This is a genomic window from Trichococcus sp., assembly GCF_049684335.1.
In the GTDB taxonomy this organism is placed as follows: Bacteria; Bacillota; Bacilli; order Lactobacillales; family Aerococcaceae; genus Trichococcus.
Map to the genome: position 1 here is coordinate 115,344 of NZ_JBAVFV010000061.1, position 57,671 is coordinate 173,014.

Below are 57,671 nucleotides of genomic sequence, written 5' to 3' on the forward strand. Positions count from 1 at the left end.
AGTGTACCGTTTATGGAATGAATGAGAAAAACATCCCCAACAGCTAATTCATGCAGGTCTGTAAATAGTTTTGCACTCGGCAATCCGTTGTGACCTGTCAGCGTTGCATGTGTACTGGTTCCGCCTACCGGCAGTGAGCTCCCCTCAAGCAGGCCGATCCCCTCCTGAAGCACCTTCTCGCTAGTACCAAAATAGATGGGAATATCTATATCTATTTTTGGAATTTCGATATGCCCTAATGCTTCACCAACGGAATCCGACAAGGCATCATAAATGTCAGGTTCCTCATCAATAGAAACAGCAATCTCACTCTCATCGGCACCGCTATCAGTGTCATTATCCAAAATACCTTCAAAAGGATCCACATACTCGATACCGGTCTGATTCAGCTTATCGTTGTATCTCATCATTTCTGCCAGCTCTTGCCTCTTTTCTTGCTCTGTCATCTGTTCAATTTTATCTTGATAGGAATCAATCACCTGATTTTGAAAATATCCTACATATAAATTACTCAGTATTGGATACAAAAAAATGCCTAACCCTACAGCAAAGATGGTTGCCAATAGAATTTTCTGCATTTTCTTTGATATTTTCATTTTCAACACAAACACCCTCTTTCCTGATCAAGTAGAGAGTAGCAGAGGATGGCCACCTTCCAGCTCTCTTGAACGTACTTTCTGTTCATCGAAGAGGCTTTCTCGGGAAAGCCTCTTCGATGAACAGGCGATAACATCGCCTGCTCATATCAGGACTGTTTATTTAATTCTGATTATTCTTCCACGCTTTCTTTCTTATACAGTTTCACTGCGCCCATCATCAATACCGATCCAATTACGGTAAAGACAATCGTACCCATACCACCTGTAGATGGTAGCGTTAATGTAGGCGCATTCGTGATAGTTGCGGTACTTGCATCAACGTAGCTTCCTAAAGCCACAGTGAAATCTACATCAGCTCTCAAATTGTAGCCTGTTGGGGCTTTCGTTTCTTCCAAAGTGTAATTGCCGTAAGCCAAGCCAGTCACTTCGAACTTACCATTTACTCCGGATGTGAAGACACGCGCTGTAGCTTTATCTCCCCAAGTCCAGTTTGGTTGAAGATATTGTGTCGTTCCGGCTTTGAAAATCTTGAACTCCGCCCCGGACAAAGCAGCCGAATCCGTTGTTTTGCCGACTTTCACAAATTTTTTGCCGCCAGTGTGGACTTCCGGCAAATCAGGGACATCCTCTTCGTAAGGTGTGCCATCCAAAGTTCCTGTTACAGTTGCATTGTTTTCGATTTCGTCATCCATCGTAACCGTTTCGTTGATGCTGGTTTTGAATTCTACTGTCACTTTATCACCTGCATGGCCGGCCAATGAAGCAGGATTGATATTGATCATGAGTGCAGGGCCTGCTGTACCAACTGCCGGTTCAGGGAAAATATAATCTATTCCTGGTACAAGAACTTGGCTACCTGCTTTGATACTGAAAGAATTTTCATAGTCCAAGAATGATTCTAAATCATCAGAAATCATATAGCTCTCATAATCTCCGATATCTCCAGGGATAGTGGCCTGGATGAACCACGTGTTCAATTCGTTGATGTTCGCCGTAGCTGTCTTATTCCCGATTGTAGTTACAAATTTATCAACTGTCGGATACTTGAAGTTGTTGTCGCTGACATATTTCGTCACATTATGGTCATTGATCGTGATGTCGAATTCGATTGGGGTTTTGTTCAATCCGTAGCCAGTTGGTGAAACGGTCTCGATGAAGTAATAGTGGCCGACGGTAAGATTTTCGACATTGATTTTTCCGGTAGCAGCGCTTGTCGTATAGATTGTCCCGATTTTCGTGTCATCAGCGGTGCCGTCAGCCGAATCGCCTTTGTACAATTCGAACGTTGCAGTTGGATAAGTCGGTACTGTGTATCCTTCGAATGATTTCGACAGTTCGACTTTCCCTAACACGAGCTGGTTTTTAGGGTATACATGCACATCTGTATTCCAGGAAACATTATCCGGATTCATCATCGGTACATCCACCAAAAAGTTTGGCGTGAAGGATTCGATACCTGCCGGCGTTCCAGGTGCTGTGATATCTTCAACAACCAAGTAACGACCTACGGCCAAACTGTTGAAAATCGCTTCCCCGCTTGCGTTTGTGACAAGCGATACCGGTGTGACACCCGCCGGTATCGTGGTGGCGGTGGCATCATCAGACACTTTATACACCTTGAAGGTCACCCCCGGCAGGACTGAAGTGCCAGCTGGAAGACTTGGCAAGACCAGTCCGTCGTTATTGATCACAGGCGCGGTTGCCGTATTGTATTGCAATTTGTGGATGGTCAATGTTCCTGTCGTCGGTCTTTCGATGGCTGCGAGTGCTGCACCCGGCAGTACCAAACCAAATACGACCATAACTGATAGCAACGCGGTTAGAAAAAGCTTGACCATTTTATTCATCTTCTTCTCCTCCTCTTATATAATTCCCTTTTAATTAGCCATTCATTGTTTCTTGCGGTAAATATATCCCGTGCTGAGCATGATCCCTAGCCCAATCAGAGTGAACACTGTCGTCCCCATTCCTCCGGTGACCGGCAATACTTGGACCGGAACATTTTCGAGAGTTTTCGAAACGTTTATATGATCCTTATCTATTACCACTTCGACATCTTCGTCAAGCAGGCTATATCCGTCAGGAGCTGTTGTCTCCACCAGCTTATAGGTGCCGTAAGGAATCTTGTTCCATGTGATTTTTCCGTCAGAATCGGTCGTGCCTCTCACATCAATCCCATCAAGATCCTTCACTACCGTTCCATCCGCATGCTGCAGTTCGAATATCGCTCCGGGTAGCTTTATTGTGGGATTCGTCTTATCAACTTTTGTTATCGCCAGAGATCCTACATCAAGCGTATTGGTGATAGTGAAACCATTTGCTGCAGGCGTAACAACCGCCGTGTACTTGTCAACAACGACCTCTTCGATGGTATAAACGTACAACTCATTTGGACTTGCGTATTTCGGTAGATTCGTGAATGTCCCGCTCCATACCCCATCAACGGTAGGTGTTATAACAATAGTTTTATATGGCGCATTGCCTGTCTGATAGTTCTGATAAATATTGACAGTAATACTAGTCGGTCTCGTATTCAGCACGTTGTTATTGTCATTCCAAACCTTTGTGACCGGAATATCAATTTTATCAACTGCATTCTTTATGACCAGTGGGTTACTTGAAACCGTGACTGGGTTCGGTGTTCCAGGTTTAGTCACGGTAACCACTACCGTGCCCATTGCACTTAATCCCACAGTCACTGTGTATATTGTCGGATCTGCTATATACCCTGTCGGGGCGACTGTTTCTTGTAATGTATACGTCCCTCGTGTAAGACCGGTAAATTCGGCAAATCCATTTGCAGCCGTCAACTGCGTTGTTGTAGTACCGCCTTTTGCCAGAGTGAAGGTGGCTGGATTATTGGTAATGACTGTACCAGATTCATCTTCTTTTCTGATTGTCAGGCTTCCTGTTTTAACCCTGACCCACATATAGGCGATGGCCTTACAACCGCTGGAATCTGTAACGATTAGCTTATATTTCGTATCTACGGTAGGGGAAACAGATGGATTTTCCGCTGTTGAAATGACTGTATCGGAGCCATCTACATACCAAGCGTAGGTGTAGGTACCGTTCCCATCACCGCCAGTTATTGGTCCTCTGTAATCACCTAAACTTATGCTGTCCCCTTTAAGGATTGTTTGATCCGTCAAGGTAACTGCAAGAGGGGGTGGAACATTAACAGTGGGTTTAGGGAATGTCTTGATAGCTGGCAAAGCATTTACGTCTGTGTAATTCAAGATCGCCGACTCGTTCGTCGGATATATCCCCGCTAACGTATCGGGTTTCGCTTGAACAACATATTTCAACTGTGCGCTCGTATAAATCGTCCCAGGAGACCATGTAATTGTCCGCGTTGCCGAATTATACGTTGCTCCAGCAGGCAAGCTGCTTTCCACTAGGTTAAAAGCATTTCCCACCACATCGGTGACGACGGCATTGGTAGCGGAATAGTTTAATTGGGTTGAGATTTCTTCAAAAATACCTGCTAGGTCAGCTTCGGATGGAGCATTGTAGAATCCGGAATTCTGCACTGAATCAAGCAAATTTACTGCAAGCGGATAAGTATCAGCGTCGTAACCGGTCAACAAACCGATGCTGAACACTCGTGCTGAGGGCCACAAAGCTTGCCCAGCTGCTGTTGTCCTAGCGAATGTCGTTCGGGTAGCCAAGTCTTCGCTTGACAGCGGAGCATCTGGATCAGTATCCGTCCTTGTTCCTCCTATGGATATCGTTGGAACGCCATCAGAAAACAAGATGATTACTTTTTCCGCTTCGGCCCTTGCATTACTCAATTGCTGGCCAGCTCTCGCTAATCCTGCTTCAGTATTAGTGTACTGATATGAGTTGTTTACTGTGATGTTGGAAATTGTATTTTTTACAGTATTAGTATTAGAAGTAAAAGCTTGATTTACAGTTGCATCATTAAGGCTTCCATTCCCAGTATTTGCTCCTCCAAAACTGACAACGCTGATTCTGTTATTAGTGGTTCCATCCCCCAGAACGATATCAGTAAATGCATTGGCCGCAGTCTTCAAGCTCGCTAATCTAGTTGAATTATTCAATGTCATACTAGCCGAACGGTCTAACACTAAAATAATATCCACAGGTTTGCTCGGTGGTGTTCCTGTAATGCCTAAAGTTACTTCATATGTTCTGCATCCCAACGTGCGCACTGCTGTTTTGTTTACAGCTATCGAGTCGGTGTAAGTTGATGCCAAAGCCATGGGACTAAATAAAGAAACAAGAGAGAATGAAGATGTAAATGCTGAGCTGTTCGTTTTATTTTCACTCATATCCTGGGATTCGGTTTCCGTCGCTGCTTGGGCTTCCGCTTCCGCTGCTGCTTGGGCTTCCGCTTCCGCCGCTGCTTGGGCTTCCGCTTCTGCCGCTGCTTGGGCTTCCGCTTCTGCCGCTGCTTGGGCTTCCGCTTCTGCCGCTGCTTGGGCTTCCGCTTCCGCCGCTGCTTGGGCTTCCGCTTCTGCCGCTGCTTGGGCTTCCGCTTCCGCCGCTGCTTGGGCTTCCGCTTCCGCCGCTGCTTCTGCTGCCGCTTGAGCTATGGGATTTGCCAGAGATATGGTTTTTGTATTTCCTGATGAGAGGATATCCATAGTCTCGGATTCTGCTTCGCTGACGGTGCCTACCAGCATTTTGATGGAAACTGTTTCGGAAATGGGGTCTGTAATGTCGGTGGTGAAAGTCATCGTGAGTGTTTCTGCGGCTGTGCTGTAAGTGTATCCTCTTAAGACTGTCACCGCTCCGATATCCGTACGATTGATTTGTTGAACATTCGTACTAATATTATACGGTGCGCCTAGGCCACTACTGTATTCAAGCTCCAGTTTCGGTGCCCGTTCATCCTCCGAATCAAATTTTGTGATGGTCACAACCCAATCTACAGCAGTTCCTGATCCGTTGACCGTTCCGGTTGCACTCGCAGTCCCATCGTCCATCGGTAGTGATGCTTGAACGGTTCCGATATCTGCGGCTAATACATCGATTGCGGTGTAGGCAGATAAAAAAGATGGCATGATGGTCATCAATGTTATCAGCCAAAAGGCGATTCTGTCAAGCAGTATAAAGCGTTTTCTTCTCATACTCCTCCATCTCCTCTATATTTAGAAAGTGACGGTACAAGTGACTGGCGCAGTGGATTGAAACTGCTGATGAATCACGCAAGTTAGCCAATTATCCGAAAATACGGACTTTTCTTGACTCAATCCAGGGGCTGTTAAGGACCACGTACAAAGAACAGTGACAAACTGCTTTACTCAAAACGGATCTATCGAGAACAAGGAATAATCAATGGGAGGGGTAAAACGTGGGCATTTCGGATAATCGATCCGAATGAAATGGATGCCTTCAAAATTGCTGGCAAACCTTTGAGGTACATATATCAGAATAACTATTTCCGCATGCTAAATAAGTTTGTTGAAAAAACTTACATATTATTAGCGTTTTTTTAATTTTATGAGATGAACCGCACGCTTGATTGAAGCTATATTTGCATACAAAAAAAGCTTATTTTTCTGCAATTTTTCCATTGAATTTATTTTCAGAATAAATATGTGAAGAGTTTATAAGGGATGTTTTGCTGAAGGGGACTTACGGGATGTCTTGTGAAACGATCCGACGATAAACTTAAGTTTAAAATAAATGCATTTGTTTGATTGGTGTTTTTGTTTGATTCAGGAAGTAAAGTTGTGAAAGTGATCAGATGGTTTGCTCAATGGATTGAGCGGAGGATGTAGTTCTGGTGTTGGGGGTGACGTGATCACCGACTTATGTTGTAGGAGTTTTTCTAGGTTGGATAGAATATCGCGATAGGATTTTCTACCTGTATACAATATAGAATAAATTAGAGTTTTCGTCAATAATTATTAAGCAATTTCCGGAAGGAATCGGCACTAATCCTGTTTCTTCTCAAAAAAAGGTTGTCCCACCGCGGATTACCGACGCCTTCAAAAAAATGCGTTATTGTATTTTTTTCCGTCACTCCAGCATTTCTGCAGGGATGACATTCTTCACGATGGAAAGATAGTTATCCGGCGTTATTTTCAATCCTTCATAACCGTTCAACCCATGCTCTGAGGCCAATTCTTCCGAGTAATTTTCCAACTTGTAAATTTTGAAATCACGCCTTGAGTTTTCGACATTCCCCGGATCCGCAACATAATGTGAAACGGTAGGCTCGAATTGGACGTTTTCGACGGTTATATTGTCATCATCAGCAACAACAAAATCAAAAGTCACCATGCCGCCGAGCGTATTGTAATCCGTCAGCGAATGCGCGATGAAATTTCCTAGTGAATAGACCACAAGGGTTTGATTTTGGTTCGCGCCCGTCACCCACTCGATCGGTTGCAGGATGTGCGGATGGGTACCGATGACTACATCGACCTCCAAGTCGGCGAACAATTGTGCATAAGTGTGCTGCATTTCATTGACTTTCTGCGTATTTTCATCACCCCAGTGCGCTGAAACAATGACGACATCGCTGACGTTTTTGGCATTAGCCACATCCTGACGGATCAGTGCTTCATCAAAGTACGAAACACGATAGGAAGTGTCGGGCTGAATGCCATTCGTCCCATAGGTATAGGTCAAGAAGGAGAACGTGACGCCATCCCTTTCAATCGTCCGGATCTCATCCCGGTCGGCCTGGCTCTCATAAATGCCTGTATAGACAACGTTCTCCTGTTCATTCCATACGGCTAGGGAATTGAGGGCGCCGGGATAGTCATAATCCAGTGCATGGTTCGTTGCGCCATTGACCAAATCAAAGCCTAGATCATTCATATCCTGGGCGATTTCGGGCGGTGTGTTGAACGCCGGATAGCCGGAATAGTCATAATCATTCCCGGCACTGATCGTTTCTTGGTTCAGAAATGCGATATCGGCTTCCTTGATATCTTCTGCCACGTTTTCGTAGATGAACTTGAAATCATAAGTGCCGTCCGCCAGTTCCGCATCCCGAAAAATAGAATCGTGGATCAGGTTGTCACCGACTCCGATGAAGGAAATCACTTTTTCCTCCTCTTTTTCAGTAGGTACATCCGTTTGTTCAGAAGAGGCGTCCACGGATTCAACTTCAGAAACCGCATCCGGTTCATCTGCGCACCCCCATAAACCCAGAACAGCCACCGACGCCACTAACATTTTTCTCCTCATGTTATTCCCCTTTCTGCAGGATTTCTGTGCAATATTCGACAATTTGATTATACCGGACACTTCCTCCTTTGTCACTTTGACTAAATTTGTCGCAGGCTTCTTTAGTTTTTTATGTTTTTAGTGGATATGCATGAATTGCGTGCTTCAGCTCCTGGGAATCCTCCTTCCCCGGAGGACAGCCAAGTAGGAGCCCCACTCCTCCGGCGATGCCTTGTTCGCCGGAGCAGACCGGTAATAATCGGACTCTTCTCCGATGAGCTTCTGCTCGTCGGAATACACCATACGAATGCGGATCACAACTCCGGCTAAGCCCCCCACGCCGGAGAACAGCAAAAAAAAGCTGCCTCATCAGAGACAGCTCCACTATTCAAAAACTCTATAATCGTGATTTAAAATCATCGTATCCAAAGGTTTTGATGACTTTTGTGCCATCTTTGACCGTATGGGCAGCGATGGCCGGCAGTTGGATGCCGTTGAATGTCGTATTCTTCACCATGGAATAGATGGCCATGTCCGTGAAAATCAGGCGATCGCCGGGCTGAAGCGGCTCATCGAAGGAATAATCCCCGATGACGTCGCCGGCAAGACAAGTCTGCCCACCCAAACGGTATGTGTGCGCCTTTTCATCCGCTTCACCTGAATCGATGATGAACGGACGGTACGGCATTTCCAATACGTCAGGCATGTGGCAAGTCGCTGATGTGTCCAGAATAGCCAGATTCATCTGGTTGTAGGTCGTTTCCAGCACGCTCGCGACCAGGAAGCCCGCATTCAATGCGATCGCTTCGCCAGGTTCCAAGTAGACTTGCACGTCATATTTCTCTTTGATGTAGTTGACGATTTCCACCAATTTGGCGATGTCGTAGCCTTCTTTGGTGATGTGATGTCCGCCTCCGAAGTTCACCCATTTCATGCCATGCAGGTATTTCCCGAATTTCGCTTCGAATGCGACCAGTGTCGCTTCCAAATCCTCGGAACCCTGTTCGCAAAGGGTATGGAAATGCAGACCGTCCAACAGTTTGACTTGGCTTTCATCGAAATTAACAGCAGTCGTACCCAAACGCGAAAACGGACTGGCCGGATCATAGAGTGCATGATCCTGAGTGGATAGCTCCGGATTGACGCGCAGACCGATTTCGATTGGGCGATCGCTGTTCTTAACCATTTCGGCATACAACTTCACTTGGTTAGGGGAATTGAAGACGATGTGGTCCACTATCGGGAGCAACGCCTCCATTTCTTCCTTCTTGAAAGCCGGCGCAAAGACATGCGTCTCCTTGCCGAATTCCTCATGACCCAATTGTGCCTCATGGACAGAGCTAGCGGTCGTGCCGTCCAGATACTCGGCGACCAAAGGGTAGAAATGATACATCGAAAAAGCTTTCTGGGCCAACAAAATCTTGCAGCCCGTCTGACCCTTGACCGATTTCAGGATTTCCAGATTGCGGCGCAATAAGGTCTCATCCACCACATAGCTGGGTGTCGGCAAGGCTTGAAAATCGATTGTCGTGTCCATTTCAGCCTCCTAATCGACCAAGGTAGGATTGAAGTCCTCTTGCCAAGGCAAGCCATAGACGTTCAATGCTTCCATGAATGGATCCGGATTGAATTCCTCGATGTTGTACACACCAGGTTTCTTCCATCGTCCGGTCAAGACCATAGCTGCCCCGATCATCGCAGGGACACCGGTTGTGTATGAAACGGCTTGCGAGCCGACTTCCTTGTAGCATGCTTCATGATCGCAGACGTTGTAGATGTAGTATGTCTTCTCTTTGCCGTCTTTGATGCCGGTGAAGATGTTACCGATGTTCGTTTTACCTTTAGTGCGCGGTCCCAATGAAGCTGGGTCAGGCAATACGGCTTTCAGGAATTGCAACGGCACGATTTGTTTGCCTTCGAATTCGATCGGCACGATGGACGTCATACCGACATTCTCCAACACCTTCAAATGCGTCAGATAGCTTTCACCGAAAGTCATGAAGAAACGGATGCGTTTGATGCCTTTGATGTTCAAAGCCAAAGATTCGATTTCTTCGTGGTGCAGCAAGTACATATCTTTCTGACCTACCTGATCGAAGTTATACTCGCGCTTGATTTCCATCGGTTCCGTTTCGATCCACTCACCGTTTTCCCAATAGCTTCCGTTAGCGGTCACTTCGCGAATGTTGATTTCCGGATTGAAGTTGGTTGCGAATGGATAGCCATGGTCGCCGCCATTGCAGTCCAGGATATCGATTGTGTGGATTTCGTCGAAATGGTGTTTTTGGGCATAGGCAGAGAATACGCTCGTTACGCCCGGGTCAAATCCTGATCCCAACAACGCGGTGATGCCGGCTTTTTCGAAACGCTCGCGGTAATCCCATTGCCATTTGTATTCAAATTTAGCTGTATCTTCCGGTTCATAGTTCGCTGTGTCGACATAATCAGTTTTTGTTTCAAGACAGGCATCCATGATGGTCAAGTCTTGGTATGGCAAAGCCACATTAATCACGATATCCGGTTTGTATTCATTGATCAGCGCCACTAATTCAGGAACATTGTTCGCATCCACTTGGGCAGTCGTGATTTTGGAACGTCCCGCATAAATGCCGCTTTCGATCCGATCTTTGATTTCATCGCATTTTGACTTTGTACGACTGGCAATCATAAATTCTTCGAACACTTCTGAATTTTGGGCACATTTATGACATACGACGTTGGAAACGCCACCGGCACCAATAATTAAAGCTCTACTCATCTTATTCATTCCTCCTGTAGGGAAAATTCATTCATCCATCCTGCGGGCCTTTTTCTGCAGAAATCCTCAAATAGGGGCTTAACGACAGACAAGCTATTATAACATAAAGCCGTATCGGATAATGTTTTTTTAGCGACAACGACAACATATCGTCATAATTGATAGCCCTTGACGCATCTACATCTTACAACACTTCAAAAAAACAAGCGAGAATTTCCCTCCAATTGAAGGAAATTTCTCGCCTATCCTATTAAAATTTTTAAAAATTTAAAATGCATCACCCTAGGTGTTTGAAGTACTCCCAAAGTGTTCCCCGCACCAATAATGATGGCTAGTTCCACGGATTAGCCCTTCGGAAATTAGATAAATCGGGCCTATTGCGCTCTACGATGCTCAGTCGGTCCGATTTCCTAAATTTCTTTCAGGGCTGAACGAATCCGTTCCACTTTTCTATCTATGCGTAAATATTGTCCCATTTTGCTTCATACGCATCAATCTCATCTTTATAAGCCATTGTTTCAGTGATGTCGTCGATGCCGTTTTCCAATTTGTGCTTCCAAGTAGGATCAATAGCGAACGGATACTCAGCTGTGCTGGTTCTGACCACTTGATTAGGCAAGTCGATCTGGATGGTTTCATCCGCTGAAACTTGCGCCAAAGCGTCACGTTGCTCTTGCGGCAACTCGATCAACAACAGGCCGTTCTTCAAGGAATTCATATAGAAGATATCGCTGTAACTGCCGGCGATGATGACGCGGAATCGATAATCCATCAACGCCCAAGCAGCATGTTCACGGGAAGAGCCGCAGCCGAAGTTATCTCCGGTCACAAGGATCGTTGCTTCTTGGCGGTCGGCATCATTCAAAGGGAACTCCGGATTCGGATCGCCGTTTTTCAGGAAACGCCATTCATCAAAAACGAAAGCGCCGAAGCCCGTTTTTTCGATCCGTTTCAGGAATACTTTCGGGATGATTTGGTCGGTGTCGATGTTGTTGTTCATCAAGGCAACGGTTTTACCGTTATGTACTTTAATTGGCTCCATAAGTCACTGCTTCCTTTCTGATATCCACAAATTTACCGTTCACTGCTGCAGCGCCTGCCATGGCTGGGCTGACCAAATGCGTCCGCGAACCCTTTCCTTGACGGCCTTCAAAGTTACGGTTGGAAGTCGAGGCACAGTGTACGCCTGCAGGCACTTTATCCGGGTTCATACCCAAGCAAGCCGAGCAGCCTGGTTCGCGCCATTCAAATCCTGCATCGATGAAAATTTTATCCAAGCCCAATTCCGCGGCAGCATCACGTACGGTCCGGCTGCCCGGAACGACCATAGCCTGGATGTGATCAGGCACTTTGCCGCCCTTGACATACTTCGCTGCTTCAACCAAATCGGAAAGCCGCGCATTCGTACAAGAGCCGATGAAGACAAAGCCCAATGGAATCTCTTCAGCCGTTTGGCCAGGTTGCAGATCCATGTAGTTATAGGCGCGCTCGTCATTCTTATCCTGAATCTCAGGGAATTTCTCGCCGAATTGAACGCCCATGCCTGGGTTTGTTCCCCAGGTTACATAAGGTGCCAAATCGGAAACTTCAATAGCGATGTCAGTGTCATAGGCAGCATCCGGATCGCTCTTCAGGGTCTCCCAATCGGCAATGGCTTTCTCCATGTTTTCTGGTGCATAACGGCGGCCGCGCAGATAATCGTATGTAGTCTGATCCGGCGCCATCATGCCGATCTTAGCACCGAATTCGATGGACATGTTGCAGATTGTCATCCGTTCTTCCATCGTCAAGGCTTCCACAGTATCACCGTAGAATTCAATCGCATAGCCGCTCCCGAAGGCTGTCCCGTAAGTCGCAATCAGGTGCAGAATGATATCTTTCGCATAAACGCCTGCAGGCAATTTCCCGGTGATTTTGACGCCCATCGATTTCGGTTTTTTCTGCCAGATCGACTGCGTTGCAAAAACATGTTCAACTTCCGAGCTGCCGATACCGAATGCCATCGCTCCGAAAGCGCCGTGCGTAGCCGTATGCGAATCTCCGCAGACGACAATCTTGCCGGGTTGGGTTGCGCCCAATTCCGGTCCGACCATGTGCACGATCCCTTGGTTGGCTGTTCCGATGTCCATCAATGGGATGTTGAATTCTTCGCAATTCTTCTGCAGCGCTTCGATTTGTTTCTTCGAAATCAGATCCTTGATGTTGAAGATATCTTCCGTTGGCACATTGTGGTCGACCGTTGCGATCGTTTTGTCAGGGCGTCGGACTGGGCGGTTGGTTTCGCGCAAGCCATCGAAGCCTTGTGGTGAAGTGACTTCATGGATCAGGTGCAGATCCACATACAACAATTGTGGTTCACCTTCTGGTCCTGTAATAACGTGTCTGTCCCATAGTTTATCAAAAAGCGTTCTGCTCATACTGTCTACTCCCCTTCACTTTTCCAAAATGGCTTTCACTTGCTCAGTAAATGCTGTCGTTGTCGTTGTGCCGCCCAGATCAGCCGTCAGGAAACCGGCATCCATCACCTCAGCGGCCGCTTTTTCAAGCGCGTCTGCCTCTTCATGCAGCTGGAAGCTTTGGCGCAGCATCATGGCAACGGACAGGATCATCGACATCGGGTTGGCGATGTTTTTCCCGGCGATGTCCGGTGCGGATCCATGAATCGGTTCATATAAGGATGGACCGGATACTGCATGGCTTCCGGAAGGCAGCATCCCCAATGAGCCTGTGATGACGGATGCTTCGTCGCTCAGGATGTCCCCGAACATATTTTCCGTCACGATGACATCGAATGAAGTAGGATTTTGGATGATTTTCATCGAAGCTGCATCGACATACAAATGATCGACGGTAACTTCCGGGTATTCCGTCGCGATTTCGTTGACTGTCTTGCGCCACAGTTTGCTGCTGGCCAAGACGTTCGCTTTATCGACCGAAGTCAGTTTTTTGCTGCGCGTCATTGCGATTTCAAAAGCTTGGCGGACGATCCGATCGATTTCGCTCTTCTTATAGAAGAGAGTATCAGTCGCTTCCTCATCATTCCAGTGCTTCGGCTGACCGAAGTACAGACCGCCTGTCAATTCGCGGACAACGATGAAGTCTGTGCCTTTAACGCGTTCCGTCTTCAACGGGGACAAGTGGGCGATGCTGTCGCTCACTGCGATTGGGCGGATGTTCGAGAAAAGTCCTAAAGTCTTACGCAATTGCAACAGGCCATCTTCCGGCGTTTTTTCAGCTTTTTCCCATTTCGGTCCGCCGATTGCAGCCAAAAGGATTGCGTCAGCTTCGGAACAGCCTTTGATTGTTTGCGGTGGAATCGGATCGCCGGTCTCATCGATGCCGGCTCCTCCGAATGGGTAAACCGTCACGTTGAATTCATGTTGAAATTTTTTGCCGATTGTTTCCAGCAAAGTCAATCCACTTTCCATTATTTCTGGTCCAATGCCATCTCCGGGCAATGCTGCAATCGTATAATTCATCTTAATTTTTCCCCCTCATCAGAAATGTGCTGATACTTTTTCTATTGTCTGTTTATTTTTTGCTTTCCCGCTGGCTTGAATATACGCTTTCGCTGATGCAGTCAGGACATCGAAGTCGATGCCTGTGCCGTTATAGCTCTTGCCGTCCTCATCCTCCACGACCACGTGCACTTCTGCTTGTGCATCTTTACCGCCCGTGATGGCTTCAATATTGTATTCCTTCAAAATGATTTCTTGCTCAAGGATGCGGTTGATGGTGTTGTAGATGGCTTCGATGCTTCCTGAACCGGTTGCTGAATCCTGCATCTTCGCGTCTTTGTTACGTTTGTCCTGGATGCCGACGATGGCTCCTTGGATACCATCCTTCACAAACTGCACTTGCAGGCGTTTCAGCTCGTAGGCCGATTCGTCCTCGATCGATTTGCCTACCATCAATGCATGGATGTCCTCTTCGGTCACGTTCTTCTTCTTGTCAGCCAGTTCTTTGAAACGGGCGAACAATATTTTGATTTCTGCCGGGTCGCTGATTTCATAGCCCATTTGTGCAATTCGATCCACAAAGGCGTGACGACCGGAAAGTTTACCCAACGGCAACGAATTGTGCTCCACACCGACCAATTGCGGAGTGATGATTTCGTAGGTTTCCGGATTCTTCAGAACACCATCCTGATGGATACCTGATTCGTGTGCGTAGGCATTGCCACCGATGACAGCTTTGTTGCGCGGAATCGGCATACCGGAAAGGCGGCTGACCAAATCACTTGTGCGCTTCGTTTCCTTCAGAACCATACCGGTTTCTTTTTCATAATAGTTTTTGCGGATGTGAAGAGCGACCGCAACTTCCTCGAGTGCCGTATTCCCTGCACGTTCGCCGATGCCGTTGATGGTTCCTTCTACCCGCAGCGCGCCATTTTCGACTGCTGCCAAAGCATTAGCCGTTGCCATACCCAGGTCGTCGTGGCAATGGGAAGAGAAGATGACGTCATCAAAGTGGGTTACGTTTTGCTTCAGATATTTGAAAAGGTTTCCGAACTCGGTCGGATTGGTGTAACCAACCGTGTCAGGGATATTGATGACTGTAGCGCCCTTTTCGATGGCCAAATTAATGACTTCAACAAGGAAGTCCCAATCGCTCCGAGTTGCATCCTCAGGTGAGAATTGGACTTTCTCGAATTTTGATTTGGCGTAAGCGATATGATGGGCTACTGAGGCCAATACTTCTTCTTTGCTCATTTTCAGTTTATATTCCATGTGGATGGGGCTGGTCGCGATAAAAATATGGATCTGCGGATCGACTGCATCCCTCAAAGCATCGTAGGCAGCATCGATATCCTTTTCATTACAGCGGGCAAGACCTGCTACCGTCATATTTTTGACAGCACCGGCAATCGCCTTTACCGCTTCAAAGTCGCCTTCTGAAGAGATCGGGAATCCTGCTTCAATAACATCGATCCCCCATTTTTCCATCTGCAAGGCAATCTGCACCTTTTCCTTCGTATTGAAGTTCACACCAGGTGTCTGTTCCCCATCGCGCAGGGTCGTATCAAAGAATTGAATGTACTGTTTTTCCGTCATGGTCTTTTCCTCCGGTTCATTTTTCGTTTATTGGTTTGATTAAAAAATCATAAGAGTAAATTTTCGAAAAAAAATGCATCCACAAATAATGGATGCATTTCGAAGGTCAATAAATAATCGCTTCAGCCCCATTATTTGTCAATGCCAAGCAGGGCTCAAACGACTGATATTTCAGTGTCCAAGCCCTGCTATAATAATAAGCCGTTAAAAGAAGGGGTTGTCCCCATGATTACGTTAGCTGATACGTTTGCATCTTCCATGACGATCCCCTCCTCTTTTTTTGTAGCCTTCTAATTTTTCGTTAAGTTTTATTATCGTATTCTCATTTTATGCAAAGCGGCTTCTTTTGTCAACCCCTTTTGCTATTTCCTTACAAAATCGTGTGACGGTGTACGGAATGGGAGGAGTGTAGCGGACTGCGGTGGACTGCGTGCGGTCCCATAGCTCCGGTTAGGCCCCTTTCACCGGAAATCGCCGATAACTTTCTTCCTCTCCTCCGTTCCCGGAGCAGAGCGATAAAATCCGGGAACGCACAAAAAAACGAGGGTGCCCCACTTTAAGGTGGCAACCTCGTTTTTAGTTCGTAGCTTATTCTGGCAATTTGATGCTGTCTGGATCGATTCCAAGCGCTTTAGCCATCTCTTCATTCACGACCAATTGAAGTGTCTTAGGGAATTGGACAGGCAATTCGGAAGGAAGCTTACCTTCTTCCAGAATCTGCAAAGCCATTTCGCCTGTTTGACGTCCTAATTCCTTGAAGTCAATTCCGTAAGTTGCCAAACCGCCCGCTTCAACCATTTCAGTTGCGCCAGGAATGACCGGAATTTTGGCTTCCATAGCGATTTGGCCAACAGTAGCCATCGTGCTGGATAAGGTATTGTCCGTTGGGATATAGATCGCATCGACTTTTTGTACCAATGACTCCATCACTTGTTGGACGTCATTGGTAGAGGTAACGGTCATGATTTCGACATTCACGCCTGCTGCTTCCAACAATGCCTGCGCTTGATCACTCTGTACAATTGAATTCATTTCGCTGGAATTGTAGATGATACCGACTGTTTCCGCACCAGGTACGATTGACAACAACAATTCGATTTGTTTATCCATCGGGCTCTGATCGCTTGTTCCGGTGATATTTGCACCCGGCTCTTCTGCACTTGCCACTAGGCCGGCATCGATCGGATCAGTTACCGCAGTGAACAAGACCGGATTTTCTTTTTCAGCGTTCGCTACTGCTTGCGAAGCTGGTGTCGAGATTGATAAAATGAGGTCATTGTTGCCGGCTAAACGTTCAGCCATACTCTGCAGGTTGGCTTGGTCACCCTGTGCATTTTGATAATCCACGATCAAATTATCGCCTTCAACATAACCGGCTTCCTCCAAAACTTCCAAGAAACCTGTGCGTGCTGCCGATAAGGATTCATGCTCAAGGATCTGCAGGATTCCGATATGCACAGCATCCGCTGAGGCTGTTGAGCTTGTTGCGGAAGAATCCGTCGCTTCTTCTGTACTGCCGGCGCATGCGCCAAGCAACAAAGCAGAAGTCAGTGCCAATGTTGTCGCTACTTTCTTTTTCCAATCCATTCCAATCATTTCTTTTCCCCCTATTTTTTAAATTGTGCGAGAACTGATTAGGCAATCAATCGTTTGTTCCGGGTACGCAAAAGCCCATTTAGATACGATTATCTAAATGGGCTTTTGCTAAGGTAAGTTTATGGAAACTCAACAGCCCAAATAGATTTTTTCATCTATGGGGCCAGTCACATCACGCGAAAATGCTTCAGCCTTCATAGATACAAACAAATTTTTGTTCATTGTTTGCATCCATGTGAGACATGTCTACAAACAGCATCTAAAGTAGCTAAAGTCGTAGCTGATGATAAGATTGCGGCCTGTTGATTGCGTTTGCATAAATTCTCCTCGCACGTCATTTATTTGTTGCCTTAAGTTTATAAGAATTAAATAAGGATGTCAACGATTAAATTAAATTCGGATGAGTGTATTCTCATTTAAAAAAATTAACGATTACTCATTCGATCAGCAGGCGATGCTCTGTTGGCTTCAGCAACTTCCAAACCAATTTCGGATCGGCCTTCTGATCCAGATAAAAGGCTTCATCTTCAGGTTCCAGTATCACAGGCATGCGATCGTGGATGGCGCGCATCTGGTCGTTGGCGGCAGTGGTGATGATGGAAAAAGCTGTAAAAGCTTTTCCGTTTTCATCCTGATACGTCTTGAGGATACCGGCCATCGAAAAAATCGGGATATCCGATACAGCAATTTTTCGTTTCAACTTTTCTTCGCCGACTTTCTCCCATTCAAAAAATGCAGTCGCCGGCACGAGACAACGTGCTGTCCGGAAAGGCTGGCTGAATGTCGGCTTTTCAAGGATTGTTTCTGCTCGGGCATTGATCAAAGGGCGCTTCGCGAAAGGCTCCATGAATCCCCACCTGTGATGGACCAACTCGTTTCCCGGCATTATCAGTGGTGTGCTGTTGGTCGGAAATATTTCCGCACGCTTTTCGACATCCTCTGCCATTTCCCCCAACAGGTACCTTTCCCACATTTCCCTCATTGTCGCTTCAAGCGCATATCGTCCGCACATAATCCAGTCCCCTCTCCGATGGCTTTCCTTGATACCGATTATAAAGAAGGCTGGGCCGATATACAAAAAAGACGTCCGCTTGGGAACGTCTTTTTTCTGCATTCACATGAATAGTCCGAGAAGGATCGGGAAAAAGACTGCGGGCGCATAATTCATGATTTTCAGATTCGTCAGCTTCAACATGTTCAAAGCCAGCCCGACAATCAGAAGCGAACCCACGCAAGTCATTTCATTGATCACAGAATCCGTCAGAAGTGGCGCAAGGACATTGGCAAAAAGCGAAATGCCGCCTTCATAAACGAGGATCAGTCCGGCTGAAAGCAGCACGCCGATGCCTAAGCTGGATGCCATCACAATCGCTGCAATGCCGTCTATCAGGGACTTCGCGAAAAGCGTATCATGATTGCCGGTCAAACCGCTCTGCAGTGCGCCGACGATCGCCATCGCGCCCACACAGAACAACAGACTTGCCGTCACAAACCCTTTTGAAACCGAAACCCCTTCGTTAGGTGAAGCAACCATATTCTCGATTGTATCACCCAACTGATTGATTTTCTGATCCAGATTGAGCCATTCTCCGACCAATGTACCAGCAACCATCGACAAAATGGTGATCAGAACATTTTCGCCTTTCAACATGCCACTTACGCCTATGTATAATACGCAGAGCGCCAATGCGTTCATCACTGCGTTAGCTAACCTATCCGAGATGCCTTTCTTCAAAACAAGGCCGATGCTGCCACCCAAAACGATGGCAGCGCTGTTGACCAAACTTCCCAACAAAACCACTTTATCTCCTCCAACTGTTATTACGTGTACCCTGATTACGTGATTCGAATGCTTGCATTTCTGCAAGCTCAGTACGTTTCAGTATAGACGCTAGCTTTCAGAAAATCAATGGACGAAAGGTGAAGGAAGCCTTACTCAGGAAATGAGAGCAGACCGCCATGCTTGCATGGCGGCCTCCCCTCATCATTCTTCTTCTATACTATTAACGGATAGTTTTCAATGCTCCGGACCATTTGATCAATTCGTTGAACATTGCTGTCGCATTGCCTGCATGATAATCGTTCGGTACAAAATTGCTCATGTTCTCGAAATCAGTCATCAATGAGAAGTTCACTGTTGTGTGCACTGTTGCTACGCTCAATTCGCCTAGGATGACGCGCATGTTTTCGTGTGCGCGGGCCCCGCCCAAGCTTCCATATCCGACAAATCCGGCTGCTTTATCGGCAACTTCAGGCTTCAGGAAATCCAACGCATTTTTCAAAGCGCCACCGACTGCATGGTTGTATTCAGGTGTCACAAACACGTATCCATCGAATGAAGCCATTTTTTCTGACCAAGCTTGGATCGCTGCGCCAGCTGCTGCTTGACGGTCTTCCGGTAATTTAGCGCCCAACAAAGGTAAGTCATAGTTTGCTAAAGCGACGATTTCGTATTCGATGCCGCCGTCATTGCGTTTTTCGGCAAATTCATGGATCCATTCTGATACTGCTGCTGAGTTTCTTCCTTCACGTACGCTTCCTGAGATAATTCCGATTTTCATAGTTGTTTTCCCCTTTTCGTCTGTTGTTATTGTTGTATTTTTACTTCCAAACAAAGCATTACTAATACGAGATATTATAGATGTGTTTTCCAATTTTTTTCCTCCATGCACTTGTTTTTCAATGAAGGACTCACCTTCATTTCTCTTACATTTCGTAAGCTTGTTATCATTATGCCACATAACAGAATGTATTTCAAGTTATATATTCACGAATTCGAGATATTTTTTCAAAAAAAACATCCAGCCCCGTCAGACCAAGGTTTTGGATGTTTTTGAATCATTTATTTTTTTCAAAAAACGAAATCAGTGCTGGAATACGCGCACACGGCCTTTTAAACGGTCAGCCAGGATGATGGCCAACACGGCTTTGGCGATGTCCCCCGGAATGAACAACAACATGCCCATCTGGAAAATTGCCGCCAAATCGAATTGATTACCCATGACAACGTTCAGGATCATCGCCATGTAAGGCAAACCGATTGCGTACATGACGATGGTGCCGGCAACAGCTGCAATCCCATAATTTAAGAAGCTTCCTTCTTTATTATGCACGAGATAGGAAATCAAAGTAGCCGCTGCAATAAATCCAAACACAAACCCAAAGCTAGGAGTCAAAAAGGCTTGAAATCCGCCAAGCAATAATTTCAGTAATAAAGGCAGCAGTTGCGCAAAAAAGGCAGCTTTCGGACGCAGGAAGAAGCCGGTCAGCAGAACCAAAAGTGTCTGCAAAGTGATCGGAACGGGTCCGACGGGGATGCTCAGGAAGCCGCTGACGAATGTCAAAGCCGCGAATATACTGATTTGGGTCAAATCTCTTGTTGATAATTTCATGTTAATTTCCTTCTCTCTTTTTGATTTTGATGCTGATTTCGCCATAGGTCAGGGTTTTCGTTTCCCCATCCGACAATGCTACAACTAGTCCGCCATCGTCGTCGATTGCGATCGCTTTGGCTTCGATTGTTTCGCTTCCTTGCGGGAAAGTGACTTGTTCACCCAAGACGAAGCAACGTTTGCGGTACTCGTCCAGGTAGGACCGGGATGCCAAATCAGGATAAAGGACATAAAAACGGTTGAGTATTTCGGCAGCCATTTGGTTCCTTGTCACCGCGGCATTTTTTGAATCGAACAGCGTGCCGGCGATCGATTGGATTTCATCAGGAAAATCCGTTTCAGGCGCCCGGAAGTTCAGGCCGATCCCTAAAATGATCGTTCCGATCGTCCGCGATTCCATATCCATGATTCCTTCCGTCAGGATGCCGCAGACTTTCCTGCCATCCAGGAAGATATCATTCACCCATTTGATCTGAGGTTCTTTTCCTGTCAATGTTTCGATCGCCTGAGAGACGGCCACAGCGGCGGCAGTCGTGATCAAAGTGGCGTTATCCAGATCAGCAACCGGCTTCAAAACCAAACTCATGTACAGGCCGGATTCGCTCGGCGAGTGGAAAACTCTACCCAAGCGCCCTCTGCCCTTTGTCTGTTCTTCCGATAAGATCACACCTTCAAAGGTCGCTTCTTCGTTGACGATGCGTTTGGCCTCCAAGTTGGTGGAATCGATCGTTTTATGCGCAATGATCCGGTGATCTTTCAGCGCTTCCGATAGCAGTGGCACGATGGCGGCCTCCGACAACAAATCGGTTTCGACTGATAGTTGATACCCTTTATTCGTCGTTGCTTCTATCTGATAGCCTTCTTTTTTCAGGCCATTGATTGCTTTCCATACGGATGTTCTGGATACTTCCAATTGATCAGCCAAATCTTGGCCGGAAATGCTTTCGCCTTTACGCTGCTCCAGAAACTGCAGGACTTTCTCCTTTGTTGACATCCTTTCCCTCCATTCTCTTCTATAAAAAAACCACCACTTGAACCGAAGTGATGGTCTCAATGCTGTATTCAGTTTAACTGCTTGCACATCTTATGTCAACCCGTTACGTATAATGGGTAACAATGTTTTTTTAGTGTGTCTTTTCTTCCTTATATGCTCTGACCATTTCGGCATAATCCGCCATGATCGTCTGCACAATTGGATTGTCCATCGTCGGAATCGCAACCGCTCCGATTTTCGATATAGGCAGTACATTATTGCCGGTTCCGGAAACGAAGGCTCCTTCTACATCCTTGATCCACTCGACTGGGATTGCCATCTCATTGATCGGTATTTGTCGTTTTTCGCAGATTTCGAATACTTTCTTGCGGACGATTCCCAGGAGTACAGCTTTTGCAGGGGGCGTGTACAATTCTTTCCCTTTTACAAAAAAAACATTCGTGCGGCTGCCCTCTGTGATCTCCTCATTCCCATCAACAAGCAGCAGTTCATAAACGTCCTTATCCGCCCGTTCCTGCAGCACGACTTTCTGGTAATCCGAACGGACAAGCTTGATATTCGGATCCAGTCGTTCGATACGGAACAGGCTCGTCGCGATGCCTTCTTTATAATAGCTTTTTGGCGGGTAAATGCTCTGGGTGAAAAAGATCCACAACACACTTTCGCTTTTTGACGTTTTCCCAAGAATGAACTTAAGGTTCTGATTTCCCACCTGATTGGCGGCTATGAGACGATAGACGCGGTCCTCGATGGATTTCGCCGTAGCTGGAAGCGGCAGATCTAGATAAGCAGCGGACCGGAAAAAACGATCCAGATGATCCTCCAAAAATATCGCAATCCCATCCTCGACACGGATGACTTCATATACCGTCCGGCCTTCAAATTCCGGATAACTTTTACCGTCAGTATTTTTGACTAGTTCTTCGTTCAACAAGTGATAAGGTCCTTCCACTTTTTCCATATTCGACGCCCCTCCCCTTTCTTATATTCCCTATTCTACTCCGGAATTCCGAAAAGTACACGCCAATTCGCAAAACAGCGGATGTGACAGCAAAATGACAAAGACTTTAAGTATTAGTAAAAGTGAAGAAAAACACAATGAGTCCCTTCCTTTTTTTCTGCTGTGGGTGTATAGTATGGGCATCATGAAAAATACAAAAACAACTACTTACATAAAGGATGATAGAATAAGCATGCAGATGACACAATCCCATTGGAAAAATGATGTTGAATATGTTGCTTTGGTCGAAGATCTCATCTATCACGAAGAATTATTGCACATGGAGACCATTACCCACCACCACTTCACCAATCGTTTGGAACATTCGATCCGCGTATCCTACAAGAGTTACCAGCTTGCAAAAAAATGGAATCTGGATACCCGTTCCACTGCACGTGCCGGTTTGTTACACGACTTCTTCCATGAAGATCGTGATGCTGTCGCGCAGCTGAACATCGGTGCCCATGCAGATGCCCATCCGAAAATCGCTTGCGAAAATGCTTGCCGCATCACTGAAATCAACTCTCTGGAGCGTGATATCATTCTCAAGCATATGTTCCTGGTGAGCCGTTGCGGCCTGCCGCGTTACAAAGAAAGTTTTGTCGTAACCTACGTAGACAAATATGTCGCAATCAGAGAAGTCGTCGAACCGATCAAAGAAATCGCTGGATCCCGTATCCGCAATCTGGTTTCAAAATTGAGTCCGGTAAACTTGAACATAAACATTTAAGTGTAAATTCAAAAAGAAGCCCAAGAGAACTTCCGCTTTGTCGGAATTCCTCTTGGGCTTCTTTCTTTATTCAGCGATTCATTTTTTTCTTTTTTGAGATAATTTCGGCAATCGAGATGAGCACCACAAACCAGACAACAACATTGTCGAAGCCGAATCCTGATTGTGAGGTCCCGCCGAGCAGCGTCAACACTGCCATCAAGGACACTAAATAGACCAGTGCAAAAATTTGTCCATTGATTTTTTGTATATCATCGACATTCCGGGATTGTTTCAGAACGATAGACAGAACGAACAAAGCGACCAACAACCCGATGTTCGCTTTCATCACAATGCCGTTGGACAGATAGGAGTCCGGAAAGAAGTCAGCTATCATCAGCAACGTCAACGGAATGTAAAATAATAACTCACTGTACTGCTTTATTTTCATAACTATCTCCTACTTTCGCTGAATAGTTCCTCCCTATTCTATATCAGTAGGCGAGTCCTCACAAGGAGCGCGTGGTTACGGAGGTAAGGATAAGGGTGTCGCATCAAAAAAGCTGAACCCGCAATGGGCTCAGCTTTTTTCTTTGTACTATCAGTAATAATTTTTTTTAAAAGAATACGTTCGTTACGCCATCGCCTGAAGCACGGAAGCTTTGTGCTGATGTTGAACGGTTACCGTTCAATACTTCGTTAACTGCTTGGATTGTGTCAGCAGTCGGTACTTCTGCTGATGCAGCCCCATTGGAAACTACTGAGAACTGGCCTGATGCGTACAATACAGCATCAATAGTCGTTCCGCCCCAAATTCCGGAGTCAACGCGATTCATGATAACAGATGCAACATTCAATTTTTCTTGGTAGCTTGGGCCTGCTTCAGCTTGGACTACTTGATAAAAGAAGTAGCTAGCTTGGTAAGTTGTTGCTGCCGTTTGTGCTACTGGAGCTGGCTCAACATATGTTTCTACAGCGGGTGCTGCAACTGGTGCTGCTTGAACTTCTTCAACTGCTTCAACGGGTGTTTCAACTTCCACCGCTTCTTCAGAGCTGACATCGTAGCTCTTCACTTCAGAGTCTTGTTCAACAGTCACGATTTTATGGTCCGCTGACAATACGATTGCGTTGCCGGCAATGATCATGTCTGCATTTCCGATGCTGTTGACATCAACTAAGGCATTCACTGATACGTCAGTAGCCAATGCGATTGCTGATAAAGTATCGCCCCATTGGAAAGTGTATTTGCTGCCGCTCTCCAAGTTTTGGATATCTGCTTTGATTTGATCTGCTGTACGTGCTGTCCAAGTGGATGAAGTATATTCTGTTGCGTTTGCTTGTGTAGGGTTCGCTGTTGCCATAAAACCGATGGCTGCTAAAGTTGCGCTCGTTACGAATAATCTAGATTTGAAGTTTTTCATGTGTGTTTTGTCCCTTTCTTCTCTTCGCAATGTTTTCGTATTGCAATTTATACTCTTCATGACCTTTTTTATTTGATAAATGAAGTATTTATCCAGGTCTCGATCGGAGTTCTTTCAACAGAGACAATCCTATCATGAATCAAACCGCCAAAGTTAAAAATACATTCTTTGTTATTCCATCTTAACGTGACTGTCTCAAATAACTGTTTATCTTACAAACATAAGTCAAATATTACGCTGTCGTAATATAGAAAATCAATTTGTAACAATTGGCACAACAGCTGTCTTTTTTCACAAACTCCATGTCAAAAAATATCCAAACCACTGATTTATCAATTGTTACAGCTGTAACATATGTTTCAATGCGTGTCATTTCTCAAGCGGATCGAACCAAATCCGCTTTTAATGCCTAAAAATTATTACAAAACATTTGCTTATTGTAAACATAAATAAAAAAACCTTACCGAATTTATCGGTAAGGTTAAGATGCATTCAATTCCGTAAGCGGGCGACGGGAATCGGACCCGCGACATGACCTTGGGAAGGTCGCATTTTACCACTAAACTACGCCCGCATGCTGGTCTGTTCGACCGGACTGCATGTTCCATTCTACTCCTAAATTGCGCTCACTACAATAGCCAAACAGAAAAAATGTGCAAATTTGTGCGAAAAAAACTCCCTCAGTGATTACCGAGGGAGCCCGAGTTATTATTTTTTGCTTATTTGCTGCCGGTTACTTTGAACTTCGTGTCGGACAACGCTTCATTGAAAGTTGCTTCGGAAATGTCTTGGTTCATTTTGACCGTTGCTTTCTTTCCTTCCAGATCAACCGATACTTCTTCCACACCTGCAATCGCAGAGAATTTCTCCTGTACTGTTGCTACGCAACCATCACACTTCATTCCTTCTAGCATCAATTCTTTTTCCATAATCGTTTCCTCTTTTCTATTTATTAATCCTTTACCGTTTTGAGACGGAAGGTTTGAATCCTTTCAGACGTAATGCATTCAATACAACCGACACCGAGCTGAAACTCATCGCTGCTCCGGCGATCATCGGATTCAACAAGGGTCCCCCGAAGACGTGCAGGATTCCCATCGCAACAGGAATGCCAAGAACATTATAGGCAAATGCCCAGAACAGGTTCTCCTTGATGTTTTTGATGGTGGCTTTGCTGAGTTCGACGGCCGTGGCTACTGCCATCAGGTCGCTCTTCATCAGCACGATATCCGCTGATTCGATAGCGACATCCGTTCCGGATCCGATGGCGATGCCGATGTCCGCTTGGACCAAGGCCGGTGCATCATTGACACCGTCTCCGACCATGGCGACTTTGCGGCCGCCCTGTTGCAGCTTCTTGACTTCTTCCGCTTTGTCTTCAGGCAATACTTCACTCAAGACACGGTCGATGCCCACTTGGTTTGCGATGGCTTGCGCCGTACGTTTATTGTCGCCGGTAATCATCGCGATTTCGATGCCCATACCACGGAGTTTTTTGATCGCGGCCGCACTGCTTGCTTTCACCGTATCGGCAACAGCGATGATGCCGGCCAATTCCCCATCCATTGCGATGTACATCGGTGTTTTGCCTTGTTCAGCCAGCGAGTGGGAGGTTTCGGCAAATGAACCGAGTCCGATTCCATGGTTCAGCATCAACTTTTCATTTCCCAAAAGAAGCTCTTTCCCATCGATTGTGACGGCAATACCGAAACCAGGCAGCGCATTGAAGGCGGATGGTTTCAACAAAGACAGCTCTTTCTCTTCAGCATCGCGAACGATGGCTTCTCCAAGCGGATGCTCCGACCCTTTTTCAGCTGATGCCGCCAACAGCAACAGTTCATCCGGATCGAGCCCTTCACGGACCAGAACATCCGTAACTTTCGGCTTGCCTTCAGTGATTGTCCCCGTCTTGTCGAAAACGATTGTCTGAATTTTATGCGTCACTTCCAGAGCCGTCCCGCTTTTGATCAGGACACCGTTCTCGGCGCCCTTGCCGGTACCCACCATGATGGCGGTAGGTGTCGCCAAACCCAAAGCGCAAGGACAAGCGATGACCAAGACCGAAATCGTGATGGTCAATGCGAAAATCCAGGATTCTTGTCCCAAGAAGTACCACGCCAGCCCGGCCAGAACAGCGAGCACGATGACGATCGGAACGAAGTAGCCCGAAATCGTATCAGCTAGTTTTGCGATCGGTGCTTTTGAACCTTGGGCATCTTCCACCAACTTGATGATCTGCGCAAGGGCCGTATCTTTTCCGACTTTTTCTGCCCGGTACTGGATGGAACCATTTTTGTTGATGCTGCCGCCGATGATGGCATCGCCCGCTTTTTTCTCCACGGGCATGCTCTCGCCTGTCAACATCGATTCATCAACAGATGTCAGGCCTTCCGTCACTTTTCCATCGACAGCCATTTTTTCGCCGGGACGGACAACCAAAATGTCCCCCACCATGACAGCGTCCAGTTTGATTTCCTGCTCATTGCCGTCACGGATGACACGGGCTGTTTTTGGCGCCAACCCCATCAGCTTTTTGATGGCTTCCGATGTCTTGCCTTTTGAAACGGCCTCGAAGTACTTGCCGAGCGTGATCAGCGTCAAAATGACAGCCGCTGATTCGTAATACAAGTTCATGACAAGTTCGTTGTTCCCTCCGATTGCTGCAAATGTGCCATATAGGCTATACAGAAAGGCGGCACTGGTTCCCAAAGCCACCAGCGAATCCATATTCGGGTGTCCCTTGAACAAGGACTTGAATCCTACTGTAAAAAATTTCATCCCCAGCACCATCACCGGAATCGTCAGCAAGAGCTGCGTGAGCGCGAAAGTGACCGGATTCATCGTCGGATGAAGGCTCATCGGCAAGGGTAAGCCCAACATGTGGCCCATCGCGAGATACAGAAGCGGAAGCGTGAATACCGCTGAGAGCCAAAAGCGTCTCCACATATTTTTGATGTGTTTTTCTTTCTTCGCTTGGTTTTGGTCGCTTTCTTCTATAGTAGCGCTCTCTTCGATAGCCGTGTAACCCGCTTCGGCCACAACTTTTTCGATATCCCCTGGATGAAGCACTGTCGGATCGTAGGAGATGACCATTTTTTCGGTAGCCAGGTTCACGGACGCATCAGATACGCCGGCAACTGCCCGGGTCACTTTTTCCACAGTTTGGGAACACGAGGCGCAACTCATGCCTTCAATCAGAAACGTCTTTTCTTTCTTGTTTGCCACCAAAACATAGCCAGCTGCATCGACTGCATTCTTCAGTAGTTCTTCGGAAAAATGGCTATCATCGACAGCAACCGTCAATTTCTCGGTCGCCAAGTTGACTGTCGCTTCCTTGACGCCTGCCACTTTGGCGGCCGCTTTTTCCACGGCTTGGGAGCACGATGCACAACTCATGCCTTCTATATCATAACTTTTATTTTCCATCGGGTAATTCCTCCTTGTGTACGCAACCGGTTTGCTTGCAGTTGCATTGTCCTGGTGTGCACATGCACTTCACTTCATCGACTGCCGTCCGTTTTTTGGCGGCGATCACCTTTTCCAACAACGCAATATCAGTGTGGCTCAGCGTCGCTCTTTCGATCAGTTCCGCTATCGTGCTGCCGACTTTTTTCGTACAGACGTGCGCCAAAAGGTCTTCGGTAGCGCCGCCGACGCTTTCCTGTTCGGATACGTTTGCGCTGTAGATGAATTTATTTCCGATCGGTTCCGTAGCCAACAAACCTTTGTCGACGAGTCTTCCGATCAACGTTTTGACGGTGGCTTGTTTCCAATCCATTTTTTCCTGCAAAACCGAAATGATTTCCCGGCTGGTCGCTTTCCCGTTTGTCCAGACAACACGCATCACTTCCCATTCAGCGTCGGTTATCTTCTTCTGTGTCGAATCGGTCATTTTTTTCATCCTTTCGTTGTTGTTTCTTGCTTCTGAAGTAAGTTTACATCTGTAGACGTTTTATGTCAAATGATTTTAACCCAAAACAAAAAACAGCAAGTTACCGCCGATCGGTTGTCCTGCTGTTTTGCTCTCAAATAATTTATTTGTACTATAGTAGGTCGTCAGGACCGTTGCTCTCTTTCGCGCTTGCGCACGCGCTGGCGGTATAAGGTCGGCGCCATGCCTTCCTTTTCCTTGAATTTGCGGGAAAATTCCGCCACGGAGGGTATTCCGACCAGCTCGGCTATTTGCTTGATGAAGCGTCTTGAATGAATCAGAAAGTAGCGCGCTTGATCCATCCTGACACGGTAAAGGTAGTCCAGCAACGAAACGCCATAGATCCGGATGAAAACCTGCTGCAGTTCCGACGAGGGGCCATGACAGGCTTCGGCAATGCTATTCACGCTCAATGGGTGTTGATAATGGTTATGGATAAAGCGTTCGGCTTGGCCGGCCCATTCCAGATCCGTAACGGCATTCCCGTTCGGTCTGCATCTGCGGCAAGGACTGTAGCCATTCGCCTCCGCAGCCTCCGCTGAGATAAAAATGCAGACATGATTGAACTTAGGAAGCCGGGAAGGACAGGACGGCTTGCAGTACAATTGTGTATTCCTGTCCGCGTAAAAAAATTCTCCATCAAAACGCTGATTCCGTTCATTGATTGCTTGCCATTGCTCCACATTCACTGCTTGTTCTGCCCTATCCGCCGCCATCGTCTGGTTCCGTCCTCTTCAACTGTCATTTATGTCTGTTTCCTAATTATATTACATTAACCCATCATATGCTTCAGTCCCTCGCGAAAAATTTATGCTTTCTCGCCAAAAAAAAACAGCAGTCGCACCGAATGGTACTGCTACTGTTTGATGACGACCGAAATGATCAATCGCTTACCCGTTATTGCTTCCGGCATAAGTCAATCCGGCCTCTTCGCCGCGGACTTCCAAGAGCGCTTTTTCGACGATGGCCATGACCTGCTCTTCATCACCGCTGTTATTGACGATGTCGAACGTATCGATGTTGATCTTGATTTTTGGACTTTGATCGTACTCCTGATACCATTGCTCATAATTTTTGAATAGCAATTCATAGTAGGCCAACAACTCGGAATCATCCTCGATCTGCTCAAATTCACGGCCGCGCTTGCGGATATGATCCAAAATCGTCTCGAATGAACCATCCAGATAGATCAGCAAATCCGGCGCTTTTCTGGGCATCCCTTCCAGTTCTTCCATCATGTTCGCCAACAAGTCGTTGTAGATATCCATCTCTTCCTGGGAGATGTTGCCTTGCAGATGGTTAACCCTCGTAAACAGAGCGTCCTCATAAATGGAACGATCCAAGACATTGTTGTCATCAGTCAATGCAGCCTTGATGCTGCGGAAACGCGTATTCAAGAAATATATTTGAAGGCTGAAGGCCCATTTTTGTGGGTTATCATAAAATTTATCCAAAATCGGGTTGTAATCGACGCTTTCGAAAAAGGCCTCCGTACCCAATCTTCTTGAAATCATTTCAGTATAAGTCGACTTTCCAGCACCTATCATTCCTGCCATTACCAGCACGCTCAATCATATCCCTTCCTTTGGTGTTATCTGATTATTTCCGTATTTTTTCAACTTCCGATCCGTCAGCTCACGGAACAACATTTAGAATCATACCATGCCTGCAAAACGAGATATAGTATTTTTTTGATTAGAAAATCTATTTTTGGCGTAATAAAACCAAGGTTTTCCTGCTTCCGAAAACACTGGTCAAAAGCATCAAAATCCACTATCCTAGAAGAAAGGAGTGTCGCCCATGAGTTTGAACCATCGCACCATCAAAATCGCTTTTGCGACAGTCATCGCCATTCTGATTGCGCAATTTTTCCAGTTGAATTATTCCGTTGCAGCCGGGGTCATCGCAATCCTCAGTGTGCTGGACACCAAAAAATCATCTGTTCTGACTGCATTGCAGCGGATCGCCTCCACTGTCTTGGCATTGACGATCGCGACGATCCTGTTCCGCCTCTTCGGCTTCCACATCGTCGTGTTCGGCATCTACTTGTTGTTTTACGTACCATTGGCCTACCGCTTCAATCTCCAATCCGGCATCGCGCCTTGTTCGGTGCTAGTGACGCATCTGTTGTTGGAAAAGCAGACAAACTTTCCTTGGCTTCTGAACGAACTCGCCCTGATGATGATCGGCGCCGGCGTGGCTATTTTGTTCAATCTCTACATGCCTTCCAAAGCGAGCCAAATCATTTTGCTTCGGGAACAAGTGGAGACGCAAATGAAGGAAGTGCTGCACAGTTTCAGCGTCTCCCTTCGTGAGGGGAAGGACCGCAACCAAAGCCGGTTGTTGGACGAATTGGATGATCAGTTGGAAAAATACAGGCAGGTCGTCTATGCCGAATTCGACAATCAGTTGCTGGACCAATCGACCTATAATATCCGCTACTTCGATATGCGCAGCGAGCAAGTCACCATCCTGAAATATATGGCCACTAATCTTGGATTATGCGCGCTGCCGACAAGCGAAAACAAGATTTTGGCTGGCCTGTTCTTCCTGACTGCCGCCCAGCTGCATGAGCAGAACACCGGTATCTATCTGATGGAGGACATCGATTCCTTGCTGCAATCATTCCGCGAAAGCGAATTGCCGGCCACCCGTGCGGAGTTCGAAAACCGTGCCATCCTGTTCCAGTTGCTGAATGACTTCAGACGCTTCATCCAGACGAAAAAAGTGTTCTACGAGGAGTACGCAGCTGAAATAAAAACAAAAAAATGAATTTATCATGAGAAATCATTTGACACTTACTAATCGTATTGTTATTATGTATATAAATTCAAACAAACTCACGGTGAAAAGAAGAGTACGGATAACGGAAATGCACAGAGAACCTCGGCAGCTGAGAAGAGGACAGGAAAGTCATCCAGAAAATGGTCTTAGAGTGATTGGTTTGCGAACGCCATACGGCCTCAGCAAACCACGTCCGCATACGTTACAATGCCGCAGTATAACAAGGCAGAACGGTCGTCTTGCGTACTGACAGAGGGGGCATGCGCGAGCGTACCCTGAACCAAGGTGGTATCACGATGAGCAATCATACGTCCTTGCACAGCAATGTGCAGGGGCGTATTTTTTTACGGCATTATTTTATTTGGCAAAAATAATAATGGAAAGAAGGAAAACAACATGACAACAGCACAAAAAACAACAACTTTACCATTCAGAGCCGACCACGTAGGGAGCTTTTTACGCACGGAACCCTTGAAGGAAGCCCGCTTGAAATTTGCAGCAGGCGAAATCGACGCAGCCACTTTGGACAAAGTGGAAACAGAAGAAATCACGAAATTGGTCAAAGATCAAAAAGAAAATGGTTTGAAAGGTTTCACTGATGGCGAATTCCGCCGCTCTTGGTGGCATATCGATTTCATCGAAAACCTGAACGGATTTGAAGGCTATGTGCCTGAACACGGCTATGATTTCGGAGATGTGGAAGTCCGTAAGTACGCTTTCCGCAACGTCGGCAAAATCTCTTTCAACCCGAACCACCCTTTCCTGGCTGCTTTCAAATCATTGAACGAAATCGTCGGTAAACAAGGCGTGGCGAAATTCACGATCCCTAGCCCGAACGAAGTTTTCTATCCGGGCTACCGCAACGAAGAGATCTATCCTTCGGTTGAAGCGTACCAAGCGGATGTGCAACAAGCCTACATCGACGCTGTCCAGGCTTTCTACGACCTGGGCTGCCGTTACCTACAATTGGATGATGTGCACTGGGGCTTCCTTTGCAATTTCGCGGATGATTCGCAAGAGTACAAAGCTTCCAAACGCGTTGCTGCTGAGAACGTTCAAGCCATCATCGAAGCGAAACCAGCAGACCTCGTCTTGACGACACATGTCTGTCGCGGTAACTACAAATCCCACCATTCTTTGGAAGGCGCTTATGATCCGATCGCAGAAGAACTGTTCGGACAAACAAGCTTTGACGGATACTTCCTGGAGTATGATACCGATCGTTCCGGCGGTTTCGAGCCGCTTGCATTCTTCAAAGGCAAAGGCCGCATCGTATTGGGATTGGTTACTTCGAAGACAGCTGAGCTGGAAGACAAAGAAGAAATCAAAGCCCGCATCAAAGAAGCCAGCAAATATGTTCCTTTGGATCAATTGGCGTTGAGTCCGCAGTGCGGATTCGCATCCACTGAAGAAGGCAACTTGCTGACGGAAGAAGAACAATGGGCGAAAGTACGCCACGTTGTGGAAATCGCCAATGAAGTTTGGCCAGAAGACGAATAATAGCTATGCGAAAACGCACAATCAGCCGATTGTGCGTTTTTTTTGATTCAACCTGGATGGGACGGAAGCGCCAGCTAACGGTCGAAGGTAGGCCGCCTGAACTCCGGTCAGGCGTTGTTCGCCGGAATTGCAGCCCTAAACCCGGCTGGCTGCGCATCTCATCTGCATTCGGCTTCATTCTCGCTGCCGATGTGTTTCCAACATGCTGTAGTCGATCGGATTTTTATGCAGCATCTCTTTGGCGATTGCGATGACTTCCGGACCGGCACCTACTTTAAAAACAAGCTGTGGTTCTATCGGGAAGTTCACTTGGATATCCGCCTGTTTCGTCATTTGGCGATCCATCTGCCGGATCAAGATATCCAGACATTGGATTGCAACATTGAACGGCGATTCCAGTTGCCGGTCGACCGCATCATAGATCATCGAAACGGACATCAGCACGCCGAAGAGTGAACGGTCAAAAAGCGGGATAGGCAAATTCATCATCACCCCGCCATCGACCAACTGTCTCCCGTCGATTTCCGCTGTAGAAAAGACCATCGGAAACGCACAGGATGCCGCCACGGCCATCCCCAATTCGATATCATGCGGATAGATGAGCCAATCTCCGCTCGGACTCGTGAAAAATTCGGGCCTGTTGGTGAAGACAATCAACTCGCTTGTATGAATATCGACGGTTGTAATTGCGACAGGCAACTGGCAGTCGGAAAGCATCCGGCAGCCTATTTTATCAAACAATTGACAGGCCATCTGCTGCAGACTCTGCAATTCAACGAAGCCGTTATTGTGTTCGCGCACATGCTGAAAGAGCATATAGGCGGGCCTGCTGAAAACGCCACGATTGGCAAATTGCCTTTCCTCTTCCAATAATGTTTCCTCGATTTCGGATGCCGTAAGCCCACAGGCCACCAAAGCCGCTACGACCGCTCCCATAGAGGTGCCTGCGACGGCGTCGATTTTAACTTGATGCTTGTCCAGATCATGAAGGACTGCAAGCTGCGCAAAGGACTTCAGGCCGCCTCCAGCCAGACTGAGCCCAAACAGTCCCTGCCCTTTTTCTGATTGTTCAGGCGATTCCATATGCATTCCCTTCCTTCGCGTTCTTTCACTGTTATTATCCTCTATTTTATCAGAATGCACAAAAAGAAAGAATGGTCGCCTTGATTGCCCATCCGGCCACAGGTACCGACACAACGCAAAAAAGCGACCAACCGGCCGCTTTTTCCGCGAATTCAACTTCAAAAAATCGCCACGCGTTGAGTGTTCCCACGCGTTCGTTCAATCATATCTCCGTATCGTTGAACTCCGAATTCAGAATTAGTATGTCCACCCTTCTATTCTGGGCGCGGCCTTCGGAAGTATTGTTATCTCCTGTTGGACGATATTCGCCATATCCAACTGCAGACACTTTTGTCGGATCAATACCGGATTGATCGATGATTGCTTTTGCAACATTACTTGCGCGCATTACCGATAGATCCCAGTTCGAATCATATTCTTCATTCTTCATGGGTACGTTATCTGTATAGCCTTCCACCCTTATATAACTCTCTTGCAAGAAAGGTTGATTCAGTAATTTAGCTACTTCCACGAGACTGGGGATCTGTTCTGTTTTAATCTCTGCTTCGCCGCTTTCAAAGAACATCGAACCATTAAAACTTACGACCAATCCTCTTGTTTCAATCGAGGTTGTGATATCATCCGATAATGAATTTTCGGTTATGTATGCATCAATCAGTTCCTTGACCTGCTCCTCTTTTTCGAATTCAGATAAAGGAGCGCCTTCTTGACTTTTTCCTGTCGGCGAATCCTCCTGCACCGCTTGGTGCCCCGATGATGCTTCAATTCCTATTTCGACTGGTTTTTCTCCGCCATTGTCTTCAAATATCGCGCCGAACTCAGCGCTGATGGAATGCTTCACCTTTGTAGAATCGCCTTGATCCATCCTGCTCATCGCATACATGACAACAAAAAAAATCATTAATAAAGTGATAAAGTCTGCGTAAGAAAGAAGCCATCTTTCGCTGTTGTCGTGTTCTTCCTCTTTCTTCTTGCGCCTGCTCATGTGGCGCTCACCACTTCTTTAGCAACAGCCGCATTTGAGCCGCTTTTCTGGTCTTTTTCATCGCCATTCAGAAAACCCAATAATTTTTCTTGAATAGTTTTAGGGCTCACCCTTTTTTCTAATAATAAAATGCCTTCCAATATTAATTCTTTTTCTAAGAGCTCTTTTTGATTATTTATTTTCAATCGGTTACCCATCGGCAGAAAAATAAGGTTTGCACTTGCTAATCCGTATAATGTTGCAAGGAAAGCCGATGCAATGCTTTTCCCTAAACTTGACATATCTGCTTCAGCCAATCCTTCAAGTACATGTACCAGTCCCAAAACAGTACCCACAATCCCCATTGTAGGCGCTGTCCCACCTGCAGAATTAAAAATCGCGGCCCCAATTTTATGCCTTTCTTCTATGCGGTCGATTTCATTGCCAAGCGAATCGCTTATCGATTCATATGATTCTCCGTCAACCAGCGATTGAATCCCTTTTTTCAAAAAAGGATCGGCATTCGGATTCAGTGATACTTCCGATTCTAAACTCAATAGGCCGTCTTTCTTACTTTTGACCGATAGTTCATAAAAATAGGCTACCAGTTGATTTAAATCCCCGTGCTCATACAATAATCCGGATTTCATAATACGCCCTATTTTTTTAAGATCGCTAATCGGAAAAGCGAGCATGGAACTTCCTATCGTACCGCCAAAAACAATCAGGGCAGGTGTCCATGATATCAATGCACCAATGTGTCCGCCTTCTCCTAAAAAACCTATAATTAACGCGCCAAAGCTTACCACCAATGCAATTACGACACCCATTGAATTTTACCTCCGTTTTAATGATTTCGCATAGTCCTACGATATCATTGTCGGTATTTCAGCTGAATTATTAAGTTTTTTCGCAATGATTACCAAAATTTTTTTCTGTAAAAAAAACAGTCTGGAGGAGCCTAACAGCTCTAACAGCTTAATCCGTCATAGCCGACAAATAGGGCGCATACACAAACGAAGAACACCTCCCTCATTTTGGTGAGGAAAAGTGTTCTTCGTTTGCATATACAGCAATGTTAGCGTCGCCCTTAATCAGCCCTTTGATAGGTTTACTCGAATCCCAAGATGAAGATCCCTACCATGATCATCGCGATGACTGCGTATTGTTTTGCAGTCAGTTTTTCCTTCAGGAAGATGCGCGAAAGGATGACGGATACCATACTATAGGAAGAAATCAGCGGCGCAACGATGACTGCATTCGCGCTGATCGCAAAGACATAGAAGAACTGCCCCAAGGTTTCGAAGATGGCCGCCAAACCACGGTCTTTCTGATCGCGCAAAGCGAAGGTTTCCTTCTTGATCCAAACAAGATAAACCCACGTAATAACGGCAACGATAAGCCAAGTCAATTCATAGGAAATGTTCGCCTGCATTTCGTCCATCCCTCTGTCGAAGACCCACGCATCCGCGAATGTCCCAAGGGAATCGATCAATGCATATCCTAGCGGGAACAACAAAGCAACCGCACCGTATTTATACTTACGGTCGACCATTTCCTTGTTCTCTTTCCGTTCCGCCTCGGCAAACCGTTGCTCGAACACCGACAGCAGAATGACGCCAATCGTGATCAGCCCTACCGCAAAAAACTGGAGGCCGGTCATAGATTGGCCCAAGAAAATGAAAGTCAGCAAGCCCGATATCGCCCCTGACGAGTTCTGTACGGGTGAAGATATCGACAATTCCAGAAAACGCAGGCCGGCATACCCGACCGCCATTGATAAAATGTACAACGCCGATACCGGCAGATAGGCGATCATGTTGCTCGGGTCGTAGACCACGCCCGAAGTCAGCATGACATAGACCGCATGGATCCCCATGACCGCACCAACCATGATGACGATCTTCAGATAACTGTATTTATCTTTCGGGTCACTTCCCTTTTTATAAAACAAATCCGCTGTGCCCCAGGCCAAAACGGAAACTATCGCAAATAAAAACCACATGCTTCATCCATCCTTTATAAAATAATTTCTAAAACTTACTTATTAATTATACTGGATGGATGAAGGTTGCAATAAAAATAACGCAATGTTAACAATATGTTAACAGACTTATCATAAGCGACCCTCAACATAGTCGCTTACGATAGATAACTGACGCGTGTTTCTGTACCTGCAAAACGGAATCGGCAACGGAGCATCATCCCCACAGCTGCCAATCCTAAGGTCAGTCGCGCACCCTTTTGCCCAAATAGACGAGATCGCGTTCGATGCCGTCGAGCTCGGCCACTCTCGGTAAATATCCCCATTGTTCGAAGCCAAATTTTTTCATCAACCCGATACTTGGTGTATTGTGGCCGAAGATAAGGCAGACCAGATTGGTGATATCCAACTCGTCGCAGGCCGCCAATACCGTTTCCATGATTTGCGTGCCCATTTTTTTCCCGCGGTAGTCTTCATGGATATAGATGCTCAATTCCGCGGTCTTGTCGTAGGCAGCGCGCTCATGGAAAGCCTGAAAGCTCACCCAAGCACAGATTTTACCATCCTCTTCAAAAACCCAGATTGGTCTGTAGCTCGGCGAATGGTCCAGGAACCAGCCCATTTTTTGTTTGACGGTCACCGGTTCCAGATCGGCCGTCACCATTCGGCTAGGGATCGTCTGGTTGTAGATGGCGACGATATCTTCCACATCGTCTAAAGTTGCGTTTCTATGGGTAAGGGTCATTTGTTTATTCCTCCAAAAATCAAAAATTCACAGCCCGACTTCTCGAAGGACTATATGCTATTTTACCAGTTTGTCCGAGCGATGTGCCATCTAATTTCAAAAGAGCTTTCAAATAGTCTTTGCCCATTGCAATTTCTGCAGGATTGCCGCAGTTTTTCGTAATCTTCCCAATGAAAATCGGTTATACTGGATACAAGAATGGGGTGGATTTAATTATGAATGAAGAAATATATATTGCGGAAGATGAGGATGGCATCCGTTTGACCGTGAAGACATTTCTGGAGAGCGAGGGCTATGTGGTCTCCGACTTTCCCAATGGCGACCTGCTCTACGAAGATTTTCTGACCAAACAACCGGACTTGGTCATCCTGGATGTGATGATGCCGGGATCAAGCGGATTCGAGATCACTAAAAAAATCCGTGACATCAGTTCGGTGCCGATCATCATCCTGACTGCAAAAGACAGCGATATGGATTATGCGACTGGCATCAACTTGGGCAGTGATGACTATTTCACAAAACCGTTCAGTGCCATCGCCCTGAATATGCGCGTAAAAGCGATGTTGCGCCGCATCAAGATGGATCAGGAACGCATGCCTTCCCGCCAGGAAGAAGCGACGCTCCGAATCGGTGATATCGAGATTGATTTGGCCGCCATGTCCGTTAAACAAAATGGTACTTCCCTCAACCTGACTCCAAATGAATACAATGTGTTCGTTTATCTCATCGAAAACAAAAATCGTGCCGTTTCAAGGGACGAGCTTTTGGATTCTATCTGGGGCTACGGTAAGGACATCGAGACACGTGCCTGCGACGATACAGTCAGACGGCTGCGCAAAAAACTGGCCGGCTCCACAGTCGAGATCGAGACCGTTTGGGGATTCGGTTTCACCGTGAAGGAGTCGTCTGAAGGATGAAGACAGCGAAAAAAAGTATGAAGATCCGGCTTCTGACGACCGTCACATTGCTGTTGGCGGCTGTCTTTGCCTTCATCTACTTGGTGTTCAATTTTTTCTTCACCCAATACATCGAAACGACAGCGGACTCCCTGCTTGCCGAAGCGAGACAAAATTACATCGAGCGCCCCTTCGATGGGGACAAAAGATTGGACCCGGAACCCGCTGCATCGGATGGGACTATTGTGGATGAGCCCCGGGAAAAAAATCCTGAACCGCATACAGCCTTCGCATCCAGCGTCCAAAAGACGATCATTTCCGAAGATTTCGAAATACTGTTCCCACAGATTCAGGACACGGGATTCAGTGATGATGATGCTTTGGCGAATTTCGTTTCCGGACTGGAAAGTTCCGACATCACGTTGTCATTGACAGCCGATGGGAATTTGGAATTGGAGGATAATCTCTACTATTATTCCATCGCTCCCAACATCGAGGAGGAAGGGACCTATGCGGTATTCTTCCTGAATATGTCCGATTTGTTCGTCTTCGAGCAGAACCTGAATCAGATCCTTTTGATCATCATGCTTATCGGGTTGGTGACCATAGCCACCATCACCTATCTGCTCGTTTCAAGGATCACGAAACCGTTGCAGACGCTAGCCTTGTTCGCAAATGAAATCGGTGAAGGAAACTATCAGACGATCGATGAGGAGTTCGTCGATCTGGAGCTCCATGAACTGAAGACGACCATGAACGAGACCACAAAAAAACTCAAGCTATATGACGCCAATCAGCGTACGTTCTTCCAGAACGCTTCCCATGAACTGCGGACACCGCTGCAGATCATCAAGACCAACGCGGAGGGCATCGAAGTCGGCATCATCGATGACAAAAAGGGCGCCATCGCGATCAAGAACGAGACCGATAAACTGGGCACGCTCGTGGAGGATATCCTCTACCTGTCGCGACTGGAAACGCGCTCTTCAGATCGATTGACCAGCACAAATGACATCCGTGAGACATTGTCCTACACAGCTGAACGCTACGCCAGCGTCAGCAATCAAAAAAATCTGCAGGTGCTGTTCGACTTCCAGAAGGATCCTGTCCTGTTCCATTACGATGAGCGGGATTTTGAACGCGCCTTCCAGAATCTCATCTCTAACGCCCTGCGTTACGCAAAAGGCATCATCCGACTGGGCTGCAAGGAGATAGACAACCGGATCATGATCACCCTCTACAACGATGGCGAACCGATTTCCAAGACGGACCTGCCGCATATTTTCGATCGCTTCTACAAAGGAAATAAAGGCGTGCACGGCATCGGACTCTCCATCGTCCAATCGATTATTCAGACCTACGGCGGACGCATAGAAGTCATGTCCTCCACAAAAGGAACAACTTTCACGATTGTCCTGCCACAACAAAACACTTCAAATAAATAAAACATGGACCGAAACGCTGCTCGCCCCCATAGGCCAGCGTTTCGGTCTTTTTTGCAGTTGGATTCGGCACTATTTCAACTTTACGTATCTTTCCGCTCAATTTGCTCCATTTTTGCAACAACTCTCTGCCCTGTTTACGGAGAATTGTTTCCCAAATCGGCATAGAATAAGGATATCAAGAGAAACAAGAAATGAGGTCGAGCATTATGAGCGAAATATGCTACCGAAACGAATTCAAACACGAAATTTCCCAAAAGAACAAAGTCATCCTCACAAGTCGGCTGAGAAAGGTCCTGAAACATGACGAGAATTCAGTAGGCAACAGTTACAGCATCAGGAGTCTCTATTTTGACACGATTTATGATGATGCTTATTGGGACAAAGAGGATGGCCGCAGCTATCGCGAAAAATTCCGGATCCGTTATTACAACAATGACGTCTCATTTATCCGCCTAGAAAAAAAAGTCAAAGTCGGAGCAGTCGGTTACAAACAGAGCGCCTGCATCACGAAAGAAATGGCCGACCAGCTTATCCAAAAAAAATATGATTGCCTTGCTGATGCCAGCCATCCTTTGCTGCAGGAATTTTACGCCAAGTGCAAAAGCCAATGCATGGAACCGAAAGTGATCATCACTTACGAACGGGAAGCTTTCGCCTATGGACCCGGGAACACGCGCATCACACTGGATTTTGATATGCACGCCAGCACGAAAGTATCCTCTTTCTTCCATGACGGCCGGATCGGCATAAGGGAGCCCGGGATCGACTGCGTACTGGAAGTCAAATTCGACAATTACCTGCCTGGATGGATCCAAAGTCTGGTGCAGATAGAAGAAACCAACAGTACTTCGCATTCAAAATACGTAATTGGAAGACATTTAAATCAAATATAAGAAAATATCCAGGAGGAATATTGAAATGACAACATTTACAGATATCATTAAAAATAGTTTTTTGGAGCAAACAGCCGACTTTTCCATCACGGCGGCTTCAGTTTCCCTGCTGTCGGCGCTCTTCATCGGCCTATTCATTTTCTTCATCTATAAAAAGACTTATGCCGGCGTCATGTATTCGAAACCCTTCAACACATCGTTGGTCCTATTGTCGGTCCTGACCACTTTCGTCATCCTGGCCGTGACATCCAACGTTGTCCTCTCCTTGGGGATGGTCGGTGCCCTTTCCATCGTCCGCTTCCGTACCGCCATCAAGGAGCCGCTTGACCTGGTCTTCCTTTTTTGGTCGATCAGCGTCGGCATCATCCTTGGAGCTGGCTTATATTCTCTGGCTTTTCTCGGATCTGCGTTCATAACTGTCATCCTGCTCGTTCTGACAGGAAAGGTCGATTCCTCGGCTCCTTACATTTTGATGCTGCAGCTGGAGAATGAGAATGCAGAATTGCAGGCTACCGAAATCATCAAAAACCGTTTCGGGAAAGTCATCGTAAAATCCAAGAGCATCACGGACGGTCAACCGGAATTGATCTATGAAGTAAAAGTCAAAAACAACGAAACAAGCTTCATGAACGAATTGAGCGCCATCGAGGGCGTCAAAAATGCCACTTTAGTCAGCTACAACGGCAACCAATCCGGATGAGAAACGCAACCTTAATCAACTAAAAAACACACTAGAATAGGAGATTTAACCCATGAAAAGTACTATAATAAACCTAAAGAATAAACCGCTAACTCAAATGCTCGCACTGTCAGGTGCGCTAGCCTTATTGACCGCTTGTTCGACTGAAGCGAGCACCACTACAGCATCCAGCGCCGTCTCGACCACTGAGGCCACAGTTGCATCCACCCTTGCGTCAGACTCCAGTTATTCAGAAAAAAACAGCACAGCAATCCGTTTTTCCGATCAAACGATTACAGTCGACGGGTCTGGAGCTGCTGCTGAAGGTTCCATCCTGACCATCACGCAACCAGGTACTTATATCCTTAGCGGAACCCTGAGCGAAGGCCAAGTCCGTGTCGAAACAGTCGATGAAGCCGATGTCCAGATCGTTCTCGACGGGACTACCATCACGAATTCCACCGGAGCCGCCATCTACGTGAAAAGCGCCAACTCCGCGACCATCACTTTGGCTGAAGGAACGACCAATACTTTAAGCGATGGAGAAACCTATTCCTTCGAAGACAGTGAAGACGAGCCCGATGCGACCCTATTCAGCAAATCCGACCTCATCCTGAATGGAACGGGAACGTTGGTAGTCGATGCCAATTATGCCCATGCCATTAAAGGTAAAGATGATGTGACCATCGCAGAGGGAACTTATGAGATCACTTCTGTAGGCGACGCAATCAAAGGAAGCGATTCGCTCTTCATCAGTTCCGGTACTTTCACAATTGATGCGGGCGGCGACGGACTACAATCAACTAACGAGGAAGAAGAAGGCAAAGGAACTTTGACGATCGAATCAGGCACCTTCGCAATCACTGCAGCTTCGGACGGCATCCAAGCCGCAACCGATCTGCAGATCCTTGGTGGCGACTTTACAATCACAACCGGCGGCGGTAGCGCGAACAGCAGTACTGCGAGTGAATCTTGGGGAACCTGGGTAACACCTGCTGAAGAAGCAGCCACATCTACCACTGAAGAAACAACCAGCGCCAAAGGTTTGAAAGCGACAGGATCATTAGTGATTTCCGGTGGCACCTTCGTCTTGGACACATCCGATGACTCCCTCCATACCAATGACACAATCCAGATCACAGGCGGAGACTTCGCGATTGCTTCTGGGGATGATGGTATCCATGCCGAAAACACCTTGACAATCGATGATGGAACCATTAATATCAATCAAAGTTATGAAGGCATCGAAGCTACCGAAATCACGCTGAATCGTGGAGACATCACTTTGACATCAACGGATGACGGTGTAAACACAGCCGGCGGAAACGATGCGTCAGCCGTCAGCGGACGCCCTGGCGAAAACACCTTCACATCCACTGCAGAAGGTGCGGGTCTCTTGACCATCAACGGCGGATCACTAGTAGTAAACGCGAGCGGCGATGGACTCGACAGCAATGGCAGCATTGAGATGAACGATGGCACCGTAATCGTCAATGGCCCGACCGACAGCATGAACGGTACATTGGATTACGATAGTACCTTCAACATGAACGGTGGTACCCTGATTGGGGTCGGCAGTTCCGGAATGGCGATGAGCCCATCTTCGACATCCGCACAAAGCTTCCTGTTCACATCCTCTATCCCATTAGCTGCGGATGAAGCCATCCAAATCACCGGACCGGACGGAGAAGTGATCTTGACCTTTGAGGCTTCCACAACGGCTCAGTCGCTTGTATTCTCCAGTCCTGACCTAGTCAACGGCTCTGCATACACAATCACAACTGGCGGAACAGTTTCCGGTGAATCCACTACCGGTATCTACGAAGATACGTCCTTCAGCGGCGGTTCATCCACCGTTGATGTCAGCGCCACAACTGAAGCAAGCGGCGGACAAATGGGCGGTATGGGTGGCAACTCAATGCCCGTTTCCGGCGCCTCCGTGAAATAAACACACAGCAACAAAATATCTTTCCTAGCCGATCAACCCAGAAAAGAGACTAACCATACCCTCTTTTCGGTCATTGGCAAAAATTAGCTCCAGAAGAGGTAACTGAAATGAAAAAAAGAAAAAAACTAAAGAAAAAATATGCGCTTTTATTATCTACCTTGTTCCTTGCGGGCTGCGTCACGCTCCTGTTGTGGGATTTGGCAAATTCTCAGGAAGGGGAAAGTTCCGCTTCAGCCCAAACCTTGACGACGGATGTCGCGTACGCGGTTGATGAAATGCAGGAAGCGGATGAAAACATTGTGGCTGAAGCAAATGCGCTTCTCCAGAGCAGCACGATCATGACGACAGCCGGAGAAGAATTGGCGGCGGATTTGAATGAACTGAATACTGCCTACCCTCACCAGCTTGGATTTGTCCTCATCAATGAGCAGACCGGTGAAGCCATCACAACCAATACGTCCCGCGTCTTCACCAGCGCAAGCCTCTATAAACTGTTTTTGACGTATGCCATCCTCACGCAAGTTGATGCCGGCGCGCTCTCATTGGAAGACCAAATGGCTGACGGTGCAACCATAGATGATTACCTGACCAGCACCATCACCGTTTCAGACAACGAAACTGCCAAGGAACTCGCCTATCTGATTGGATGGGACAACATCGAAACCTTCATCCATGATCAGGGATTCGTTTCCACGAGTTTTAACCCCTATCTGGAATCCGATGGCATCTATTACAACGGCGACCTGGAAACAACGCCAGCCGAAGTCGCTTTATTACTGGAACGCTTGTTGGATGGCGAATTGCTTTCAGAATCCAGCACCGAATACTTTCTGGGACTCTTGAGCGATCAGCAGCTCGTCTATGCACTTAACACTGGCCTTAGCTCGGATGTGACCTTTGCGCATAAAACTGGCTTGTTGGATGACGTATCCCACGATGCCGGCATCCTGACAATGGATGGTCAGAATTATATCGTAGCCGTTTTGACGGATAGTTGGCAAAACGCGACCGATGACGCCACCCCAGTATTCGAGGCAATCGGTTCATCCGTGATGACTTACCTGTATGCACAATAAACCAAAAAAACTACAAAAGCTTGATTGTTCGGAATTTTTTTCCGGAACCCAAGCTTTCGCTATACAGCAAGGATTTATCAGGGTAAATCCTTGCTGTAAAAGCTTGAAACAAGAGACAGTATCAGGCTTATCGTTAGCTATCTGACCTGAGATGCGGTATGCTATAGAGGTACTATCTATTTGCTGACGTTATATTTTTTATAGCCAGCTCAAATCCAAGCCAGTACAGGTATACTTCCAGGAGGAAAACATATGAAATTACAAGTAGAGAAACGCGAAAAAGTTGGCTCATCTGCAGCAAAGCGTGCACGATTGGACAAGAAACTGACTGCAGTCATCTATGGTAAAGATGTTGAAGCAACTCCAGTATTACTTGATGCAAAAGATTTTGACGAAGTGCTCAAGCAATTAGGTAAAAATGCGATTTTTGAAGTCAGCATATCCGGCGGAAAAACGATGCAAGTCATCCTTAAGGACATCCAACAGGCTGCCCTGAAGAACGAAATCCAAAACGTCGAATTGCAAGTAATCACAAAAGGTCAAAAATTGACGATGACTGTTCCGATTCACTTGGTTGGTAGTGAAAACGTCAAAGAAGGTGTCTTGACCCAAACATTGAACGAATTGGAAATCGAAACGGAAGCTAGCAATGTCCCTACCGAATTCCAAATCGCTGTTAATGAAATGACCATCGGTGATACTTTAACAGTTGCCGATATCAAAGTCGATGCCGACATTTCAGTCCTTACCGACCTAGAAAAAGCAGTTGTTGTCCTTTCTGCTCCAGTAGCCGAAGAGGTTGCAGAGGAAGTAGCCCCAACCGAAGCAGCTGAAAAAGTCACTGAATAATTTTTCAATCTGATAAGCCTAAAACCTTGCTTGGCACACTTACAGGTTTCATCAAGTTTAGGCTTACCTAGACAACAAAAAAGTTTCGGTTTTGAACGTCAAAACCGAAACTTTTTTTGTTTACACCAAATTAATTCTTGAACTATACTGCTTAGGAATCCTTCAAAGCAGTAGCTTGCTATAGCCCGTGGCTTTTTTCCAAATAGTTTTCCAGGAAGCGCTGAGCCAAACTGCCTTTTTTGATGTTGGCTTGCGCAGCTTCGATGGAGAACCATTCCGCCTGATCCACTTCATCCGTCATACCATCAAGACGCTCGTCCGCGACGATGCAGGAAAAATTCAGCATCAATGTGTTGTTTTTTTCAAAATATTCACTTTTGTTGTAGCGCAATCCAACCGTTTGCAGCCCAAGCTCTTCGGCGATTTCACGAGCCGCTGCCTGTTCCGCATCTTCGCCTTTATTGACGTATCCCGCACAGAGAATAAAATCCGCCCCGCCGTACTGTTTGATCAACAAAATTTTATCTTGTTCCTTGTTCAAGATGACCATGCTTACAGCTGTGTTGAATACAGGGAATCGATATCCCTCACAACTGTTGCAATATGGGATATTCCCTTCGTTCTCCAGATGTTTCGCTTCCAGTTCTGTTCCGCATTCTATGCAATAATTCATCTATTTTGTACTCCCTTTCCGATTATGATTCCGTTTGCTCCTTCTAAAACCGTTACCCTACTGCAAACCTCATAGGACAATATGGGATATTATAGCACGCCGGACTTGTATTTCCTCCCAATAATAATAACCCGAAAATTGAACATTCGAAAAAAAGAATGTACAGTTTTCGGGTTTGATTTATTGGAGATGGTATGTTCTTCTTTTTTATTGTGCTGATTCGCAGATGGCTTTTATGTTTTCCAATGTATGCTGGGTCGAGTTTTCTTCCATTTTGTCCGTTACGAGTTTATCGAGGATTTTGGTGAACAGAGTTTCAGGCGGAACGCTGTCGATATCGAACGTCAGCTCCGTTCCTCCATCTTTGGCGATGTAGCGGCTGGTTTGCTTGGTTGGAAAACTTCCGGTGATGTTCCCTTTCCAGATTGCGCCATCAGCAGTAAGCTGGCTTTCAGTTACTTCGATGGTGACTGGAAAATGCATGCCCATCATGGAATAGCTCGATTTTACGATCGTGCCGACTTCCCCTTTTCCGTGGACGCTTTCCGCTTCGGAAAGACCATTGTAGAAGTGTGACCAATTTTCAGGATTGATTGTGTACTCATAGACTTTTTCGACTGGTGCGTTGATGAAGATAGTCTTTTCAAAAGTAGCCATTATTGATGTTCTCCTTTCAAAAACCATGCAGTGTTTTATGCTTCGCTGAGGATAGGGATGGCCGGGAGGATAAAAAAGAAACTTTTCACTTGCATTCTCCATGGGAAATATGGACAGATTGCTTGTTCGTCTTCATTATACGCCTGTGTTGACCATTATCAAAAATGTACCGCTGTTTTTCAATCTGTCATTTAAAAATATTTTCCCCTTTGTGACCGTATCGTTTGTCCTCTAACAGTTATCGCTCTAAAATAAGAGTGACAAGTGCAATGAAGCCTTTGAATATTCACATTGTTTTTTGCCGCCCAGTTCAAATGCATTCTGCTTCGGGATGAATGAAAGCAAGCGAGGGGATCACAATGGAAGAAGACATCAAAAAAAGTACCCGCGAAGAAGTATTGGAGCAACGCCAAGCAATTTTGAAGGACCTGATTCTTCGCCTTCATGCAGGTGATGACTACGAGCAAATCAAGAAGGAATTCAAGGAACATTTCGCGACGGTCAGCGCTCTGGAAATTTCGATGATGGAACGGAGATTGATCGAACAAGGGCTTGCTGTCGAAGAGATTCAGCGTCTCTGCTCAATCCATGCCGATTTGTTTGCTGATGCAGTGACATATGGACTAGCACCCTCTCCGGATAGCGAGAACCCGGGGCATCCAATCCGGGTGCTGAAGGAAGAAAATGTGGCCATCGAATCGACGCTCGACCGGATTGCGCGCCTCTTGGAAAGCTATCTCACTGAGCCGGACCCCGATCTGAAAACCGGGCTGCTGAAGCAACTGGATATCCTCTGGGGCTTTGACAAGCATTACGCGCGCAAAGAATACGCTATTTTCCCGATCATGGAGCGCTACGGCATGACCGCTCCGCCAAAAGTGATGTGGGGCGTGGACGACGAGATTCGGGGACAGTACAAGAAAATGAGACGGTTGTTGGAAGAAGGACAGCTGGCCCCCCTCAAAGTGACTTTCGAAACGCTTCAGCAGGAAATGAAGGAAATGTTCATTAAGGAGGAAGACATCCTGTTGCCGATGGTATCCGACTCCTTCACTGAAGACGATTGGCTGAAGATTGCGGCTGAATCGGATGAAATCGGCTATTGCATCGTCCACCCAGAATCGCAATGGCTGCCCGAACGCGCCGATTTTGAAACAGGAGAAGCAATGGGTTCCATTCCGGAAGGCAACATCGCCTTCGGAACCGGCTACCTTACGGTGAAAGAACTGGAAAAGATGTTGAACCGATTGCCATTGGAGCTCACCTTCATCGATGCGGATGGGATCGTGAAGTATTACAATGACGGGCCGGAAGAGAAAATTTTCATGCGCACGAAATCCGCACTGGGAAGAGACGCCGAAAACTGCCATCCGCCAAAAAGCGTCGCACTCATGAAACAACTGGTCTCGGAGCTGAAATCCGGAAAAAAAAGCCAGGAAATCATGTGGTATGAGGAAGGCGGAAAGTTTATCATCGTGAATTATTGCGCTCTTCGTGATGATGACGGCACCTATCTGGGTGTCTTGGAATACGTGCAGGAGGCTCAGTCAATCCGCGATTTGACAGGGGCAAAACGCCACCTTTCCGAGTGAATTCTATTTGTTCTCTTCACCGGAGATTCCGCTCTTTTCTTCAGATAAAAGTCGGTGCCTCAATCAAAAACGATTGAGGCACCGACTTTTTTGTTGTTCATTTTTATTATTTGATGATTTGGGAGGTCGGGCAGTGCTTTTCTGCCGACCCACTTTCTTGCGCAACACCGAGATGGACCATCAGTGCGGTGCCAGCAATACAGTCGCCCTCAGCCTTTAACGGAGCAGGCTCATTCATCGGGCAAACCGTTACGGTGCAGGCATTGCATTTCTTTCTTCCGCTCGCGATCAAACGGATTTGACGGAATAAGATGTACCCCATCAAAGTCATAAACAACAACAAAACGATCCAAGATTGAACATTCATACGTTATTCCCCCTCTTCCTATTTGACCATCGGTTTCGCCAAGCTTCCCCACATCGGGGAGGCTTTTTTGGGCGCGGGTCTGACGACCAAGAACACCAATGTTGCCGTTGCTGCAGCAGCTATGCTGGCTCCCGCCCCGAAAGGCGCACCCAACACGATAACGGCCCCGAGCTGATTGATGATGAAGGCCAAGACATAAGCCAAAGTTGTCTGATACAAGACACCGAAAAGCGTCCATTTAGCGCTGCCGAATTCGGTGCGCATGGCTCCGACAGCCGCGAAACAAGGCATGCAGATCATATTGAACACGAGGAACGATACTGCGCTGACCGGGTTGAACAGCATACTGAATGCGGCAGCTACCTCCGCCTCCGAGCCGGTTGTCCCCATCAGTACACCAAATGTGCCGACAACATTTTCCTTAGCGATCAGTCCTTGGATGGTCGCCACCGTTGCTTGCCAAGAGCCGAAGCCCAATGGTGCGAAGAACACAGCAACAGCACCGCCGATCTGAGCCAAAATACTTTGGTCGCCTTCAACCGTCATCTGCATTTGCCAGTTGAAGGAAGAAAGGAACCAGATTAAACTCGAACTCAAAAAAATGACGGTCCCGGCATTTTTTACGAATGCCATGCAGCGGGCCCCAACCGCGCGGAAAATGCTTTTCCATTGCGGCCAGTGATACATCGGCAACTCCATGACGAATGGCGATGCCTCCCCGGAGAATATGGCTGTCTTACGCAGCAGCACGCCGGAAAAGATGACCGTCGCAATCCCCAACAGGTACATCGACAAGGCAACCCAGGATGCGCCGCCGAAGATGGCATTAGCGATTAGGGCGATGACCGGCAGTTTCGCACCGCATGGGATGAAGGAAGTGGTCAGGATCGTCATGCGCCGGTCCTGCAGGTTTTCGATTGTGCGGGAAGCCTGGATGCCCGGGACCGAGCAGCCGGAACCGATCAACAGCGGGATGAATGATTTACCCGAAAGGCCGAAGCCGCGGAATACCCTATCCATCACGAAAGCGACGCGGGCCATATAGCCGCTGTCCTCTAGCAAGGTCAAGCAGAGGAACAAGGCTGCCATCTGCGGCAGGAAGCCCAGAACTGCACCTACGCCTCCGATGGCGCCGTCGATCACAAGGCTGCTGACTGCAGGATGGATGTCGATGCTGTCGAAGAAACTTTGCACGACCCCTGGCACGATGCTTCCGAACAACACATCATTGACCCAATCGGTCCCCCACGTCCCCACAGTCGTGATGGCGAAGTAGTAGACCGCGTACATGATCAGGACGAAAATCGGAAACCCAAGCCAGCGGTTCGTTACGATGTTATCAATCATGACCGAAAAAGAAGCTTTGTCGCTATTTTTCACGAGCACTTGGCGCGTAATTTTCGTCACGAATTTATAGCGTTCATTGATCAAGATTGCCTCGGAGTCGTCGTCCAATTCCTTCTCATAACGGCTGAGGAGCCCTTCCATGACAGCCTGTCCGTCCTCGGGAATCGCAAGTTTCCCGCTTGTTTGTCCGTCCCTTTCGAAAAGCTTGATGCTGTAGTAACAACGCAATTTTTTCGGAATCAATGGAGCAATAATTTCTTCGATCGTATCAAGGATGCTTTCCACGACGATACTGTATGTAATCGGTTCAGCTACAGATATTGGTTCAGCGATGGCCTTGTACAACTCTTCCAATCCGCTCTCCTTCAGTGCCGAAATCGTCACGAACGGCATACTGAACGCGCGCGACAGTCCGGCGACGTCCAGCTGATCGCCCCTTTTTTCGACAATGTCCATCATGTTCAGGACGACTACAATCGGCAGATGTAATTCCATCAATTGGGTGGTCAAGTAAAGATTCCGCTCCAAGTTGGAGGCGTCGACGATATTGATGATCAGATCCGGTGCGTCCAGCGTCAAATAATCACGCGTGACGATTTCCTCAATCGTGTAAGGGGAAAGCGAATAGATGCCTGGCAGATCGATGACTTGCGTTTCGCCGTCATGCAGCAAGGTGCCAGCCTTCTGTTCGACCGTCACCCCCGGCCAGTTGCCGACGCGTTGGGTGGAACCTGTCAAATGATTGAATAAAGTCGTTTTCCCACTATTGGGATTTCCGACCAGCGCTATGGTTTTCCCCATCATTTTTCCTCCCCGAACGTAACTTCGATCATCTCGGCATCTTTTTTGCGTATCGACAATTCATATCCGCGCACCATCACTTGGATTGGATCGCCCAATGGTGCAACTTTTCTGACATAAATGGTAGTACCTTTCGTGATCCCCATATCCATCAATCTTCTGCGGGTAGCGCCTTGTCCTATTATTTTGTTCACAATTGCAGATACACCGATCGGCAAATCCCTTACATTCGTCAAAATCGTCCCCTCCATTCTTTCAGCAATAGTAATTTTCCGACGCTAATTGAGAACCATTCTCATTAAATCATAGCTTAAGGCATAGACTCTTTCAGGTCAAGACAATTCGGGCATTTTTACTTATATTTTTATACCGGAAATGAATGGATGGGTCCTTTCTGCAAGGGTGCGAAAAAAATAAAAAGGCACGGAAGAAGTCACTCTCTCCCGTGCTTGTGAAATGCTGTTTCTTTTCAGCGACGATATTTATCATAATTGTTGCGGCTGACACTCGATACTTCCAAAACGGCTTTGATCACTACGGCAACCACTGCGCCCAGAACGGCACCAATCGGCCCGAACAATAAGATACAGATGACGGTCGCCAGAAACGTGTACAATGGTCGGATTCCGAGTTCCTTCCCTGTAATGAACGGCTCCGCAATCTGACGGACAACCACAAGAATGATGTACAGCAGTCCGATTTGCCAAGCCAACGTTGTGTTCCCAAGCAGCAAATGGATCACCGCCCAAGGAATCATCACCATCCCGCTCCCCAGAATCGGGATAAGATCGAAAACTGCGATTCCCAGAGCCTTCAGGAACCAAAAATCGATGCCGAAATACAGAAAGCCGATGCACAACAGGACAAAGCTGATAGCAGCCAATTTGATGGCTGATATTAGATACCCCTTTAAGCCTTTTCCGGTTGCGTTGATGATTTCTTTGATATAATAGCTGATCGTATCCAATGCGATCCCTCGCTTTCTCTTTATACATTCAGTATACACGCCCGTGCACTAGCCAAGCATCGGCCATTGGTCGGATTCTTTCCCGTTGGAGGCGAGACACTTGACGGCTGATGCCATCAGGATGGTTCTATGATAAGATTATAGGAAACAGACACCGATTACACGCGAAAACACTCGGGAAAAGGAGCATAAAATGGAATCCAAATATCTTCAGAAATTTTACGATAAAACCCCATACGAAAGGATCACTGCCTTACACTCGGCCGGCGTCCTGAATGAAGAAGCGACAGCCAAGCTTCATGAAGGATTAAGCTTGCCCCAGGAAATCGCCGACAACATGATCGAAAACCAATTGAGCACGTACGAGTTGCCCTACGGTGTTGCCTTGAACTTTTTGATAGACGAAAAAGATTATGCCGTCCCGATGGCCATCGAAGAACCTTCCGTCATCGCTGCAGCCAGCGCCGGCGCGAAAATCATCGCCATGGCGGGCGGATTCCGGACGACGATCCAAAAACGGGTCATGATCGGTCAAGTCGCATTGAAAAATGTCCCCGCCAGCGATGCTGCTGAACAACTAATTCTTTCGCATCAGGATGAGATCCTGGAGGCGGCCAATGATGCCCACCCTTCCATCGTGAAACGTGGCGGCGGTGCCCGTCGCGTAAGCGTAAGGTGTTTGGCCGCCGTTCCCGATGAAGGGATTCCGGCGTTTCTTGTCGTCCATCTCCATGTCGAGACGTTGGAGGCGATGGGGGCCAACATCATCAATACGATGATGGAAGGCGTCATCCCTTACCTGGAGAGTTTGACCGGTGGCGAAGCTTTGATGGGAATCTTGAGCAATTACGCGACAGACTGCTTGGCGACCGCCGAGTGCCGGATACCGGCTGCACTTCTGGCCAAAGGAGAGTTCTCCGGTGATGAAGTGCGCGACCGGCTGATCGAAGCCTGTCAGTTTGCCTACGTCGATCCTTATCGCGCCGTCACCAACAACAAAGGCATCATGAACGGCATCGATGCCATCGTGCTGGCATCTGGAAACGATTGGCGCGCCATTTCTGCGGGAGCGCATGCCTATGCCTCCCGTAGCGGACAGTACCGTTCGCTGACAACTTGGAAAAAAGCGGAAAACGGGGATCTGCTTGGAAGTCTGACTTTGCCATTGCCTATCGGAGCTGTGGGCGGTTCCATCAACTTCCACCCTGCAGCGAAAATGACGAAAGAAATCCTCGGCTACCGTTCAGCATCCGAACTGGAGTCCATCATCGCATCGGTCGGCCTGGCGCAAAATTTTTCTGCCATCAAAGCACTGGTGACGGAAGGTATTCAAAAAGGACATATGGGCCTGCATTCGCGTTCACTGGCGATCAGCGCTGGCGCGGTCGGTAACGAAATCGAACAGCTGTCCCAGCAGCTTAAGAGCGGAAAAAATATGAATCTGGCGACGGCGCAGTCACTTTTGGCGCAAATCCGTTTGGAGGAACCGCACGTTTGACAGCTCCTCCAGGCGTCAACTCCGGGGAAGACTCGCTTACCCGGAATTGGAGAAACTGATTTTATCGTCAACTCCGGGGAGCGCGTGCTCACCTGAGTTGACGAGCCTAAATCCCGTTCAGCTCCGACGAGAACTCCCTCATCGGAGATCGCGAGAGCGGAGGAATGCTCGCAGGAGCCATCGCAAAGAAACAGCACGCCGTCCACCATTTATCTGGCTGACGGCGTGCTATTTTTCATCACATTCTATCCATCATCGTGCTTTGTTCAGATAGATGCGTTTGTTATAATCCATTCCTTCGATGCAGATAGTTGCAGGATCTGCGTCCACATCCAATTCGATGCTTGAACCATCGACCGGCAAAACGTGGGAAAAGATTTCTTCATATTCTTTGACGGTAACTTCTTCGCGTCCGGCAAACAATTTTCCATGCTCAGCGGCAGCCAAAGCCTCTTTGAACCCGTCCTGCAGCGTGGCTGCGAAGAACTCGCCGACCGCTCCCGATCCGTAACTGAAGAGACCGATTTTGTCGCCCGCCTTCAGATTGTCGGAAAGCTCCAACAAAGACAGCAGGCTCAGATACAATGACCCAGTATAGATATTACCGACGATTTTGTTGTAGACAGTGCTTGTCTGGTAATGTGCCGTCAGACGTTCACGGTCCGCTTCGGAACCTTGGTCCAGCACTTCGCGCAGAGCTTTCATGCCCATTTTCGTGTAAGGCAGATGGAAACAGATTGCTTCGAAGTCAGCCAATGTAGCTCCGTATTTCGCTTTGAAGTCTTCCCAAACGTTCACGAAGAACGAAATATACTGTTCATTTGAATATTTACCGTCGACAAAAGCCGTTTCCGAGTAGATGGGTCTCCAAAAATCCATCACATCGGCGGTCAGATAGCTGCTTTGATTTTCCAGCGCAAGGATGCGCGGTTCCGCGCTGATGATCATGGCCACCGCACCGGCACCTTGCGTGACTTCACCGGCCGTACCGATTCCATAGCGGGAAATGTCCGAACCGAGCACCAATACCCGGCTTTCCGGATTCAAAGCGACATGGCCTTTCGCCAATTGGATACCCGCAGTCGCTCCGTAGCAAGCCTGTTTCAATTCGATGCAACGGGCATGTTCCTGGATCCCAAGCAGGTCGTGTACATAGACGGCACCTGATTTCGAATTGTCGATGCCGGATTCCGTTCCGAAAATGACCAGGTCGATTTTCGCCAAATCTTCCTCATCGATGATGCGTAAAGCGGCATTCGCGGCTAGCGTAACGGCATCCTGCGTTATTGGCGCAACAGCCATTTTTTCTTGCCCGATGCCGATCGTGTATTTGGCCGGATCCACTCCCCTGGCCTCCGCCAATTTTTCCATGTCCACAAAGAAGTGCGGCGCATAAAAGCCAATCTTATCTATCCCAATCTTCACGACAACTACCCCTTACTGTTCATATATAACTTATTTGATGCCTCTCCTCCCAAATGATAGACCAGACCGCTCAAAAAAACAACCTCAGGCCACCAAATTAAAGATATCTTACAAAACCCTTATCGAAAAATTGTATATGATTTGTAATTCTTTACTAATTCTTATATCATTATGAGCGCTTAGTCACGTAAAATAGGAAGTATCAAAGGTCGATGAAAATAATTCTACCCAAAACAACACATAAAAGGAGACATTTAATGGAAGAAGTCGTAATTGTCAGTGCTGCCAGAACCCCCATCGGTTCATTCGGAGGCAGCCTCAAAAATTGTACTGCAGTGGATCTGGGGAAAACGGCAACTGAAGCTGCGTTGAATCGTGCCGGCCTTTCCCCTGAAGAAGTCGATTCCGTCATTTTCGGAAATGTCCTTCAGGCTGGCATCGGCCAGAACACAGCGCGGCAGATCGCAGTAGCTGCTGGAATCCCTTATGAAAAAACCGCTATGACGATCAATGAAGTCTGTGGCTCCGGTTTGAAAGCGATCATCCTGGCGAGCCAAGCCATCCGTCTGGGCGATGCCAGAACAGTAGTCGTCGGAGGCACCGAAAGCATGTCGCAGGCACCCTATCTCTTGCCGAACCAACGTTGGGGAAGCAAACTCGGAGATATCAACGCCATCGACAGCCTTGTGCATGACGGCCTGACGGATGCGTTCGATCAGCAGCACATGGGCATCACCGCCGAAACGGTGGCGGAAAGATTTCAAGTGAGCCGCGAAGAGCAGGATGCTTTCGCGTTGCGCTCACAACAGAAGGCGGCAAGCGCGCAAGAAATGGGCTATTTCAAGCAAGAAATCGCGCCGGTTATCCTCACAGACCGTAGGAATCAACAAACGGTCGTGGCCGATGATGAATATATCCGCAAAGATGTCACTATTGAGAGCTTGAGCAAATTAAGGCCGGCCTTCCAAAAGGACGGCACGGTGACTGCCGGGAACGCATCCGGGATCAATGACGGAGCGGCCGCCTTGGTGCTGATGACGAAGTCGGAGGCCGAAGCGAAAGGCATCCCATACCTGGCCACAATCAAAGGCTATGCCGAAACCGGGATAGATCCTGCCATCATGGGCTACGCACCTTACTATGCCATCAAGCAAGTATTGGAAAAGACCGGGCTGCGTGCAGAGGACATCGACCTCTTTGAATTGAATGAAGCATTCGCCTCCCAGAGTATTGCCGTAGTCAGGGATTTGGGCTTGCCTGAGGAAAAAGTCAACATCAGCGGCGGAGCCATCGCCTTGGGGCATCCCATCGGCGCATCCGGATCCCGGATTTTGGTGACCCTGCTGCACGCACTGGAACGGACCGATATGAAGCTCGGACTTGCTTCCCTTTGCATCGGTGGCGGAATGGGCATCGCCATGATCGTTGAGCGCCCTTGAACCTATTTTAGACCACACCCGCTCCCACCCCCGTCATTTGCTTGAACGGGGGATTTTTTTCATAAAAACGTGCATAAGAACAGCGCGCATTTCGATATGTTATTGAGTTTTCAACGAAAATGTGGCATACTCTTTATGAGAAATTTTTAATTTAAAAATGAGAATAATGTAGAGGAGACTGAATCCGTGACGACCTATCATAGCACACGAAATGCAGAAAAAACACTGACGGCTTCACAAGCAATATTACAAGGGATAGCGCCAGACGGCGGATTGTACGTACCTGATCACATTCCGGCTTTGGACATCGCATTGGATCGCCTTTCCGACATGACTTACCAAGAATTAGCCTACGAAGTAATGAAAAACTTTTTTGACGATTTCACTGAAGAAGAATTGAAACATTGCGTCAACGCAGCCTATGATGACAAATTTGACGACTCCAGCATTGTCCCGTTGGTGAAAGCCGGCGGACACCACTACTTGGAATTGTTCCACGGCCCGACAATCGCGTTCAAGGACATGGCCCTTTCCATCTTGCCGCACCTGTTGACGACTTCAGCCAAGAAGAACGGCAGCACGAAAGAAATCGTGATCCTGACGGCAACTTCCGGCGATACCGGAAAAGCGGCATTGGTCGGATTCGCCGATGTTCCTAACACACGCATCATCGTCTTCTATCCTAAGAACGGCGTCAGCGCCATCCAGGAAAAACAAATGGTGACGCAAAAAGGCGATAACACTTCTGTCGTTGCAATCGACGGAAACTTCGATGACGCACAGACGAACGTCAAAAACATGTTCGGAAACGCAGACTTGGCTGCACGTTTGGATAAAGCAGGATTCCAATTCTCGTCTGCCAACTCCATCAATATCGGCCGGTTGATTCCGCAAGTTGTCTATTACGTCTATGCTTACGGCCAGATGGTGAAACAAGGTGCCATCGCTGCCGGTGAACCGATGAACGTCGTTGTCCCTACCGGCAACTTTGGGAACATCTTGGCTGCCTACTTCGCGAAACAAATGGGCTTGCCGATCCAAAAACTGATCATCGCTTCAAACGAAAATAAAGTCTTGGTCGATTTCTTCGACACTGGCGCTTATGACCGCAACCGCGACTTCATTTTGACGACATCCCCATCCATGGATATCCTGGTTTCCAGTAACTTGGAACGCCTGTTGTTCCTGTTGGCCAATGAGAGCGCGGCAGCTGTCCAAACTTTCATGGACCAATTGAAGGAAATCGGTCGCTACGAAGTGACGGAAGAAATGAAGGAAAAAGCAAAGGATTTCTATGCCGACTACGCGACTGAAGAAGAAGTCAGTGCTCAGATTGCTGCGCTTTATCATGCTGAAGGGTATGTCATCGACCCGCACACAGCTGTGGCGGCACATGTTGCCAACACTTATGTAGCTGAAACCGATGATCACACACCAATCATCATAGCGTCGACTG

At 47.2% G+C, this 57,671-nt stretch carries 50 protein-coding genes and 1 tRNA gene (2 of these 51 cut by a window edge); 14 read left to right on the forward strand and 37 right to left on the reverse strand.

The window, feature by feature from the left end; translation table 11 throughout:
• The 17 genes from WBM30_RS11390 to WBM30_RS11470 all read right to left on the reverse strand — a co-directional run.
• Nucleotides 1–596 carry the 5' portion of a class C sortase gene (locus tag WBM30_RS11390; protein WP_424900897.1) on the reverse strand. The gene continues 331 nt to the left of window position 1, outside the view, so 596 of the gene's 927 nt are visible here — the first part of the coding sequence; it begins with the start codon at nucleotides 594–596; its stop codon lies beyond the left edge, outside the window.
• A gap of 173 nt (nucleotides 597–769) precedes the next feature.
• Nucleotides 770–2,446: a SpaH/EbpB family LPXTG-anchored major pilin gene (locus WBM30_RS11395; protein WP_424900825.1), complete on the reverse strand. Its 1,677-nt coding sequence runs from the start codon at nucleotides 2,444–2,446 to the stop codon at nucleotides 770–772.
• Between the two features lie 42 nt (nucleotides 2,447–2,488).
• A complete protein-coding gene (locus tag WBM30_RS11400) occupies nucleotides 2,489–5,695 on the reverse strand; it encodes a SpaA isopeptide-forming pilin-related protein (protein WP_424900826.1) in 3,207 nt (1,068 codons plus the stop codon).
• Between the two features lie 895 nt (nucleotides 5,696–6,590).
• Nucleotides 6,591–7,769: a CapA family protein gene (locus WBM30_RS11405; RefSeq protein WP_424900827.1), complete on the reverse strand. Its 1,179-nt coding sequence runs from the start codon at nucleotides 7,767–7,769 to the stop codon at nucleotides 6,591–6,593.
• A gap of 376 nt (nucleotides 7,770–8,145) precedes the next feature.
• On the reverse strand, nucleotides 8,146–9,273 hold the full coding sequence (gene nspC, locus WBM30_RS11410) for a carboxynorspermidine decarboxylase (protein WP_424900898.1): 1,128 nt from the start codon (nucleotides 9,271–9,273) through the stop codon (nucleotides 8,146–8,148).
• Between the two features lie 21 nt (nucleotides 9,274–9,294).
• Complete coding sequence (locus WBM30_RS11415; protein WP_424900828.1) at nucleotides 9,295–10,506, reverse strand: saccharopine dehydrogenase family protein; 1,212 nt, start codon at nucleotides 10,504–10,506, stop codon at nucleotides 9,295–9,297.
• A 454-nt stretch (nucleotides 10,507–10,960) separates the two neighbouring features.
• The gene (leuD, locus tag WBM30_RS11420; RefSeq protein ID WP_424900829.1) at nucleotides 10,961–11,548 is read right to left on the reverse strand and encodes a 3-isopropylmalate dehydratase small subunit; all 588 of its coding nucleotides are present in this window, start codon (nucleotides 11,546–11,548) and stop codon (nucleotides 10,961–10,963) included.
• Complete coding sequence (gene leuC, locus WBM30_RS11425) at nucleotides 11,535–12,923, reverse strand: 3-isopropylmalate dehydratase large subunit (RefSeq protein WP_424900830.1); 1,389 nt, start codon at nucleotides 12,921–12,923, stop codon at nucleotides 11,535–11,537. Before leuC ends, leuD begins: the two co-directional genes overlap by 14 nt.
• A gap of 15 nt (nucleotides 12,924–12,938) precedes the next feature.
• The gene (leuB, locus tag WBM30_RS11430; RefSeq protein ID WP_424900831.1) at nucleotides 12,939–13,985 is read right to left on the reverse strand and encodes a 3-isopropylmalate dehydrogenase; all 1,047 of its coding nucleotides are present in this window, start codon (nucleotides 13,983–13,985) and stop codon (nucleotides 12,939–12,941) included.
• An 18-nt stretch (nucleotides 13,986–14,003) separates the two neighbouring features.
• Nucleotides 14,004–15,560, reverse strand: coding sequence for a 2-isopropylmalate synthase (locus tag WBM30_RS11435; RefSeq protein ID WP_424900832.1), 1,557 nt, complete (start codon nucleotides 15,558–15,560; stop codon nucleotides 14,004–14,006).
• A 588-nt stretch (nucleotides 15,561–16,148) separates the two neighbouring features.
• The gene (locus WBM30_RS11440; protein ID WP_424900899.1) at nucleotides 16,149–17,147 is read right to left on the reverse strand and encodes an ABC transporter substrate binding protein; all 999 of its coding nucleotides are present in this window, start codon (nucleotides 17,145–17,147) and stop codon (nucleotides 16,149–16,151) included.
• A gap of 445 nt (nucleotides 17,148–17,592) precedes the next feature.
• Entirely contained in the window at nucleotides 17,593–18,168 is a 576-nt protein-coding gene (locus WBM30_RS11445) for an SOS response-associated peptidase (protein ID WP_424900833.1), read from the reverse strand.
• Nucleotides 18,169–18,270: 102 nt separating this feature from the next.
• A complete protein-coding gene (locus WBM30_RS11450) occupies nucleotides 18,271–18,957 on the reverse strand; it encodes a DUF554 domain-containing protein (protein WP_424900834.1) in 687 nt (228 codons plus the stop codon).
• Nucleotides 18,958–19,159: 202 nt separating this feature from the next.
• Nucleotides 19,160–19,717 (reverse strand): NADPH-dependent FMN reductase, encoded by a 558-nt coding sequence (locus WBM30_RS11455; protein WP_176974151.1) that lies wholly within the window; start codon nucleotides 19,715–19,717, stop codon nucleotides 19,160–19,162.
• 303 nt (nucleotides 19,718–20,020) lie between these two features.
• Nucleotides 20,021–20,548: a biotin transporter BioY gene (locus WBM30_RS11460; protein WP_159072132.1), complete on the reverse strand. Its 528-nt coding sequence runs from the start codon at nucleotides 20,546–20,548 to the stop codon at nucleotides 20,021–20,023.
• Between the two features lies 1 nt (nucleotide 20,549).
• A complete protein-coding gene (locus tag WBM30_RS11465; protein WP_424900835.1) occupies nucleotides 20,550–21,542 on the reverse strand; it encodes a biotin--[acetyl-CoA-carboxylase] ligase in 993 nt (330 codons plus the stop codon).
• 130 nt (nucleotides 21,543–21,672) lie between these two features.
• Nucleotides 21,673–22,503 (reverse strand): aminotransferase class IV, encoded by an 831-nt coding sequence (locus WBM30_RS11470; protein WP_424900836.1) that lies wholly within the window; start codon nucleotides 22,501–22,503, stop codon nucleotides 21,673–21,675.
• A gap of 232 nt (nucleotides 22,504–22,735) precedes the next feature.
• On the opposite strand from WBM30_RS11470, the gene WBM30_RS11475 reads away from it, so the two are divergent.
• Entirely contained in the window at nucleotides 22,736–23,272 is a 537-nt protein-coding gene (locus tag WBM30_RS11475; RefSeq protein ID WP_424900837.1) for an HD domain-containing protein, read from the forward strand.
• A 70-nt stretch (nucleotides 23,273–23,342) separates the two neighbouring features.
• Here the strand turns inward: WBM30_RS11475 and WBM30_RS11480 are convergent, their stop codons facing one another.
• From WBM30_RS11480 to WBM30_RS11515, 8 genes are all read right to left on the reverse strand, one after another.
• Nucleotides 23,343–23,702 (reverse strand): hypothetical protein, encoded by a 360-nt coding sequence (locus tag WBM30_RS11480; RefSeq protein WP_424900838.1) that lies wholly within the window; start codon nucleotides 23,700–23,702, stop codon nucleotides 23,343–23,345.
• Between the two features lie 166 nt (nucleotides 23,703–23,868).
• Nucleotides 23,869–24,672: a cell wall hydrolase gene (locus WBM30_RS11485; protein ID WP_424900839.1), complete on the reverse strand. Its 804-nt coding sequence runs from the start codon at nucleotides 24,670–24,672 to the stop codon at nucleotides 23,869–23,871.
• A 503-nt stretch (nucleotides 24,673–25,175) separates the two neighbouring features.
• Nucleotides 25,176–25,246 (reverse strand) — tRNA-Gly (locus WBM30_RS11490).
• A gap of 145 nt (nucleotides 25,247–25,391) precedes the next feature.
• The gene (locus WBM30_RS11495; RefSeq protein ID WP_424900840.1) at nucleotides 25,392–25,601 is read right to left on the reverse strand and encodes a heavy-metal-associated domain-containing protein; all 210 of its coding nucleotides are present in this window, start codon (nucleotides 25,599–25,601) and stop codon (nucleotides 25,392–25,394) included.
• A gap of 31 nt (nucleotides 25,602–25,632) precedes the next feature.
• Nucleotides 25,633–28,098, reverse strand: a complete 2,466-nt coding sequence (locus tag WBM30_RS11500) for a heavy metal translocating P-type ATPase (RefSeq protein ID WP_424900841.1) — start codon at nucleotides 28,096–28,098, stop codon at nucleotides 25,633–25,635.
• Nucleotides 28,088–28,564, reverse strand: a complete 477-nt coding sequence (locus WBM30_RS11505) for a CopY/TcrY family copper transport repressor (protein ID WP_424900842.1) — start codon at nucleotides 28,562–28,564, stop codon at nucleotides 28,088–28,090. The genes WBM30_RS11500 and WBM30_RS11505 overlap by 11 nt, the downstream gene beginning before the upstream one ends.
• 164 nt (nucleotides 28,565–28,728) lie before the next feature.
• Nucleotides 28,729–29,319: an Ada metal-binding domain-containing protein gene (locus tag WBM30_RS11510; RefSeq protein WP_424900843.1), complete on the reverse strand. Its 591-nt coding sequence runs from the start codon at nucleotides 29,317–29,319 to the stop codon at nucleotides 28,729–28,731.
• Nucleotides 29,320–29,493: 174 nt separating this feature from the next.
• Entirely contained in the window at nucleotides 29,494–30,168 is a 675-nt protein-coding gene (locus WBM30_RS11515; protein ID WP_424900900.1) for a deoxynucleoside kinase, read from the reverse strand.
• Between the two features lie 235 nt (nucleotides 30,169–30,403).
• Between WBM30_RS11515 and WBM30_RS11520 the strand changes: the two genes are divergently transcribed.
• Together WBM30_RS11520 and WBM30_RS11525 are read left to right on the forward strand one after the other, a co-directional pair.
• Nucleotides 30,404–31,375, forward strand: a complete 972-nt coding sequence (locus WBM30_RS11520) for an aromatic acid exporter family protein (RefSeq protein WP_424900844.1) — start codon at nucleotides 30,404–30,406, stop codon at nucleotides 31,373–31,375.
• 408 nt (nucleotides 31,376–31,783) lie between these two features.
• Complete coding sequence (locus tag WBM30_RS11525) at nucleotides 31,784–32,887, forward strand: 5-methyltetrahydropteroyltriglutamate--homocysteine S-methyltransferase (protein WP_424900845.1); 1,104 nt, start codon at nucleotides 31,784–31,786, stop codon at nucleotides 32,885–32,887.
• Between the two features lie 174 nt (nucleotides 32,888–33,061).
• On the opposite strand, the gene WBM30_RS11530 is transcribed toward WBM30_RS11525, so the two are convergent.
• The 5 genes from WBM30_RS11530 to WBM30_RS11550 all read right to left on the reverse strand — a co-directional run bounded on the left by WBM30_RS11530 (nucleotide 33,062) and on the right by WBM30_RS11550 (nucleotide 37,663).
• Nucleotides 33,062–33,970 carry a patatin-like phospholipase family protein gene (locus WBM30_RS11530; RefSeq protein WP_424900846.1) on the reverse strand — a complete coding sequence of 303 codons (909 nt, stop codon included), beginning with the start codon at nucleotides 33,968–33,970 and terminating at the stop codon, nucleotides 33,062–33,064.
• 202 nt (nucleotides 33,971–34,172) lie between these two features.
• Nucleotides 34,173–34,955, reverse strand: coding sequence for an OmpA family protein (locus WBM30_RS11535; RefSeq protein ID WP_424900848.1), 783 nt, complete (start codon nucleotides 34,953–34,955; stop codon nucleotides 34,173–34,175).
• On the reverse strand, nucleotides 34,952–35,764 hold the full coding sequence (locus WBM30_RS11540; protein ID WP_424900849.1) for a motility protein A: 813 nt from the start codon (nucleotides 35,762–35,764) through the stop codon (nucleotides 34,952–34,954). The genes WBM30_RS11535 and WBM30_RS11540 overlap by 4 nt, the downstream gene beginning before the upstream one ends.
• 281 nt (nucleotides 35,765–36,045) lie before the next feature.
• Nucleotides 36,046–36,939, reverse strand: a complete 894-nt coding sequence (locus tag WBM30_RS11545; RefSeq protein WP_424900850.1) for an EamA family transporter — start codon at nucleotides 36,937–36,939, stop codon at nucleotides 36,046–36,048.
• Between the two features lie 223 nt (nucleotides 36,940–37,162).
• A complete protein-coding gene (locus tag WBM30_RS11550) occupies nucleotides 37,163–37,663 on the reverse strand; it encodes an N-acetyltransferase family protein (RefSeq protein WP_424900851.1) in 501 nt (166 codons plus the stop codon).
• A gap of 215 nt (nucleotides 37,664–37,878) precedes the next feature.
• Here WBM30_RS11550 and WBM30_RS11555 point away from each other — a divergent pair, with 215 nt between their 5' ends.
• The 7 genes from WBM30_RS11555 to WBM30_RS11585 all read left to right on the forward strand — a co-directional run bounded on the left by WBM30_RS11555 (nucleotide 37,879) and on the right by WBM30_RS11585 (nucleotide 45,449).
• Nucleotides 37,879–38,580: a response regulator transcription factor gene (locus WBM30_RS11555; RefSeq protein ID WP_424900852.1), complete on the forward strand. Its 702-nt coding sequence runs from the start codon at nucleotides 37,879–37,881 to the stop codon at nucleotides 38,578–38,580.
• Nucleotides 38,577–40,004 (forward strand): sensor histidine kinase, encoded by a 1,428-nt coding sequence (locus WBM30_RS11560; RefSeq protein ID WP_424900853.1) that lies wholly within the window; start codon nucleotides 38,577–38,579, stop codon nucleotides 40,002–40,004. The genes WBM30_RS11555 and WBM30_RS11560 overlap by 4 nt, the downstream gene beginning before the upstream one ends.
• Nucleotides 40,005–40,210: 206 nt before the next feature.
• A complete protein-coding gene (locus tag WBM30_RS11565; RefSeq protein WP_424900854.1) occupies nucleotides 40,211–40,897 on the forward strand; it encodes a polyphosphate polymerase domain-containing protein in 687 nt (228 codons plus the stop codon).
• Nucleotides 40,898–40,922: 25 nt separating this feature from the next.
• Nucleotides 40,923–41,597: a DUF4956 domain-containing protein gene (locus WBM30_RS11570; protein WP_424900855.1), complete on the forward strand. Its 675-nt coding sequence runs from the start codon at nucleotides 40,923–40,925 to the stop codon at nucleotides 41,595–41,597.
• Between the two features lie 52 nt (nucleotides 41,598–41,649).
• Nucleotides 41,650–43,524: a carbohydrate-binding domain-containing protein gene (locus tag WBM30_RS11575; protein ID WP_424900856.1), complete on the forward strand. Its 1,875-nt coding sequence runs from the start codon at nucleotides 41,650–41,652 to the stop codon at nucleotides 43,522–43,524.
• Nucleotides 43,525–43,631: 107 nt separating this feature from the next.
• Nucleotides 43,632–44,600 (forward strand): serine hydrolase, encoded by a 969-nt coding sequence (locus WBM30_RS11580; protein WP_424900857.1) that lies wholly within the window; start codon nucleotides 43,632–43,634, stop codon nucleotides 44,598–44,600.
• A 252-nt stretch (nucleotides 44,601–44,852) separates the two neighbouring features.
• Nucleotides 44,853–45,449 (forward strand): 50S ribosomal protein L25, encoded by a 597-nt coding sequence (locus tag WBM30_RS11585; protein WP_424900858.1) that lies wholly within the window; start codon nucleotides 44,853–44,855, stop codon nucleotides 45,447–45,449.
• Between the two features lie 178 nt (nucleotides 45,450–45,627).
• Here the strand turns inward: WBM30_RS11585 and WBM30_RS11590 are convergent, their stop codons facing one another.
• Nucleotides 45,628–46,122 (reverse strand): NAD(+) diphosphatase, encoded by a 495-nt coding sequence (locus WBM30_RS11590; RefSeq protein ID WP_424900859.1) that lies wholly within the window; start codon nucleotides 46,120–46,122, stop codon nucleotides 45,628–45,630.
• A gap of 207 nt (nucleotides 46,123–46,329) precedes the next feature.
• Nucleotides 46,330–46,779 carry an SRPBCC family protein gene (locus tag WBM30_RS11595; protein ID WP_424900860.1) on the reverse strand — a complete coding sequence of 150 codons (450 nt, stop codon included), beginning with the start codon at nucleotides 46,777–46,779 and terminating at the stop codon, nucleotides 46,330–46,332.
• A 359-nt stretch (nucleotides 46,780–47,138) separates the two neighbouring features.
• Here WBM30_RS11595 and WBM30_RS11600 point away from each other — a divergent pair, with 359 nt between their 5' ends.
• Entirely contained in the window at nucleotides 47,139–48,371 is a 1,233-nt protein-coding gene (locus WBM30_RS11600) for a DUF438 domain-containing protein (protein WP_424900861.1), read from the forward strand.
• A 106-nt stretch (nucleotides 48,372–48,477) separates the two neighbouring features.
• On the opposite strand, the gene WBM30_RS11605 is transcribed toward WBM30_RS11600, so the two are convergent.
• The 4 genes from WBM30_RS11605 to WBM30_RS11620 form a co-directional block, all read right to left on the reverse strand.
• On the reverse strand, nucleotides 48,478–48,738 hold the full coding sequence (locus WBM30_RS11605) for a hypothetical protein (RefSeq protein ID WP_424900862.1): 261 nt from the start codon (nucleotides 48,736–48,738) through the stop codon (nucleotides 48,478–48,480).
• Nucleotides 48,739–48,756: 18 nt separating this feature from the next.
• Nucleotides 48,757–50,886 (reverse strand): ferrous iron transport protein B, encoded by a 2,130-nt coding sequence (gene feoB / locus WBM30_RS11610; protein ID WP_424900863.1) that lies wholly within the window; start codon nucleotides 50,884–50,886, stop codon nucleotides 48,757–48,759.
• Nucleotides 50,886–51,104: a FeoA family protein gene (locus WBM30_RS11615; protein ID WP_424900901.1), complete on the reverse strand. Its 219-nt coding sequence runs from the start codon at nucleotides 51,102–51,104 to the stop codon at nucleotides 50,886–50,888. The genes feoB and WBM30_RS11615 overlap by 1 nt, the downstream gene beginning before the upstream one ends.
• A 251-nt stretch (nucleotides 51,105–51,355) precedes the next feature.
• Nucleotides 51,356–51,853 (reverse strand): AI-2E family transporter, encoded by a 498-nt coding sequence (locus tag WBM30_RS11620; RefSeq protein WP_424900864.1) that lies wholly within the window; start codon nucleotides 51,851–51,853, stop codon nucleotides 51,356–51,358.
• A gap of 157 nt (nucleotides 51,854–52,010) precedes the next feature.
• On the opposite strand from WBM30_RS11620, the gene WBM30_RS11625 reads away from it, so the two are divergent.
• Nucleotides 52,011–53,351 carry a hydroxymethylglutaryl-CoA reductase, degradative gene (locus tag WBM30_RS11625; protein ID WP_424900902.1) on the forward strand — a complete coding sequence of 447 codons (1,341 nt, stop codon included), beginning with the start codon at nucleotides 52,011–52,013 and terminating at the stop codon, nucleotides 53,349–53,351.
• Nucleotides 53,352–53,603: 252 nt separating this feature from the next.
• Here WBM30_RS11625 and WBM30_RS11630 read toward each other — a convergent pair whose 3' ends face one another.
• The gene (locus WBM30_RS11630; RefSeq protein ID WP_424900865.1) at nucleotides 53,604–54,776 is read right to left on the reverse strand and encodes a hydroxymethylglutaryl-CoA synthase; all 1,173 of its coding nucleotides are present in this window, start codon (nucleotides 54,774–54,776) and stop codon (nucleotides 53,604–53,606) included.
• Between the two features lie 257 nt (nucleotides 54,777–55,033).
• Between WBM30_RS11630 and WBM30_RS11635 the strand changes: the two genes are divergently transcribed.
• Nucleotides 55,034–56,215 carry an acetyl-CoA C-acetyltransferase gene (locus tag WBM30_RS11635; protein WP_424900866.1) on the forward strand — a complete coding sequence of 394 codons (1,182 nt, stop codon included), beginning with the start codon at nucleotides 55,034–55,036 and terminating at the stop codon, nucleotides 56,213–56,215.
• A 186-nt stretch (nucleotides 56,216–56,401) separates the two neighbouring features.
• A protein-coding gene (thrC, locus tag WBM30_RS11640) for a threonine synthase (protein ID WP_424900867.1) crosses the window boundary here: on the forward strand, nucleotides 56,402–57,671 show its 5' portion. The gene runs 218 nt beyond the window's last position; the window shows 1,270 of its 1,488 coding nt (coding positions 1–1,270); its start codon is at nucleotides 56,402–56,404; the stop codon falls past the right edge of the window.

What these genes read in the sequence shown, in the direction of transcription:
- WBM30_RS11395 (WP_424900825.1), bottom strand. Translation starts at nt 2,446, where the DNA reads ATGAATAAAATGGTCAAGCTTTTTCTAACCGCGTTGCTATCAGTTATG.
- WBM30_RS11400 (WP_424900826.1), bottom strand. Translation starts at nt 5,695, where the DNA reads ATGAGAAGAAAACGCTTTATACTGCTTGACAGAATCGCCTTTTGGCTG.
- WBM30_RS11405 (WP_424900827.1), bottom strand. Translation starts at nt 7,769, where the DNA reads ATGAGGAGAAAAATGTTAGTGGCGTCGGTGGCTGTTCTGGGTTTATGG.
- WBM30_RS11415 (WP_424900828.1), bottom strand. Translation starts at nt 10,506, where the DNA reads ATGAGTAGAGCTTTAATTATTGGTGCCGGTGGCGTTTCCAACGTCGTA.
- leuD (WP_424900829.1), bottom strand. Translation starts at nt 11,548, where the DNA reads ATGGAGCCAATTAAAGTACATAACGGTAAAACCGTTGCCTTGATGAAC.
- leuC (WP_424900830.1), bottom strand. Translation starts at nt 12,923, where the DNA reads ATGAGCAGAACGCTTTTTGATAAACTATGGGACAGACACGTTATTACA.
- leuB (WP_424900831.1), bottom strand. Translation starts at nt 13,985, where the DNA reads ATGAATTATACGATTGCAGCATTGCCCGGAGATGGCATTGGACCAGAA.
- WBM30_RS11435 (WP_424900832.1), bottom strand. Translation starts at nt 15,560, where the DNA reads ATGACGGAAAAACAGTACATTCAATTCTTTGATACGACCCTGCGCGAT.
- WBM30_RS11440 (WP_424900899.1), bottom strand. Translation starts at nt 17,147, where the DNA reads ATGGATTGGAAAAAGAAAGTAGCGACAACATTGGCACTGACTTCTGCT.
- WBM30_RS11445 (WP_424900833.1), bottom strand. Translation starts at nt 18,168, where the DNA reads ATGTGCGGACGATATGCGCTTGAAGCGACAATGAGGGAAATGTGGGAA.
- WBM30_RS11455 (WP_176974151.1), bottom strand. Translation starts at nt 19,717, where the DNA reads ATGAAAATCGGAATTATCTCAGGAAGCGTACGTGAAGGAAGAAACTCA.
- WBM30_RS11460 (WP_159072132.1), bottom strand. Translation starts at nt 20,548, where the DNA reads ATGAAATTATCAACAAGAGATTTGACCCAAATCAGTATATTCGCGGCT.
- WBM30_RS11465 (WP_424900835.1), bottom strand. Translation starts at nt 21,542, where the DNA reads ATGTCAACAAAGGAGAAAGTCCTGCAGTTTCTGGAGCAGCGTAAAGGC.
- WBM30_RS11470 (WP_424900836.1), bottom strand. Translation starts at nt 22,503, where the DNA reads ATGGAAAAAGTGGAAGGACCTTATCACTTGTTGAACGAAGAACTAGTC.
- WBM30_RS11475 (WP_424900837.1), top strand. Translation starts at nt 22,736, where the DNA reads ATGCAGATGACACAATCCCATTGGAAAAATGATGTTGAATATGTTGCT.
- WBM30_RS11480 (WP_424900838.1), bottom strand. Translation starts at nt 23,702, where the DNA reads ATGAAAATAAAGCAGTACAGTGAGTTATTATTTTACATTCCGTTGACG.
- WBM30_RS11485 (WP_424900839.1), bottom strand. Translation starts at nt 24,672, where the DNA reads ATGAAAAACTTCAAATCTAGATTATTCGTAACGAGCGCAACTTTAGCA.
- WBM30_RS11495 (WP_424900840.1), bottom strand. Translation starts at nt 25,601, where the DNA reads ATGGAAAAAGAATTGATGCTAGAAGGAATGAAGTGTGATGGTTGCGTA.
- WBM30_RS11500 (WP_424900841.1), bottom strand. Translation starts at nt 28,098, where the DNA reads ATGGAAAATAAAAGTTATGATATAGAAGGCATGAGTTGTGCATCGTGC.
- WBM30_RS11505 (WP_424900842.1), bottom strand. Translation starts at nt 28,564, where the DNA reads ATGACCGATTCGACACAGAAGAAGATAACCGACGCTGAATGGGAAGTG.
- WBM30_RS11510 (WP_424900843.1), bottom strand. Translation starts at nt 29,319, where the DNA reads ATGGCGGCGGATAGGGCAGAACAAGCAGTGAATGTGGAGCAATGGCAA.
- WBM30_RS11520 (WP_424900844.1), top strand. Translation starts at nt 30,404, where the DNA reads ATGAGTTTGAACCATCGCACCATCAAAATCGCTTTTGCGACAGTCATC.
- WBM30_RS11525 (WP_424900845.1), top strand. Translation starts at nt 31,784, where the DNA reads ATGACAACAGCACAAAAAACAACAACTTTACCATTCAGAGCCGACCAC.
- WBM30_RS11530 (WP_424900846.1), bottom strand. Translation starts at nt 33,970, where the DNA reads ATGGAATCGCCTGAACAATCAGAAAAAGGGCAGGGACTGTTTGGGCTC.
- WBM30_RS11535 (WP_424900848.1), bottom strand. Translation starts at nt 34,955, where the DNA reads ATGAGCAGGCGCAAGAAGAAAGAGGAAGAACACGACAACAGCGAAAGA.
- WBM30_RS11540 (WP_424900849.1), bottom strand. Translation starts at nt 35,764, where the DNA reads ATGGGTGTCGTAATTGCATTGGTGGTAAGCTTTGGCGCGTTAATTATA.
- WBM30_RS11545 (WP_424900850.1), bottom strand. Translation starts at nt 36,939, where the DNA reads ATGTGGTTTTTATTTGCGATAGTTTCCGTTTTGGCCTGGGGCACAGCG.
- WBM30_RS11550 (WP_424900851.1), bottom strand. Translation starts at nt 37,663, where the DNA reads ATGACCCTTACCCATAGAAACGCAACTTTAGACGATGTGGAAGATATC.
- WBM30_RS11555 (WP_424900852.1), top strand. Translation starts at nt 37,879, where the DNA reads ATGAATGAAGAAATATATATTGCGGAAGATGAGGATGGCATCCGTTTG.
- WBM30_RS11560 (WP_424900853.1), top strand. Translation starts at nt 38,577, where the DNA reads ATGAAGACAGCGAAAAAAAGTATGAAGATCCGGCTTCTGACGACCGTC.
- WBM30_RS11565 (WP_424900854.1), top strand. Translation starts at nt 40,211, where the DNA reads ATGAGCGAAATATGCTACCGAAACGAATTCAAACACGAAATTTCCCAA.
- WBM30_RS11570 (WP_424900855.1), top strand. Translation starts at nt 40,923, where the DNA reads ATGACAACATTTACAGATATCATTAAAAATAGTTTTTTGGAGCAAACA.
- WBM30_RS11575 (WP_424900856.1), top strand. Translation starts at nt 41,650, where the DNA reads ATGAAAAGTACTATAATAAACCTAAAGAATAAACCGCTAACTCAAATG.
- WBM30_RS11580 (WP_424900857.1), top strand. Translation starts at nt 43,632, where the DNA reads ATGAAAAAAAGAAAAAAACTAAAGAAAAAATATGCGCTTTTATTATCT.
- WBM30_RS11585 (WP_424900858.1), top strand. Translation starts at nt 44,853, where the DNA reads ATGAAATTACAAGTAGAGAAACGCGAAAAAGTTGGCTCATCTGCAGCA.
- WBM30_RS11590 (WP_424900859.1), bottom strand. Translation starts at nt 46,122, where the DNA reads ATGAATTATTGCATAGAATGCGGAACAGAACTGGAAGCGAAACATCTG.
- WBM30_RS11595 (WP_424900860.1), bottom strand. Translation starts at nt 46,779, where the DNA reads ATGGCTACTTTTGAAAAGACTATCTTCATCAACGCACCAGTCGAAAAA.
- WBM30_RS11600 (WP_424900861.1), top strand. Translation starts at nt 47,139, where the DNA reads ATGGAAGAAGACATCAAAAAAAGTACCCGCGAAGAAGTATTGGAGCAA.
- WBM30_RS11605 (WP_424900862.1), bottom strand. Translation starts at nt 48,738, where the DNA reads ATGAATGTTCAATCTTGGATCGTTTTGTTGTTGTTTATGACTTTGATG.
- feoB (WP_424900863.1), bottom strand. Translation starts at nt 50,886, where the DNA reads ATGGGGAAAACCATAGCGCTGGTCGGAAATCCCAATAGTGGGAAAACG.
- WBM30_RS11635 (WP_424900866.1), top strand. Translation starts at nt 55,034, where the DNA reads ATGGAAGAAGTCGTAATTGTCAGTGCTGCCAGAACCCCCATCGGTTCA.